General features: G+C 69.5%; 47 protein-coding genes and 2 tRNA genes (2 of these 49 running past the window's edge). 18 read left to right on the forward strand and 31 right to left on the reverse strand.

Annotated features, from left to right (window positions below):
• On the forward strand, positions 1-115 hold the end of the coding sequence (gene hemW, locus KCG34_RS15390) for a radical SAM family heme chaperone HemW (RefSeq protein WP_211936524.1). It extends 1,037 nt beyond the left edge of the window; the window shows 115 of its 1,152 coding nt (coding positions 1,038-1,152); its start codon lies off the left edge, out of view; it ends in the stop codon at positions 113-115.
• 55 nt (positions 116-170) lie between these two features.
• On the opposite strand, the gene ahcY is transcribed toward hemW, so the two are convergent.
• Together ahcY and KCG34_RS15400 are read right to left on the reverse strand one after the other, a co-directional pair.
• A complete protein-coding gene (gene ahcY, locus KCG34_RS15395) occupies positions 171-1,562 on the reverse strand; it encodes an adenosylhomocysteinase (protein WP_211936525.1) in 1,392 nt (463 codons plus the stop codon).
• A 132-nt stretch (positions 1,563-1,694) separates the two neighbouring features.
• A complete protein-coding gene (locus tag KCG34_RS15400) occupies positions 1,695-3,203 on the reverse strand; it encodes a CYTH and CHAD domain-containing protein (RefSeq protein ID WP_211936526.1) in 1,509 nt (502 codons plus the stop codon).
• Between the two features lie 140 nt (positions 3,204-3,343).
• Here KCG34_RS15400 and bioB point away from each other — a divergent pair, with 140 nt between their 5' ends.
• Complete coding sequence (bioB, locus tag KCG34_RS15405; protein ID WP_249138348.1) at positions 3,344-4,330, forward strand: biotin synthase BioB; 987 nt, start codon at positions 3,344-3,346, stop codon at positions 4,328-4,330.
• Between the two features lie 7 nt (positions 4,331-4,337).
• On the opposite strand, the gene KCG34_RS15410 is transcribed toward bioB, so the two are convergent.
• The 4 genes from KCG34_RS15410 to KCG34_RS15425 all read right to left on the reverse strand — a co-directional run bounded on the left by KCG34_RS15410 (position 4,338) and on the right by KCG34_RS15425 (position 9,017).
• A complete protein-coding gene (locus tag KCG34_RS15410) occupies positions 4,338-5,525 on the reverse strand; it encodes a glycosyltransferase family A protein (protein ID WP_211936528.1) in 1,188 nt (395 codons plus the stop codon).
• Between the two features lie 15 nt (positions 5,526-5,540).
• Complete coding sequence (locus KCG34_RS15415; protein WP_211936529.1) at positions 5,541-7,190, reverse strand: GMC oxidoreductase; 1,650 nt, start codon at positions 7,188-7,190, stop codon at positions 5,541-5,543.
• 173 nt (positions 7,191-7,363) lie between these two features.
• Positions 7,364-8,452 (reverse strand): cell wall hydrolase, encoded by a 1,089-nt coding sequence (locus tag KCG34_RS15420; protein WP_211936530.1) that lies wholly within the window; start codon positions 8,450-8,452, stop codon positions 7,364-7,366.
• 325 nt (positions 8,453-8,777) lie between these two features.
• Positions 8,778-9,017: a hypothetical protein gene (locus KCG34_RS15425; RefSeq protein WP_211936531.1), complete on the reverse strand. Its 240-nt coding sequence runs from the start codon at positions 9,015-9,017 to the stop codon at positions 8,778-8,780.
• Between the two features lie 347 nt (positions 9,018-9,364).
• Between KCG34_RS15425 and KCG34_RS15430 the strand changes: the two genes are divergently transcribed.
• From KCG34_RS15430 to KCG34_RS15440, 3 genes are all read left to right on the forward strand, one after another.
• A complete protein-coding gene (locus tag KCG34_RS15430; RefSeq protein WP_211936532.1) occupies positions 9,365-11,113 on the forward strand; it encodes a type I secretion system permease/ATPase in 1,749 nt (582 codons plus the stop codon).
• A gap of 6 nt (positions 11,114-11,119) precedes the next feature.
• Positions 11,120-12,472 (forward strand): HlyD family type I secretion periplasmic adaptor subunit, encoded by a 1,353-nt coding sequence (locus tag KCG34_RS15435; RefSeq protein ID WP_211936533.1) that lies wholly within the window; start codon positions 11,120-11,122, stop codon positions 12,470-12,472.
• Positions 12,473-12,573: 101 nt separating this feature from the next.
• Entirely contained in the window at positions 12,574-15,210 is a 2,637-nt protein-coding gene (locus KCG34_RS15440; RefSeq protein WP_211936534.1) for a M1 family metallopeptidase, read from the forward strand.
• Here the strand turns inward: KCG34_RS15440 and KCG34_RS15445 are convergent.
• The 3 genes from KCG34_RS15445 to KCG34_RS15455 are packed head-to-tail and all read right to left on the reverse strand — an operon-like array spanning position 15,207 to position 18,799.
• Entirely contained in the window at positions 15,207-15,944 is a 738-nt protein-coding gene (locus KCG34_RS15445) for a ZIP family metal transporter (RefSeq protein ID WP_211936535.1), read from the reverse strand. The two genes, KCG34_RS15440 and KCG34_RS15445, sit on opposite strands and share 4 nt — an antisense overlap.
• The gene (locus tag KCG34_RS15450; RefSeq protein WP_211936536.1) at positions 15,941-17,317 is read right to left on the reverse strand and encodes an MATE family efflux transporter; all 1,377 of its coding nucleotides are present in this window, start codon (positions 17,315-17,317) and stop codon (positions 15,941-15,943) included. Before KCG34_RS15450 ends, KCG34_RS15445 begins: the two co-directional genes overlap by 4 nt.
• Before the next feature lie 48 nt (positions 17,318-17,365).
• The gene (locus KCG34_RS15455; protein ID WP_211936537.1) at positions 17,366-18,799 is read right to left on the reverse strand and encodes a TonB-dependent receptor; all 1,434 of its coding nucleotides are present in this window, start codon (positions 18,797-18,799) and stop codon (positions 17,366-17,368) included.
• 153 nt (positions 18,800-18,952) lie between these two features.
• Here KCG34_RS15455 and KCG34_RS15460 point away from each other — a divergent pair, with 153 nt between their 5' ends.
• Positions 18,953-19,882, forward strand: a complete 930-nt coding sequence (locus KCG34_RS15460) for a Gfo/Idh/MocA family protein (RefSeq protein WP_211936538.1) — start codon at positions 18,953-18,955, stop codon at positions 19,880-19,882.
• Between the two features lie 64 nt (positions 19,883-19,946).
• Here KCG34_RS15460 and KCG34_RS15465 read toward each other — a convergent pair whose 3' ends face one another.
• Complete coding sequence (locus KCG34_RS15465) at positions 19,947-20,726, reverse strand: MipA/OmpV family protein (RefSeq protein WP_211936539.1); 780 nt, start codon at positions 20,724-20,726, stop codon at positions 19,947-19,949.
• 93 nt (positions 20,727-20,819) lie between these two features.
• Positions 20,820-21,890, reverse strand: a complete 1,071-nt coding sequence (locus KCG34_RS26065) for an OmpA family protein (protein ID WP_211936540.1) — start codon at positions 21,888-21,890, stop codon at positions 20,820-20,822.
• A 276-nt stretch (positions 21,891-22,166) separates the two neighbouring features.
• Here KCG34_RS26065 and KCG34_RS15475 point away from each other — a divergent pair, with 276 nt between their 5' ends.
• Together KCG34_RS15475 and KCG34_RS15480 are read left to right on the forward strand one after the other, a co-directional pair.
• Positions 22,167-23,129 carry a bifunctional enoyl-CoA hydratase/phosphate acetyltransferase gene (locus tag KCG34_RS15475; RefSeq protein ID WP_249138040.1) on the forward strand — a complete coding sequence of 321 codons (963 nt, stop codon included), beginning with the start codon at positions 22,167-22,169 and terminating at the stop codon, positions 23,127-23,129.
• Positions 23,126-24,310: an acetate/propionate family kinase gene (locus KCG34_RS15480; RefSeq protein WP_211936542.1), complete on the forward strand. Its 1,185-nt coding sequence runs from the start codon at positions 23,126-23,128 to the stop codon at positions 24,308-24,310. Before KCG34_RS15475 ends, KCG34_RS15480 begins: the two co-directional genes overlap by 4 nt.
• Positions 24,311-24,337: 27 nt before the next feature.
• Here KCG34_RS15480 and KCG34_RS15485 read toward each other — a convergent pair.
• Positions 24,338-24,413 (reverse strand) — tRNA-Thr (locus KCG34_RS15485).
• A gap of 64 nt (positions 24,414-24,477) precedes the next feature.
• Between KCG34_RS15485 and crcB the strand changes: the two genes are divergently transcribed.
• Positions 24,478-24,885, forward strand: a complete 408-nt coding sequence (gene crcB / locus KCG34_RS15490; protein WP_211936543.1) for a fluoride efflux transporter CrcB — start codon at positions 24,478-24,480, stop codon at positions 24,883-24,885.
• 3 nt (positions 24,886-24,888) lie between these two features.
• Positions 24,889-25,230 (forward strand): putative PII-like signaling protein, encoded by a 342-nt coding sequence (locus KCG34_RS15495; protein WP_211936544.1) that lies wholly within the window; start codon positions 24,889-24,891, stop codon positions 25,228-25,230.
• Positions 25,231-25,301: 71 nt separating this feature from the next.
• Here KCG34_RS15495 and KCG34_RS15500 read toward each other — a convergent pair.
• Both KCG34_RS15500 and KCG34_RS15505 read right to left on the reverse strand, forming a co-directional pair.
• Positions 25,302-25,378 (reverse strand) — tRNA-Arg (locus KCG34_RS15500).
• 73 nt (positions 25,379-25,451) lie between these two features.
• Positions 25,452-26,675 (reverse strand): hypothetical protein, encoded by a 1,224-nt coding sequence (locus KCG34_RS15505; protein WP_211936545.1) that lies wholly within the window; start codon positions 26,673-26,675, stop codon positions 25,452-25,454.
• Between the two features lie 148 nt (positions 26,676-26,823).
• Between KCG34_RS15505 and KCG34_RS15510 the strand changes: the two genes are divergently transcribed.
• Together KCG34_RS15510 and KCG34_RS15515 are read left to right on the forward strand one after the other, a co-directional pair.
• Positions 26,824-28,569 (forward strand): gamma-glutamyltransferase family protein, encoded by a 1,746-nt coding sequence (locus KCG34_RS15510; RefSeq protein WP_211936546.1) that lies wholly within the window; start codon positions 26,824-26,826, stop codon positions 28,567-28,569.
• A 63-nt stretch (positions 28,570-28,632) separates the two neighbouring features.
• Complete coding sequence (locus KCG34_RS15515; protein ID WP_211936547.1) at positions 28,633-29,280, forward strand: glutathione S-transferase family protein; 648 nt, start codon at positions 28,633-28,635, stop codon at positions 29,278-29,280.
• A gap of 51 nt (positions 29,281-29,331) precedes the next feature.
• Here KCG34_RS15515 and KCG34_RS15520 read toward each other — a convergent pair whose 3' ends face one another.
• The 5 genes from KCG34_RS15520 to KCG34_RS15540 all read right to left on the reverse strand — a co-directional run bounded on the left by KCG34_RS15520 (position 29,332) and on the right by KCG34_RS15540 (position 33,584).
• Positions 29,332-30,885, reverse strand: coding sequence for a sensor histidine kinase (locus KCG34_RS15520; RefSeq protein ID WP_211936548.1), 1,554 nt, complete (start codon positions 30,883-30,885; stop codon positions 29,332-29,334).
• Positions 30,886-30,986: 101 nt separating this feature from the next.
• Positions 30,987-31,712: a TVP38/TMEM64 family protein gene (locus tag KCG34_RS15525; protein WP_211936549.1), complete on the reverse strand. Its 726-nt coding sequence runs from the start codon at positions 31,710-31,712 to the stop codon at positions 30,987-30,989.
• Entirely contained in the window at positions 31,709-32,761 is a 1,053-nt protein-coding gene (locus tag KCG34_RS15530; protein WP_211936550.1) for a quinone-dependent dihydroorotate dehydrogenase, read from the reverse strand. The genes KCG34_RS15525 and KCG34_RS15530 overlap by 4 nt, the downstream gene beginning before the upstream one ends.
• Positions 32,758-33,102 (reverse strand): DUF952 domain-containing protein, encoded by a 345-nt coding sequence (locus tag KCG34_RS15535; protein WP_211936551.1) that lies wholly within the window; start codon positions 33,100-33,102, stop codon positions 32,758-32,760. Before KCG34_RS15535 ends, KCG34_RS15530 begins: the two co-directional genes overlap by 4 nt.
• The gene (locus KCG34_RS15540; protein ID WP_211936552.1) at positions 33,099-33,584 is read right to left on the reverse strand and encodes a SixA phosphatase family protein; all 486 of its coding nucleotides are present in this window, start codon (positions 33,582-33,584) and stop codon (positions 33,099-33,101) included. The genes KCG34_RS15535 and KCG34_RS15540 overlap by 4 nt, the downstream gene beginning before the upstream one ends.
• A gap of 106 nt (positions 33,585-33,690) precedes the next feature.
• Here KCG34_RS15540 and metX point away from each other — a divergent pair, with 106 nt between their 5' ends.
• Both metX and metW read left to right on the forward strand, forming a co-directional pair.
• Positions 33,691-34,851 (forward strand): homoserine O-acetyltransferase MetX, encoded by a 1,161-nt coding sequence (gene metX, locus KCG34_RS15545; protein WP_376788222.1) that lies wholly within the window; start codon positions 33,691-33,693, stop codon positions 34,849-34,851.
• A 5-nt stretch (positions 34,852-34,856) separates the two neighbouring features.
• A complete protein-coding gene (gene metW / locus KCG34_RS15550) occupies positions 34,857-35,516 on the forward strand; it encodes a methionine biosynthesis protein MetW (RefSeq protein ID WP_211940840.1) in 660 nt (219 codons plus the stop codon).
• Positions 35,517-35,519: 3 nt separating this feature from the next.
• Here metW and KCG34_RS15555 read toward each other — a convergent pair whose 3' ends face one another.
• The 3 genes from KCG34_RS15555 to KCG34_RS15565 form a co-directional block, all read right to left on the reverse strand.
• A complete protein-coding gene (locus KCG34_RS15555) occupies positions 35,520-39,047 on the reverse strand; it encodes a hypothetical protein (protein ID WP_211936553.1) in 3,528 nt (1,175 codons plus the stop codon).
• A 122-nt stretch (positions 39,048-39,169) separates the two neighbouring features.
• Positions 39,170-39,514, reverse strand: a complete 345-nt coding sequence (locus KCG34_RS15560; protein ID WP_211936554.1) for a P-II family nitrogen regulator — start codon at positions 39,512-39,514, stop codon at positions 39,170-39,172.
• Positions 39,515-39,556: 42 nt separating this feature from the next.
• Positions 39,557-40,303, reverse strand: coding sequence for a class I SAM-dependent methyltransferase (locus tag KCG34_RS15565; RefSeq protein ID WP_211936555.1), 747 nt, complete (start codon positions 40,301-40,303; stop codon positions 39,557-39,559).
• 103 nt (positions 40,304-40,406) lie between these two features.
• On the opposite strand from KCG34_RS15565, the gene gloB reads away from it, so the two are divergent.
• The 3 genes from gloB (at position 40,407) to KCG34_RS15580 (ending at position 42,921) form a co-directional block, all read left to right on the forward strand.
• A complete protein-coding gene (gene gloB / locus KCG34_RS15570; protein ID WP_211936556.1) occupies positions 40,407-41,132 on the forward strand; it encodes a hydroxyacylglutathione hydrolase in 726 nt (241 codons plus the stop codon).
• 92 nt (positions 41,133-41,224) lie between these two features.
• Positions 41,225-41,572 (forward strand): DoxX family protein, encoded by a 348-nt coding sequence (locus tag KCG34_RS15575; protein WP_211936557.1) that lies wholly within the window; start codon positions 41,225-41,227, stop codon positions 41,570-41,572.
• A gap of 92 nt (positions 41,573-41,664) precedes the next feature.
• A complete protein-coding gene (locus KCG34_RS15580; protein ID WP_211936558.1) occupies positions 41,665-42,921 on the forward strand; it encodes an O-antigen ligase family protein in 1,257 nt (418 codons plus the stop codon).
• Between the two features lies 1 nt (position 42,922).
• Here the strand turns inward: KCG34_RS15580 and KCG34_RS15585 are convergent, their stop codons facing one another.
• The 9 genes from KCG34_RS15585 to KCG34_RS15625 all read right to left on the reverse strand — a co-directional run bounded on the left by KCG34_RS15585 (position 42,923) and on the right by KCG34_RS15625 (position 57,140).
• Positions 42,923-43,858 carry a hypothetical protein gene (locus KCG34_RS15585; RefSeq protein WP_211936559.1) on the reverse strand — a complete coding sequence of 312 codons (936 nt, stop codon included), beginning with the start codon at positions 43,856-43,858 and terminating at the stop codon, positions 42,923-42,925.
• Positions 43,859-43,947: 89 nt separating this feature from the next.
• Positions 43,948-44,790 carry a class I SAM-dependent methyltransferase gene (locus KCG34_RS15590; protein WP_211936560.1) on the reverse strand — a complete coding sequence of 281 codons (843 nt, stop codon included), beginning with the start codon at positions 44,788-44,790 and terminating at the stop codon, positions 43,948-43,950.
• Positions 44,791-44,838: 48 nt separating this feature from the next.
• The gene (locus tag KCG34_RS15595) at positions 44,839-46,734 is read right to left on the reverse strand and encodes an O-linked N-acetylglucosamine transferase, SPINDLY family protein (protein WP_211936561.1); all 1,896 of its coding nucleotides are present in this window, start codon (positions 46,732-46,734) and stop codon (positions 44,839-44,841) included.
• A gap of 89 nt (positions 46,735-46,823) precedes the next feature.
• Positions 46,824-47,090 carry a hypothetical protein gene (locus KCG34_RS15600; protein ID WP_211936562.1) on the reverse strand — a complete coding sequence of 89 codons (267 nt, stop codon included), beginning with the start codon at positions 47,088-47,090 and terminating at the stop codon, positions 46,824-46,826.
• 314 nt (positions 47,091-47,404) lie between these two features.
• The gene (locus KCG34_RS15605; RefSeq protein WP_211936563.1) at positions 47,405-49,603 is read right to left on the reverse strand and encodes a GumC family protein; all 2,199 of its coding nucleotides are present in this window, start codon (positions 49,601-49,603) and stop codon (positions 47,405-47,407) included.
• A gap of 53 nt (positions 49,604-49,656) precedes the next feature.
• Positions 49,657-51,081: an outer membrane beta-barrel protein gene (locus KCG34_RS15610; RefSeq protein ID WP_211936564.1), complete on the reverse strand. Its 1,425-nt coding sequence runs from the start codon at positions 51,079-51,081 to the stop codon at positions 49,657-49,659.
• 382 nt (positions 51,082-51,463) lie between these two features.
• Positions 51,464-52,036, reverse strand: coding sequence for a polysaccharide biosynthesis/export family protein (locus KCG34_RS15615; RefSeq protein WP_211936565.1), 573 nt, complete (start codon positions 52,034-52,036; stop codon positions 51,464-51,466).
• A 122-nt stretch (positions 52,037-52,158) separates the two neighbouring features.
• Positions 52,159-55,053 (reverse strand): PAS domain S-box protein, encoded by a 2,895-nt coding sequence (locus tag KCG34_RS15620; RefSeq protein ID WP_211936566.1) that lies wholly within the window; start codon positions 55,051-55,053, stop codon positions 52,159-52,161.
• A 125-nt stretch (positions 55,054-55,178) separates the two neighbouring features.
• Positions 55,179-57,140, reverse strand: coding sequence for an AsmA family protein (locus tag KCG34_RS15625; RefSeq protein ID WP_211936567.1), 1,962 nt, complete (start codon positions 57,138-57,140; stop codon positions 55,179-55,181).
• 244 nt (positions 57,141-57,384) lie between these two features.
• On the opposite strand from KCG34_RS15625, the gene KCG34_RS15630 reads away from it, so the two are divergent.
• Positions 57,385-57,671: the beginning of an EAL domain-containing protein gene (locus KCG34_RS15630; protein ID WP_211936568.1), read on the forward strand. 1,384 nt of this gene lie beyond the right edge of the window; 287 of the gene's 1,671 nt are visible here — the first part of the coding sequence; it begins with the start codon at positions 57,385-57,387; its stop codon lies beyond the right edge, outside the window.

Below are 57,671 nucleotides of genomic sequence, written 5' to 3' on the forward strand. Positions count from 1 at the left end.
CGTCCGCGAGTTGGCGGGCGAGGGCCTGCTGGCGCCGGCCTCGGATCGGCTGGCCCTGACGCGGCGGGGCCGCGCGGTTCTGGATAGCGTGGTGAGGCTTCTGGTCGAGGCCTAGACAGAAACCCTGAGCGAGCCAGGCCGGCCGGCGTTGGCCGGCCTGGCCGCCAAGATCAATACCGGTAGTGGTCCGGCTTAAACGGCCCGGCTTGCGGCACGTTGATATAGGCGGCCTGCTCGGTCGACAGCTGGGTCAGCTTGGCGCCAAGCTTGCCCAGGTGCAGCATCGCGACCTTTTCATCCAGGTGCTTGGGCAGGGTGTAGACCTGCTTGGCGTAGGACTTGGCGTTGGTCCAAAGCTCGATCTGGGCCAGGGTCTGGTTGGTGAAGCTGGCGCTCATCACGAAGCTCGGGTGGCCGGTGGCGTTGCCCAGGTTCACCAGGCGGCCTTCCGACAGCACGATGATCTTCTTGCCGTCCGGGAACTCGACGTGGTGCACCTGCGGCTTGATCTCGTCCCACTTGAAGTTGCGCAGGCCGGCGATCTGAATTTCCGAGTCGAAGTGGCCGATGTTGCAGACGATGGCGTTGTTCTTCATCCCGCGCATGTGATCGACGGTGATGACGTCCTTGTTGCCGGTCGCGGTGACGTAGATGTCGGCGGTCTTCAGGGTGTCCTCGATGGTCAGGACCTCATAGCCCTCCATCGCCGCCTGCAGGGCGCAGATCGGGTCAACCTCGGTGACGATCACCCGGGCGCCGCCCTGGCGCAGCGAGGCGGCCGAACCCTTGCCCACGTCGCCGTAGCCGCAGACCACCGCCACCTTGCCGGCCAGCATCACGTCGGTGCCGCGGCGGATGGCGTCCACCAGGCTCTCGCGGCAGCCATAGAGGTTGTCGAACTTGGACTTGGTCACGCTGTCGTTGACGTTGATCGCCGGGAACGGCAGCTCGCCGCGCTCGGCCATCTGGTAGAGGCGATGTACGCCCGTGGTGGTTTCTTCCGAAACCCCGCCGATGGCGGCGCGGATCGCCGAATAGAAGCCGGGCTTCTCCTTCAGGTACCGCTTCATCACCGCGTAGAGGGCTTCTTCTTCCTCGTTCTTGGGATCGTTCAGGATCGAGGGATCCTTCTCGGCCTTGGGGCCCAGAACGCAGAGCAGGGTGGCGTCGCCGCCGTCGTCCAGGATCAGGTTCGGATAGCCGCCGTCGGCCCACTCGAAGATCTTGTGGGCGTAGTCCCAGTACTCGACCAGGTTCTCGCCCTTGAAGGCGAACACCGGGGTGCCCTTGGCGGCGATGGCGGCCGCGGCGTGGTCCTGGGTCGAGAAGATGTTGCACGAGGCCCAGCGCACGTCGGCGCCCAGGGCTTGCAGGGTCTCGATCAGGACCGCCGTCTGGATGGTCATGTGCAGCGAGCCGGCGATGCGGGCGCCCTTCAGCGGCTGGTCCTTGCCGAATTCGGCGCGGACGGCCATCAGGCCCGGCATTTCGGTTTCGGCGATCTCGATCTCCTTGCGGCCCCAGTCGGCCAGGGAGAGATCTTTCACGATGTAGTCGGCCACGCGCGCAGCTCCGCAAGAATGGATTTGACCCGCTCTATAGCGGGCGAGGGCGGGGCTTAGCAAGAATGATATAAAGATATCTTTATATCTGTAAGTGACCGTCGTCCCTCCCCCGCAAGGGGGAAGGGAAAATCACCAGAACGGCTCGGCCTTCTCCAGGCGGCGCACCGCCTTCTTCGCGCGTTTCAGCTTGGCCGGCTCGCCGGCGCTGACGTGGCCGGCGACGTAGCCGGCGGCGTAGACGATATCGGGGTCCAGCGCCGCCTCCGTTTGGGCCAGGTCGGCGCAGATGCTGCGGGCGGCGACAATGTCCGTCAGGGCCCCCAACGCGTCCTGGGCCGCAGCAGCGGCTTCGTTGAGCGCCCTGACCTCGCGCGGCTTCGCCTCCTCGAACACCGTCGCGAAATTGGCGATCCCGTAGCGCAGCACCTTGTCGCTCACACGAAGACGGTGGCGGGCCAGGTCGTCCTCGCCCTTCAGCGCCCTGGCGCGCTTGATCACCCGATGCAGGGCCTTGTTCAGCGCGTCGGCGGCGAAGTCGCCCAGCCGCTCCTCGCGGGCCTCGGCCAGGGCCGCGTCGGTGGTCCAGTCTCCGGCCTCGATCCAGGCGGCGGCCTCGAGCAGCAGGGCGCGGAAGCGGTCGCCCAGCACGGCCCGGCGCGCCCGGTCGTGGGCCTGAGTGCGCCGCCGCTCCAGGGCCAGGGCGAAACCGGCCAGCATCTCGGGATCGTCGGCCTGCTTGACCACCGGCGCGAAGGCGCCCTCGGCGAAGACATCGAGGTTGCGCGCGGCGTCGCACTCGCCGGCGAGCCAACGCAGCTCGGCCGCCACTGGGCCGTCGCTGGCCGCACGCCCGAGCATCGGGCGGAATAGCAGGATGGCGCTGCGCAGGCGCCGGGCGCCGACCCGAAGCTGGTGCACCGCCTCGCCATCGCGGCGCTCGCGCAGCACCTCGGCGTTGGCGGCGATCTGGGCGAGGCACGCAGCGGCGATGTCGTGGAAGCCCTGCTGGGCGGTCTGGCCGGGCTTCAGGGCCGGCCCGGCAAGCGCCGCCGCGCAGGTTTCCTTGTCCCGCGCCAGGGCGAAACCGCGCGAGGATTTGGTGCGGAAAGATAGCGTGGCGGCGCTGGAGACCAGGGTGCGGGCCAGGGCGAACAGGGCCGCGGGCGATCCGGAGATCAGCTCCAGCTCCAATTCGCGGATCGCTTCGCGCCGGCCGACCGTGCGCACTTCGCCCTCGTCCAGGGCCACCTCGATCTCAGCGCCTTGGAATTCCAGGGTGCGCTTGGCCCGGCGCACGTCGACCTCGAAGGTCGGCGCCAGGGCCTCGCGCCGCTTCTTGCCCAGCCGTTCCCCCAGCGGGGTCTCGTCCAGGGCGTCGAAATCGAGCCCCTCCCCCTCGATCGGCTTTTCCCACTCGTGGCGGGTGAAGGCGCCGCCCTTGATGCTCTGCTTGACCCCCTGGATGCGCTGGTCGCCCGCTTCGCGCACGCGCAGCACAAAGCCGTCGGCCTTCAGGTCCATGTCTGGGGTGTCGAAATAGACGCTCCTCAGCCGCTCTCCGTCTCCGGGCAGCTTAAGATCCGCGCGCAGGCGCTCTGCGCCCTGGGCGTCGACGACGAACTTGAGCTCAGTTTCCAAAGCCCATTCCCTTGGGGCAGCCGGCTTGCTCGACACTAGCCCTGCCGTGTAACCCCCGTGTGACCCAGATCAACACCATGGCGTTTTTATTTCGCCGATGGCAAGCCCCGCCCCTGTCAGCCGCTTTCGAGGCCCCGATGATCCAGACCGATTCCGCCCTGCCGCGCCACGACTGGACCCGCTCCGAAATCGAGGCCCTGTTCGAAATTCCCTTCACCGAACTGGTGTTCCGCGCGGCCGTGGTTCATCGCCGGTGGTTCGATCCGGCCGAGCTGCAGATGTCCCAGCTTCTGTCGGTCAAGACGGGCGGCTGCGCCGAGAACTGCGGCTATTGCAGCCAGTCGCAGCATTTCGAGACCGGGGTCCCCGCCTCCAAGCTGATGGAGGTCCGGGCGGTGGTGGCCGCCGCCGAGCAGGCCAAGGCCGGCGGCGCCCAGCGCTTCTGCATGGGCGCGGCCTGGCGGGACCTGAAGGATCGCGACCTGCCCAAGGTCGCGGCGATGATCTCCGGGGTGAAGGCCCTGGGCCTCGAGACCTGCGCCACCCTGGGCATGTTGAAGCCCGAACAGGCCGCGGCGTTGAAGTCGGCCGGCCTCGACTACTACAATCACAACCTCGACACCTCGCCGGACTACTACCCGTCCGTGGTCACCACCCGCACCTACCAGGACCGACTGGACACCCTGGCGGCGGTGCGCGCCGCGGACATCTCGGTCTGTTGCGGCGGCATCGTCGGCATGGGCGAGACGAGGGCCGACCGCGCGGGCCTGCTGCACGCCTTGGCGACCTTGCCCGAGCATCCCGACAGCCTGCCGATCAACGACCTGATGCCGATCAAGGGCACGCCCCTCGGCGGCAGCGAGCCGGTCGACGGGCTGGAGTTCGTGCGCACCGTGGCGGTGGCCCGCATCGTCTGCCCCAAGGCGGTGGTGCGCCTGTCGGCCGGCCGCGAGCACATGAGCCGCGAACTGCAGGCCCTGTGTTTCCTGGCCGGCGCCAATTCGATCTTCATCGGCGGCAAGCTGCTCACCACCAGCAACCCCGACCAGGACACGGACGCCAGGCTGCTGGCCGATCTCGGCATGCGGCCGATGGGAAGCGGGAAACTGGCCGAGGCGGTCGCTTAGCCGGGCCTCAAGCCTTCTTCTTCAGGCCCTGGCGGACGATCTGCAGCCGGGTCTGGATCGGCTTGAACAGCTGGAAGAAGTACTTGTTCCAGTAGGCGAACAGGTTGAGGTGCCGGATCACCGCCAGCCGGCGGCTCTCGCTCATCGGCGCGAAGGCGTCCTTCGGTCCCAGGCTGACGAAGTCGCCGTCGACGCCGAAGGCGATATTGGCCTCGATCGGGATCATCTCCATCGCCCACTGCTTCTGCGGCCGGTTGCATTCCCGGGTCGAGACGAGGTGAGGGCGGGTCAAGGCCGAACTGGGCTTCAGTCCCATCAGGTCGACATCGAACTCGATCCCTTCCAGCCAGGGGCAGAGCCGTCGGAGGGCTTCGGGCCGCAGTTCATAGAACACGTCGTAGAGCGTCGCGCTGTCCTGCAGCCGCTTCAGGCTCCAGTTGCGGGGCCCCATGTCCAGGGGCACCTGGTAGAGGTTGACCGGCCGCTTGGTGTGGGTGCCCGGCTTGGCGGTGTTGGTCGACAGGGCGACGTTCGGATAGACGAAGAAGCGATCGGTCACCGCCAGGTACTTGATGTAGTACTTCTTCCAGCTGCTTTCCTTCCAGGCCTCGAGCTGTTCCGGCACGGCGTCCGCGGCCTGCGAGATCGGATCGGACTTGTGCTCGTCATACCAGGCGCGGAAGGCGCGCCACTGGCCGGCGGTCCAGGCCTGGCCCCAGGAGGCGGCCACCTGCAGGAAGTGCACGTCCGAGCCGTCGCTCAACGGCACGAAGTTCAGATTGTTGAATTCGTTGAGCTTGTAGCTGTAGAGCCCGATCCCGCCGACCTGCGGTTCGTCGGCGTAGAACTCGGCGGAACGGCGCACCCAGTCATAGAAATAGGGCGCGGCCAGAAGGTCGTCCTCGAAGACCGCCACCGCGCCGTATTCCAGCGCCAGGTCGCCGCAGGACAGGACGTGCTCTCTCAGGCCCAGATTGGCCGTGTGCGCGATGATCCGCTTCTCCCCGTGCGGCCAGTCGAACTGCTCGGCCAGGCGCGCGGTGTCGGCATGCGGCGCGTGGTCGATGCTGATCACCAGCGGAACCTCGACGTCCGCCGGATAGCGGGCGCGGGACAGCGACTCCAGCAGCCGCGCCAGGGTGTCGGTGCGGTCATAGGCGATGACCACCACGGCCGGACCACGGGTTCGCGTCACGCTCTGGCGCTCCTTCTAGGCGGCTAGGTCCGCCCTCAGCCGGTCGCCGAGGCGCAGGCTGAGGGCCAGGATGGTCAGGGTCGGGTTCGCCTGGCTGGAGGTCGGCAACACCGACCCGCTGGCGACGAAGAGGTTGTTCACCCCATGCACGCGCAGATCGGGGTCGACAACCCCGTCTTCGGGCCGCGCCGACATGCGCGTGGTCCCCAGGTGATGGCCGCCATAGGCGCCCTCGGCCAGGGCCCGTTCGGCGACCTCGTCCGGCGAATAGTCCAGCCGGCCGACGCCAGTGCGCTCGAGTTCGGCCGCCAGCACCGCATAGGCTCGCTTCAGGGCTTCCAGGTCGGCGGCGTTGACCCGCCAGTCGACTCTGAGGCGCGGCATACCGTAGGCGTCGCGGTCCCCGGTCAGGGTCAGGCGGCTGTCGGGATTGGGCGACTGTTCGGCGTGGAACTCGATCGGATAGCGGTTCTGGGGCGAGCCGAGCACCACCGAGGGCATCTTGCGTTCAGCCAGGTTGCGGTCGCGCACCCAGTTCACGGCGAACCGGGCCAGGCGGATCGGGTGGGCGAGGATATTGCCGAGGTGGCGAAGTCGCCCGCCCCAGCCTGGGCCAGCCTCGCGCATCTTTCGGCTGTATTCGTAGAGCACCAGGTCCTTGACCAGATACATGGCCGACAGGATCGGATCGCCGTGCGCCGGGTCCGCCGGGTCCGGCAGATGGGTCCGGAAAATCACGTTCAGGCCCCTGATTTCCCGCTGGGCCTTTTCCGTCAGCCACAGGCGGCGGCGCACATAGGCCCCGCTGGCGTCCTTCTCGTAGTCGTAGTTGATCCGCGCCGGATCGCCGTTGAAGGTCACCACCCCCGAAGTGGCCGCCAGGTGGCTCATATAGTAGCGGCCCAGGTGGTCGTGGTCGTTGCCGATCCCCGCCGGGCGCACATCGCTGGACGCCAACAGCAGGCGCGTCGTCTCCAGCCCGCCCATGGCGATCACATAGCGGCGAGCCCGAACCTTGGCCCGCCCCCCATCGGCGGCGGCCACCTCGATATGGTCGACCGAGGCTGCATCGGGCCTCAGGCGCACGCCGGTGACCGCGGCGTGCAGCAGCACCAGGACATTGGCCGCGGCGGTCAGCGCCGCGCCGTAGCGCTTCCAGAAGTCGGTCGGCTTGCTGAACCGCTCCAGGGTGGTCCGGACCAGGGCGCCGTCCAGGCCGGGCGCGAACTCGGCCGGCCGGCCCGGCAGGGCGGTCGCGGGGTCGTAGTCGAAGGGACCGGCCTCGGCCGCCTCCTGGGCGGCGATGTAGTAGGGTTCCAGGGCCTGCCAGCCGATCGGCCAGCCGGGGCCGGGGACCCAGGGGCGCTCGGCGAGGTCGGCGTCGTCATAGGGAATGCAGCGCCCGCCCCAGATTCGGCTGGCCCCGCCGATGGCGCGAACGCGGAAATGATGCAGGAAAGGGTGGGCCTTGGCGTCGGCCACCTCGCCCTTGTAGGCGTCCAGGCCCTTGGCGTCCGGCTTGCGGCCGCCGGCCTCGAGCACGACCACCGAAAGCCCGCTGTCGATCAGCGAGGCGGCCAGGGTCAGACCCGCCGCGCCGCCGCCGACGATGCAGATATCGAACTCCAGCGAGGAGCCGGCAGCGGCCGTAAACTCGGCGATCATTCGCAGCGAGATCCCCGCCGAGCTCCCATCGACACCATCGTCATCCCCTGCCCGGCCACCGCAGCTTCACCCGGACCATAGGTCAAGTCCGTTGCAGCGGCAGCAATCTCCACAAGGAGCGTTGAAAAAATCTGCATCACGCCGCTTTCACGGTCGCTCCCGCGCCGCACGCCTCAGCCGCCGACCGTCGGGCCGCGGTGCTGGCGGAACGGCTTGCCGAAATAGACCGGCTTTTGTGGCGCCGCCGAGGCCGGCGGCGTGATGACGGCCGGCGGCGGCGCGATCGCCAGCGGCGCCGGGTCGGTCAGGGGCGCGGCCTGGGCCTCCCGCACCGCCTCGCGGGTGGCGGCAGGGGTGTCGATCTCGGCGATCTGGGCCAGGGCGGCCGGCTTGTCGGCGCGGGCGATCATCACCGTGGTCTGGCCGGTGTCGAAGCCCGGGATCGGCGGCGGCGGCGGCTCGAAGCCCGCGTACTTGCCGCCGAAGTCAGCCGGCAGGCCCATGCCGCCGGGCCAGCGGTAAAAGATGTGGGCGCCGATCTGGGTCTCCTTGACCAGGGTCGGGCGCCAATAGGGCACCACCCACTGGGTATGATAGTGCGTGGCCTCGCCCACCGACTTCAGCACGTAACCGTCCAAGGCCCGCTGCGCGATCTTCTGCGCCCGCGCCCAGCCGGCCTGGCTGGGCCGCCGGTTCAGCGAGCCGTCGCAGGTGAAGGTGAACTGGCAGCCGGTCGGCAGGGTCGAGCCCTGGAACACCACGCCGCACACCGACTTGGGGAAGATCGGGTGGCGAACGCGGTTCAGCACCACCTGGGCCACCGCCGCCTGGCCGGCGTCGCTTTCCGAGGCGGCCTCGTAATAGACCGCCATGGTCAGGCAGGTCAGGGCGCGGGCGCGGTCGTTGGCCGCGCTGGACGGCAGGCGGAACGGCTTGGCGGCCTGGATCGGCAACTGAGAGAACGGAATCTGGGCGTTGACCAGGGCCGCCTGCTGCGGGGTCAGGTCCTCGAAGGTCTGGGCCGGCGGAGCGGGCGCGCCGGCGGCAGGCGCCTGGGCGTGCGCGGCGTCCGGCAGGCCCGCGCGGGCGATCCGGGCCAGGGGGTCATAGCGCTGCGCGATAGGCGGACCTTGGGGATCCAGCCGGAGGAAGGCCGCCAGCGTAAAGCCGCCGCCGGCGATCGGGTGGCGCCGCGGGCCAGACGCCTGTGCGCCAAGCGGCGCATGGCTCGCCCAGACCAGAGATGCGGCCGCGGCCACCATGGCGAATCCGGCCACTGCGCCTGAAGCATAGCGCCAAGTCGGCCCCGAATTCTGAACGAGCGCCGCGCGCAATTGCGACGCATCCGTCCTGAATTGGCTCAACACAGCCTGAGAAATCGGAGCAAGCTTGGCCGAGATCGTCTGAATCTGATCTTGCAGTCGCATCAAACTGACCCATCCATGCCAAGCCGCGGGCTCATAGCACGATGTGGGCCAAGTTCAATCGCCCGCCAGGATTCTGGCCGGCGGCCCGTGCGCCCTGGTCGTACCGCCAGCCCGCCAACGTTCCGCCGGCGCTCAGGTTCCCCTATTTCGGGTCAGGCCGTCAGGGATGTGGCAGTCGGCACAGGGCCAAGCCGACGATCCCCGCCCAGGCCGCGAGATTGATGATCAGCGCCGCGAGCCGCTCCCAATTGATCCGCTGGAAGGGGGTGAGCGGCGCGCCGGGGCGCCGACCATGGGCGATGTGGCCGCGGGCCGGCTGGAAACTCCAACGACCCTGATCGGGCCGGTATGGCGTCAGAACTTGCGCCGGATGGACATACTGCAAGCCGTATATGAACAAGATTCCACCGAAGCGCTTGAAGCCGCGCTTCGCCCCTGGCGGCCCGCCCGCCTCCCGACCTGGACGTGACCAGGCGCCACGCCGGGAGCTGGCAAGGTCAGACAACATTAACCATAATTATAAACAAATATGGCGTTTCAGCGTTGCGCGATTTTCGTTCACAAACCCTTGTTCAGTATAGCTTTGCCTTAAGCTGTCATCAGCCGCGGACAGGCCGGCGACTTAAACTGTCGCACCCCCGTTAGACATCGCCATTTACAATAAATTATCCGAGCGCTCGCTAGACCTACGGGCAGGTATTGCGCCATGGGCCAGGCTGGCCGGCGCGCAGCGAGGATAGGGTTCGCATGGCTGCTTCGTCGCCGCTCTCCGGCGTGGCCGCGCCGCTCCGGAAGGCGATCGCCGCCTGTCGTCCGCACTTCATGGCGGCGGCGGTGTTCAGCGCCCTGGTCAATGTCCTCTATCTCGCGCCGACCCTCTACATGCTGCTGGTCTATGACCGGGTGATGCCGACCAACGGCGTCGAGACCCTGGCCCTGGTCAGCGTGGTCGGCCTGACCGCCGTCTCCACCCTCGCCTTCCTGGAATGGATCCGCTCGCGCCTTCTGGTGCGCTCGAGCGCCCGGCTGGAGCGCGACCTGGCCGGGCCGGTGATGACCGAGGTGCTGGGCCAGGCGAGCCTCAGCCGCACCGACCGCTCCCAGGCCATGCGCCAGTTCGACACCTTCCGCCAGGCCGTGGCCGGCCAGGCGATCCTGGCGGCGTTCGACACCCCCTGGGCGCCGATCTACGTGCTGGCCGCCTTTCTGCTGCACCCGGTGATCGGCGGCATGTGCGTCGGCGCCGGCGCCCTGATGCTAGGCCTGGCCTGGCTGAACGAGAAGGCGACCCACAGCCCCCTGACCGCCGCCAACACCGCCGCCGGCGTCGCCTACGCCAAGCAGGACCACGCCTCGGCCTGGGCGTCCGAGGTCCGCGCCCTGGGCATGAGCCGCGCCCTGGTGGCCAAGCAGCTGCAGGAACGGCAGGAGGTCGTGCAACTGCAGACCCAGGCCAGTTTCGCAGCGGCCCACTATGGCGGCCTGATCCGCTTCGCCCGTCTGGTGCTGCAGTCGGCCGCCCTCGGCGTGGGGGCCTGGCTCGCCATTGAGCGGCAGATCTCGGCCGGCTCGGTGATCGCCGCCTCGCTGCTGATGACCCGGGCCCTGGCGCCGGTCGAGCAGGTGGTGGGATCGTGGAAGAGCATCATCCAGGCCCGCACCGCCTTCGAGGCCCTGAACCGCCTGTTCGCCGGCGCCAAGCCCGAGGACGCGCACATCCGCCTGCCAGCGCCGGTCGGCCAGGTGACCCTGGAGAGCGTCACGGTGCAGACCCCGACCCTCGACCGCGTCGCCCTGAACGACATCCGCCTGGAGATCGAGGCCGGCCATTTCGTCGGCGTGATCGGCCCCAGCGGCGCCGGCAAGTCGACCCTGCTGCGCGTCCTCGCCGGCGCGGTGGCGCCCAAGAGCGGGGTGGTGCGCATCGACGGCGCAGCCATGACCGATTGGGAGCCCGAGCGCCTGGCCCAGCACGTCGGCTTCCTGCCGCAGGACTTCCTGCTGTTCTCTGGCACCATCAAGGACAACATCTCGCGCTTCCGCGCCTGGCTGGGCGAGGATCCCGAGGCGCTTGACGCCGAGACCATCCGCGCCGCCCAGGCGGCCGGAGCGCACGAGATGATCCTGCGCCTGCCCCAGGGCTACGCCACCCGCGTCGGCCTCGGCGGGGCCGGCCTCTCAGCCGGCCAGACCCAACGCATCGCCCTGGCCCGCGCCCTGTTCGGCCGACCCAAGATCGTGATCCTGGACGAGCCCAACGCCCACCTGGACGGCGAAGGCGAGCAGCAGCTGGTCGAGACCCTGACCCAGCTGAAGAAGGACGGGGTGACCATCATCGTCGCGGCGCACCGCGGCGCGGTGCTTTCGGTGGCCGACCGCCTGGCCCTGATCCAGAACGGCCAGTTGGCCCACTATGGCCAGCTCAACGACGTCCTGTCCGCCATGCGCGCCCCGCCGGCCCATGCGCCGACGAACGTTCAAGCCATGCGAGCCTAGAGCCCCATGTCCGGTATCACCGCCAGCTCCTTCTGGACCGCCCTGTCCGCCCCCTCCCCGTCGCCGGACAATCCGCGCCGCGAAATTCTGCTCGGATCCGTCGCAGCCGCCGTCTTCTTCGTCGGCCTGTGCGGATGGGCCGCCTTCGCCCGCATGGACGCCGCCACCAACGCCTCGGGCGTGGTGGTGGTCTCCGGCCACCGCCAGAGCGTGCAGAGCCGCGACGGCGGTATCGTCTCCTCGCTGAGGGTCAAGGAGGGCGACCACGTCCAGGCCGGCCAGGTGCTGGTCGAGTTCGCCCCGGCCGAGGCCATAGCCGAGGAGCGCGCCCTGACCGAGCGCGTCATAGGGCTGAAGGCCCAGATCGCGCGCCTGGAGGCCGAGCAGATGGGCGCGGCCAGCATCACCGCTCCGGCCGAGTTCGCCAGCCTGTCGGCCGACGACAAGGTGATCGCCGAGCACGCCATGGCGCTGGAGGCCCATGCTCTGGCCTCTTCGCGCGGGGCCGACGCCGCCCGCCGCGGCACGCTGAACCAGCGCCAGGCCGAGGCCGAGCAGCAGATCATCGGCTACCAGCGTCAACTGGCGGCGAACGCCCGCCAGCAGCAGCTGAACGCCGACGAGCTGAAGGGTATGAAGGAGCTGGCCGCCCGCGGCTACGCCCCCGCCACCCGCGTGCGCGCCCTGGAGCAGTCCGCCGCCGGCCTGGAAGGCGACGCCGGCTCGCAAGCGGCCGAGATCGCCCGCCTGAACGCCGTGCGCGGCGAGGCGAGGCTGGAGAGCCTGCAGGGCGACAACGAGCGCGCCCGCCAGATCTCTGACGAGATGCACCGGGCCCAGGCCGACCTGCAGGCCAACGAGCCGCAGCTGCAGGCCGCCCGCGACCGGCTGAAGCGAACCGAGGCCGTGGCGCCAGTCTCCGGCGCCGTCACCGGCCTGACGGTCAACACCGTGGGCGCCGTGGTGGCCCAGGGCCAGCGGCTGATGGAGGTGGTGCCGGACAAGCTGCCGCTGGTGATCGAGGCCCAGGTGGCCCCGCGCGACGCCAACGACCTGAAGGTCGGCCAGGAGACCCAGGTCCGCTTCACCGCCGTGCATGGCCGCAACGTGCCGATCCTGCACGGCCAGCTGACCCGCATCTCCCCCGACAGCGTCGTCGAGGAGCGCACCGGCCGCGCCTATTTCGTGGCCGACATCACCGTGCCGCAGAGCGAGTTGGCCCTGATCGGCGACAAGGGCGAAGCCCTGCGTCCCGGCATGCCCGCGGACGTGGTGGTGCCGCTGCGCAAGCGCACCGCGTTGGAATACTGGCTTGAGCCCCTGACCCAGACCCTCTGGCGCTCGTTCCACGAGCACTGAGGCCGCCGCGCCCTACGTCCGCGCTGAGATCACAAAACGGTTCTCTTTTGCGGAGAACTCGCTTTAGGGTCGCGCGCAACGAAGTTCAGCGCAGGTTTGTCATGTCGATTTCCCGAGCGGCCAGGGCCCTGGCCTTTTTCCTGGCCCTGGCGGCCGGCCTGCCGGCTGCGGCCCAGGCGCCCGCCGCCGCTTCGCAGCGTATCGTCCTGCCCGCCGACGTCACCCCCGACCACTACGACCTCGATATCACGCCCGACGCCTCGGCCCTGACCTTCAAGGGCAAGGTGCAAATCGACCTGACCGTGCATGCGGCGACGCGCGAGATCGTGCTGAACGCCGCCGACCTGGTCATCGACCACGCCGCCCTGTCCGGCGAGGCCGGCCAGCCCAGCATCCGCTACGACGAGAAGGTGCAGACCGCGAGCTTCGGCTTCAGCCATCCGCTGAAGCCCGGCCACTACGCCCTCAGCCTCGACTATCACGGCAGGATCTTCCAGCAGGCCTCGGGTCTGTTCGCCCTGGACTATCAGGCGGGCGGCGCTTCCAAGCGGGCGCTGTTCACCCAGTTCGAAAATTCCGACGCCCGCCGCTTCCTGCCGTGCTGGGACGAGCCGGGGCGCAAGGCGAGCTTCACGGTGACCGCGACCGTGCCCAAGGACCAGATGGCGGTCTCCAACATGCCGGTCGCCGAGGCCAAGGCGGTGGACGACAAGCTGCAGACCGTACGCTTCGCCGAGACGCCGAAGATGTCGTCCTACCTCTTGTTCTTCGGCCTGGGCGACTTCGAGCGCATCCACCGCAATGTCGGCGGCGTCGACGTGGGCGTCATCGTCAAGCGCGGCGACACGGCGAACGCCGGCTTCGCCCTGGATGCGGCCGCCGAGATCCTGCCCTACTACAACGATTATTTCGGCAAAGCCTTCCCCCTGCCCAAGCTGGACCTGATCGCCGGCCCGGGCTCCAGCCAGTTCTTCGGGGCGATGGAGAACTGGGGCGCGATCTTCTATTTCGAGCGCGACCTTCTGATCGACCCCAAGGTCTCGACCGAGCAGGACCTGCAAGGGGTCTATGTCACGGTCGCCCACGAGATGGCGCACCAGTGGTTCGGCGACCTCGTCACCATGGCCTGGTGGAACGACCTGTGGCTGAACGAAGGCTTCGCCTCGTGGATGGAGAACAAGGTCACCGACCATTTCCATCCCAATTGGAAGCTGTGGCTGCAGGCCAAGTCGGGAACCGAGAGCGCCATGCAGACCGACGCCCGCGACGGTTCGCATCCGATCATAACCCCGATCAACGACGTGCTGCAGGCTGGCGGGGCCTTCGACGAGATCACCTACGAGAAGGGCGCGGCGGTGATCCGCATGATGGAGGCCTATGTCGGCGAGAGCGCCTTCCGCGACGGCGTGCGCCGCTACATGGCCGACCACGCCTATGGCAACACAGTCACCGACGATCTGTGGCGCGAGATCGACCAGGGCGGGGGTCCGCGCCCGATCACCGAGATCGCCCATGACTTCACCCTGCACGCCGGCGTGCCCCTGCTGCGCCAGGGCGAAGCCAGCTGCCAAGCCGGCAAGACCAGCCAGGCCCTGGCCCAGGGACGCTATGGCATCGACGACAGCACCCGCGGCGAGCGGGTGTGGCATGTGCCGGTGATCGCCCGGACGCTGGACTCGGCGGCCCCGGGCCATGGCGTAATCGCCGGGACCGCCGGCGGCCGGATCGAGGTTCCGGGCTGCGGCCCGGTGGTGCTGAACGCTGGCCAGACCGGCTATTTCCGAACCCTCTATTCGCCGGCCGGCGTCGCCGCCCTGACCCAGCGCTTCAGCGAGTTGTCGGCGGACGACCAGCTGGGCCTCTTGGACGACACCCGCGCCCTTGGCTTTGGCGGCCTAGAGCCGATCACCGACTATCTGAACCTGACCGTCCGCCTGGATAGCCGCAGCGATCCGGTCGTCTGGGCCAGGCTGGCCCACACCCTGAACGGCCTCGACCGGCTCTACGCCGGAACGCCCGGCCAGGCCCGCTTCCGCAGCTTCGCCCGCGGCGTCCTGGCCCGCGGCCTGGCCCGTATCGGCTGGGACCGCCAGCCGGACGAGAGCTTCAACGTGGCGATCATGCGCAGCGCGGTGATCGGCGCCCTGGGCGACATGGGCGATCCGGCCGTGACCGCCGAGGCCCATCGCCGCTTCGACCAGTTCCTGTATGATCCGACCAGCCTGGACGCCTCCGCCCGCCGCACGGTGCTGGCCATCGTCGGGCGCCAAGCCAGCGCCGCCGATTGGGAGCGGCTGCACCAGCTGGCCAAGACCGCCAAGTCGGAGCTGGAGCGCACCGAATACTACAGCCTGCTGGGCGCGGCCGACGATCCGGCCCTGGCCGCCAAGGCGCTGGACCTCGCCCTGTCCGGCGAGCCGCCGGCCACCACCGCGCCAGACATCATTGGCGCGGTCTCGGACCGCCATCCCGGCCTGGCGCTGGACTTCACCAGCGCCCATTGGGCAAAGGTCAGCGAGCTTCTGGAGCCGGACAGCCGGCCCAGCTTCGCGCCGCACCTCGTCACCGGCGAGCCCGACCGCGGCCTGGCCGACCGGCTGAACGCCTTCGCGGACCGCAATATTCCCGAGGACGCCCGCCAAGAGGTGCGCAAGGCGGTGTCGAGCATCCTCTACCAGGCCCAGGTCCGCGACGCGCGCCTGCCCGAGGTGGACCGCTGGATTGCGACGGGACGCTAAGTCCCGCTGAGGCGGACCGCCAGGAACACGGCGGCGGCGCCCAGCCCGGCCGCCGCGGCGCCCGAGACGCCCAGCTCGCCGGAGCGGGCGCGGGGCCAGAGTTCGGTCGCGCCGATATAGAGGAACAGGCCCGCGAAGGTCGCCAGCATCAGGGCGGCCGTGGCCCGAGTCGGGCTGACGGCGTGCGAGAGGGCCAGACCTGCCAGGGGGGCCAGGGCGTCGGCCGCCAGCCAGCGGCGGGCGCTGCGGGCGCCGAGATGGCGGGCGAAGCTGAGCGTGACGGTGTTGGCGCCGTCCACCAGGTCGTGAGCCACCACGCCGGCGGCGACCACCACTCCGGCGGGCGGCGAGACGGCGAAGGCGACCCCGATGGCCAGTCCATCCATCAGGCTGTGCGCGGTCAGGCTGGCGGGCCCCAGATGCGCCGCCCAGCTGCGTCCCGCACGCCCCCAGGCGGCGCTCAGGCGATCGATCAGGACGTAGGCAAAAAATCCGGTGACGACCGCTGCGCCCAGCGCGGTAGGCGGCCAAGCCTCGCGGCCGAGGGCGAAGGCCTCTGGAAGGAGGTCCACGAAAGCCACCCCCAGGATGGCGCCACAACCGAACCCGACCATCAACCGCCGCTCGGCCCCGAGCTTCAGCGCCAGGCCGCCCCCGGCCAGGGTCGCGACCGAGGTGGCGAGGCCGATGGCGAGCTGTTGGCCGGCCAGGCTGAAGGCAGGGCCTGCGCTCAAGCCGGCTGCTCCTGGGGAAGCGGCGCCACGGTGGCGGCGCCGGCGAAGCTGCGGCGGATCAGGCCCGGCGTCATCAGGGCCTGGCCGGCCGCGCGGGCGAGGAAGAACAGGTTGAAGGCGAGCCACAGGCCATTGTTGCCCATTGGCCGCGCGGCCAGCAGCAGGGCGACGAACACCGCAAGGGCGGCGGCCATGCCGATCAGCATGGCCCGGGTCCAGCTGGAGCCGATGAAGATCCCGTCGAACACGAACGAGGTCACCCCGGTCGCCGGCAGGGCGACCGCCCAGCCGATATAGAGGCCGGTGGCCGCCACCACAGCCGGGGCGGTGCTGAAGCTGGCGGCGATGCGCGCGCCGGCGAGCGCATAGGCCAGGGTCACCAGGGCCGCCGCCCCCCAGGCCCAGGCCAGGATGGCGAGAATCAGCCGCTGGAACTCGCCCCGACGCCCTCCGCCCAGCGCCTCACCGCACAGCACCTGGGCCGAGCTTTCGAAGCCGTCGAGCAGCAGGGCCGAGAGCATGAACAGCTGATAGAGGATGGCGTTGGCGGCCAGGATGGTCGGCCCCTGCTGGGCGCCGGTGCGGGTCAGGAGCACGGTCGCCGCCATCAGGAGCAGCGTGCGGGCGAAGAGGTCGCGGTTCAGCCGCAGCAGTTGGCCGATCGCGACCGGCCGCCAGGTTTCGGCGCGGCGCAGGACGGCTCCGAAGCCGCGGGCCGGCGCCTCACGCGAGACCATGGTGGCCAAGGCCAGCAGTTTGGCGGCCTCCGAACTCAGGGTCGCGAAGGCGACCCCGGCCACGCCCAGATGCAGGCCGAGCACGAAGCCTGCGTCCAGGCTGATATGCAGAAGGTTGGAGCCGACCTCGACCGCCAGCACCGCCCGAACCTGCCGCCGCCCGATCAGCCAGCCGGTCAGGACCGCGTTGATCAGCCAGGCCACGCCCCCGGCATAGCGGATCTGCACATAGGTCCGCGCCAGCGCAGCGACCTGGCCCTTGGCGCTGAACAGGGCAAGGCCCGCCGGCACGACCAGCGGCATGGCGGCCAACAGGAAGGCGCCGATGGCCGCGGCTACGGCGAGGCTGCGAGCCAAGGTCGCCGACTGCGCCGCCTCGTCCGCCCGCCCGGCCGCCTGCGCTGTCAGGGCCACGGTGCCAGAGCGCAGGAAATTGAACACGATCAGGAGGGTCATCAAAAGCTTGGCGCCGATCTCCACCGCGCCCTGGGCCGCCGGATCGCCCAGCCGCCCGATCACCCACATGTCGGCCAGGCCGAACAGGGCGGTGGCGACGTTGGTCAGCATGGACGGCAGGGCGATCGCCAGGATCGCCCGATGCATGGCCAGGCCGCGGAGGTCTTGCGTTTCGCCCATGCCGCTCAACTGAGGGCCACGGCGGACGCGGTCAAGGCTGTGATGAGCCTAGAGAGCCTTCTTAAGCACCAGCCGCACCGCCTGGCCGTCATCCACATGGTGATCGACGCGCTCGACGAAGCCGTTGGCGCGAGGGCCGGCGAAGATGGTGTCGGTGGTCTGGCGGCCGCCGCCGTAGAGGCCGTCGACCTGAAGCCGCAGGGCGAACGAGCCGGGGGCGTATTCGACGAAGCCGCCCAGGCTGTCGTCGACGCTGACCCGGCTGATCTGGCTCATCTGGTAGAGGGCCAGGTCGCCGCCGAACTGGCCCTCGAGCCCCCAGCGAGCCTTGAGCCCGGCGAGGGACTGAACCAGGGCGATCTTGGCGGTCTGGGGCGATTCCGCAGAGGCCCGGCGCATCTCGCCGGTGAAGGGGTCGCGCAGGCGCGAATTGCGCCAGGTCCCGCTACTGGTGAGGGTCAGGGAGGGCAGCCCGATCGCCGCCAGGGGCGCTGATAGGTCCAGATCGACCTGCTGCCGCTCGCCCCCCGTGACGGCCACCGGCGCCTGGGTGTCGGCGCCCACGGGGCCGAGTTCGGTCGCGCTCTCGATGCGGGCCTGGGTCACGGCCGCGGACAGCTTCATCGCCGCCAGCTTCTGGTCGAAGCTCAGCCTGTAGCGCCACTCGCGGTTTGGGCCGAAGCGGGCCGAGGCGGCGCGATCTTCGGTGGCCGCAAAGGTGGCGAAGGCCCCGGCGTCGATCGGCGAGACCGCCCGGGTCAGGCTGAGGTCGAGCTGCCCCTTGCCGGGCAGGGTCACCGCGCCGTCGACGCTGGGTTCGATGAAGGCGTAGGTCAGGCCGGCCGCGGTGGCGCCGCCGCTGGTCGAAGGCCCGCGCCACTGCGCGTCGGCCATTTCCAGCTTGCCGCCGGCATTGAGGCTTAACCAGGAGGTCAGCCGCCACTTCAGGCCGGCATGGGCGTCCTGGGTGGCGGTGGCGAACAGCCGCTGGCTCTCAGGCGCGGCCGCCTGGGCCAGGGCGGTGTCGAGGATGTTGCGCTGTTCGGCGCCGCCGCCGACGGTCAGGTCGACGGCCTTCAGCGGCGTCAGGCTGAGGTCGAGGCGGGCCGTGAGGTCATCGGTGTCGACCTGATGGCCGCCGGAAGCCAGGAAGGCCGGCGTCGCCCAGGCCTGGTCCAGCTTCTCCCCCACCTGCAGGTCCAGGCGCGCCGCGCCGGGGCCGACCCAGGCTGCGTTGAGGCCCAGGGTCTCGCGGCTGGCGCTGGCCTGCGGCGCCAGGGCGAGGGGATCGCTGCGCACCAGGTTCGGATTGGCCTCCAGCCCGAGCTGAAGGCTGGTCTGCAGGGTGGTGAACTGGGCGTTCAGGTCGGCGTTGGCTTTCAGGCCCGCGCCGTCGCCGGGGGCCACCGCCACATCGAACTGGTAGGGGCTCGCGGGCGCGCCCGCCGTCGCCGCCGGCGCAAGGGAAAGCGCGGTCGTCAAGGCGATCACAAAGGGCGAACAGGTCGGCGGCATGAGAGCGTTGACAGCTAGCATTGAACCCAAGAGATGGCCAAGCGGCCAATGCCCGCAGGCAGGACTTGCCCTGGGCTTTGCACGTCTTTAGGGCGAACCTGTGAACACAAAGGCCACTGCATGACCCGTCCCGTTCCGATCGCCATCGTCGGCCTCGGCAAGATCGCGCGCGACCAGCACCTGCCGGCCCTGGCGACGGGCGCAAATTTCCGTCTGGCAGCCACGGTCAGCCACCACGGGACCGCGCCCGGCGTTCCAAGCTTCGCAACCCTGGCCGAAGCCTTCGCCGCCCATCCGGAGATCGAGGCCGTCTCGCTCTGCACCCCGCCCCAGGTGCGCCACGCCCTGGCGCGCGAGGCGCTGCTGGCCGGACGCCACGTGTTCCTGGAAAAGCCGCCGGGCGCGACCCTGTCGGAGGTCGAGGACCTGAAGGTCCTGGCGGCGGCGCGCGACCTGACCCTGTTCGCCAGCTGGCATTCGCGCTTCGCCGACGCGGTCGAGCCAGCCCGGGCCTTTCTCGCCGGGCGTCGGCTGAAGTCGGCCGAGATCGTCTGGAAGGAGGACGTTCGCCACTGGCATCCGGGCCAGGACTGGATCTTCCAGCCGGGCGGGATGGGGGTGTTCGACCCCGGGATCAACGCCCTGTCGATCATCACCGCCATCCTGCCGCAGCCGATCCACCTGCGCCGCGCCAGCCTGGCCTTTCCCGCCAATCGTGCGGCGCCAATCGCCGCGGACCTGATTTTCGAGGACGTCAGCGGCGCGCCGGTGACGGCGACCTTCGACTTCCTGCAGACCGGCTCGCAGTCGTGGGACATCCACATCGAGGCCGAGGGCGGGCGGCTGGAGCTCTCGGGCGGCGGAAGCGCGCTGAGCCTGAACGGTCAGCCCCAGGCCCTGGAGCACGGCTCCGAGTATGGCCGCCTGTACGACCATTTCGCCGGTCTGGTGCGCCGGGGCGAGCGCGAGGTCGATTGCTGGCCGCTGATCCACGTCGCCGACGCCTTCATGCTGGGCGAGCGGCGTGAGGTCCCGGCCTTCGACTGGTGATTGATTCCAACGTTTGGGGCGGATTGCGGGCGGAAAGCCGCTTCACACTTTTCCTCAGCCCGCCCTATTTCCCGACGCTGAAGCTGTAGGTGAAGCCGAGGCTGGAGGAATACTGGTCCGGCGAGCCGGTGGCGCGCACCACCGGACTGCGGGCCACGTCGCCCGCCAGGCGCTGGTAGCCGAAGTCGGCGATCAGCCGCCAATTGCGGCTCAGGTGATAGCCGACCGCCGTCTCGACCCCGGTGTAGCGCTGGCCGCCGTCGGGGTCATAGACCGCGTGCAGCGGGCTGCGGGCGGCCTCGGCGGGGGTCACGCCGAAATAGGTCTGCATGTAGTGGTGGTCGCCCCAGCCGATGCGCGGGCCCACCGAGGCGTCCCAGCGCTTGCCGTTATAGACCAGGTCGAAGCCGGCATCCCCGACCCAGCCCACATGGCCCGTCACGCCCTTGCGGCCCTCGACCCGCAGCCTCAGCCAGTCGGTGGGCCAGATGTCTGTATAAAGGCCGGGCTCGGCGGCCCAGTCGACCTTGTCGAAGCCCTTGAGCTCGCCCGTAGGGTCCCGCTGATAGCGGAAGCGGACCACCGGCCCGACCTCGAAATACTTGTTCGAATAGAGGGCGATGGTGGTTCCGCCATCCGGCGGCGTGAACCGCTCCGGGCTGCCGCGCGGACGCAGGTCGAAGGTGGGCGCAGGCTCGAGGATGTCGCGGTTGGCCCCCTCGTAGGGCGGCCCGACCCCGACCTGGGCGCCGACGGTGAAGGTCCAGCCGCCCGCCCGCGCCCCGCCGGCGGCCAGGAGGCTCGCCGATCCGGCCAGGACCAGTATGCGGGTGGTGCGGCTCATCCACGCTCCTCGGACTTGGGCATATCCTAGCTTCGCCGGGAGCGGGACGGCAGCCCCGCTCCCGGTTGATGGTTACGCGAACTCTGATCCTGATCAGAAGTTGATCGAGATCGTCGAGCGGCGGTTCAGCGGCTCCTTGACGCCATCGGCGGTCTGGACGGCCAGGTCGGTCTTGCCCTTCCAGTCCACGGCCAGGGTTGCGGCCGGCACGTTCAACGCCACCAGGGCGTCAGCGACAGCCTTGGCGCGGCGTTCCGACAGACGCAGGTTGTATTTGGCGCTGCCAGAGGTGTCGGTGTGGCCGACCACCACGATGCGGGTCGCATGCCCGTCATTGGCGTACTGGGCCGCCTGCTGCACGACCGTCTGCGCTTCCGGGGTCAGGGCGTACTGATCGAAGGGGAAATAGACCACGAACTCCTTGGCCACGAACGCCGGCGGCGGGGGCGGAGGCGGCGGTGGGGGCGGCGGCGGAGGCGGAGGCGGGGGAGGCGGCGGCGGTGCGGGCGGGGGAGGCGGCGGCGGGGGCGGTGGAGGCGCGCTGAAGGCGTAGCGGGCGCCGATGGTCACCGAATTGTCGGTCACGTAGCCGAAGTGGATCGGGGTCGGCGGGCAGACGCCCTGGCAGACCACATCGCCGTTACCGCCATTGAAGTAGCGGTAGGTCAGGTCGATGTTCAGCTGATCGGTGGCGGCGTAGCTGACCCCGGCCAGGCCCTGCCAGGCGAAGGCGATGCGCTTGGAGCGCTCCAGCGTCTCCGGGGTGTATTCCTTGACGTGCCAGAAAGCCGCGCCGATGCCGCCGCCGATGAAGGGCTGGATCCTGGAATCCGGCATGAAGTCGTAGATCACGTTGGCCATCGCCGAGGCGGTGCGATAGTGGCCGGCGACGCCGTGATTGGTCGCGAAATCCGGGCGGTAGCCACCCTCGACCTCGACCCGCCAATTGGGGGTGAGGCGATAGCCCAGCCGGGCGAAGCCGACGATCCCGCCCTTCAGCTTGACGTCCGCGCCGGTGATCCCGTCGACCTTGATGTTGTCGCTCTTGTGGTAGCCGAGGTCGAGCGCGCCATACCAGCCATCCGGCTGATCGCTCTGGGCCATGGCCCCGCCGGCGCAGCAGAGGCCCGCGCAGACGGTTGCGAGAAGAAGCGCTTTTTTCATGATCCTACCCCTTTTCCCAGCGATCCGCCCCCCTGGTCACTGCACGCTGAGCGGGGCCTATTGACGGATCGGTCCTAAGTCGTCGCCCCTCTCAACGGCGAGTAGCGCTCGAGGTTGCATCCAGACGCCGCAAGTCTTTGCGGCCCAAGGGCGCTGTGGCTTGACGGACGCAGCCAGCCGAGGCTGGTTCACGCGATTGCGATGGGTCAAGGCCAGGGACCGGCGCGCAGGGTCAGGTGGCGGCGCAACCGGACAGCGAGACCCGCGGAGGCTGGAATGACGCACGAACAGGCCGACCCGGGCGGCGACCACGCCTGGTATCACGCGCTGCTCAAACGGGCGGCGGGGGCAGGGCCGGTGGTCACCGCCGTGGCTCATCCCTGCGACGCACACGCCCTGGGGGCGGCGGCAGAAGCGGCGGCGCGCGGCCTGATCCGGCCGATCCTGGTCGGCCCGGAAGCCAAGATTCGTCAGGCCGCCGCAGCGGGCGGCATCGACCTCGCAGGCTTCGACATCGAGCCGGCGCCGCACAGCCACGCGGCGGCGGCCCAGGCGGTGGCCCTGGTCCGCTGCGGCCGGGCCAGCCTGTTGATGAAGGGCTCTCTGCATACGGACGAACTGATGCACGAGGTGGTGGCGCACGACACCGGCCTGAGGACCGAGCGCCGCATCAGCCATGTCTACATCATGGCCCTGCCCGGCTGGCCGCGCCCGCTGCTGGTCACCGACGCGGCGATCAATGTGGCGCCGTCCCTGCTCGACAAGCGCGACATCGTCCAGAACGCCATCGACCTCGCTCAGGAGATGGGGATCGCGAACCCGCGGGTCGCCATCCTGTCGGCGGTGGAGACCGTCAATCCCGAACTGCAGTCCACCCTCGACGCCGCCGCCCTGTGCAAGATGGCCGACCGCGGACAGATCGTCGGCGGCGTACTGGACGGCCCGCTCGCCTTCGACAATGCGATCAGCGAGGAGGCGGCGCGCGACAAGGGCATCGTTTCGCCGGTGGCCGGACGGGCCGACATCCTGGTGGCCCCGGACCTCGTCTCGGGCAACATCCTGGCCAAGCAGCTGACCTTCATGGGCCACGCCGATGCGGCGGGGGTGGTGCTGGGCGCGCGGGTCCCGATCATCCTGACCAGCCGCGCCGACGCCGAGGTGACCCGCATCGCCTCCTGCGCCGTGGCGGTGCTGATGTCCGGACGGGCGATGCTCAAGGTCGGGCGGCCGCCAGCGTGAACGACGCCGTCCTGACCCTGAACGCCGGCTCCTCCAGCCTCAAGTTCAGCCTGTTCCGCAAAGACGGCGAGGATCTGATCCGCCTCGCCGACGGCCAGCTCGAAGGCCTGGGCGCCGCGCCCCACCTGGTCGCCCGGGACGGGGGCGAGGTCGTGCTCGAGCGGCGCTGGGACGCGACGACGAACCTGACCCACGAGGCGATGCTCAGTGAACTGATCGCCTGGGCCGACGGCCAGGCCGGCGGCGAGGGCGTGGCCGCGGTCGGGCACCGGATCGTGCATGGCGGCGCGGCCCACTGGCGCCCGGCCCTGATCGACGGCCCGCTGCTGGACGAGCTCGACGCCCTCTGTCCGCTCGCGCCCCTGCATCAGCCGCACAATCTGGCCGCCGTCCGGGCGGTGCTGGCGGCCCATCCCAGCTTGCCCCAGGTCGCCTGTTTCGACACCGCCTTCCACCATGGCCACGCCCCGGTCGTCGACCGCTTCGCCCTGCCGCGCGACCTGGAAGCCGAAGGCGTGCGGCGCTACGGCTTTCATGGCCTGTCCTACGAATACGTAGCCGGCCGCGTGCGCGAACTGGCGCCCGAACTCGCCGCCGGCCGCCTGATCATCGCCCACCTGGGCGCCGGCGCCAGCCTCTGCGCCGTGAAAGACGGACACAGCATCGACACCACCATGGGCTTCACGGCCCTGGACGGCCTGATGATGGGCACGCGCTGCGGGGCGCTGGACCCGGGGGTGATCCTTTATCTGCTACAGGCCAAGGGCATGTCGGCCGCGGCGATCGAGGACCTGCTCTACCGCCGCTCCGGCCTGCTTGGCGTCTCGGGCCTCAGCGGCGACATGCGCGCCCTTCTGGCCAGCGAGGCGCCAGCGGCGCGCGAGGCGGTCGAACTGTTCGTATTCCGCATCGCCCGCGAGATCGGCGCGCTCACCATGAGCCTCGGCGGCCTGGACGGGGTGGTCTTCACCGCCGGCATAGGCGAGCACGCGCCCGAGATCCGCCGGCGGGTCTGCGAGCGCCTGGCCTGGCTGGGCGCCCGCCTGGACCCCGCCGCCAACGCCTCCGGCCAGGGCCCGATACAGGCCAAGGATAGCCGCATCGCGCTCTGGGTGGTTCCCACCGACGAGGAAGCCATGATCGCGCGCCATACGGCCGATCTGGTCTTCAGGGCGGGATAGGCGGAGCGCCTGATGCGGTCGACCCTGTGGTGCCGGCTACAGGAATCGAACCCGTGACCTTCTGATTACAAATCAGCTGCTCTACCATCTGAGCTAAGCCGGCGTGGGGCGGGTTATGCCGCAAAGGGCGGGCGCGAGGCAATCGTACGTGCGAGCAGGTTGAGGGCATGGGCGCGGCAGTCACCTATCTGTGGATCGCGGTCGGCAGCGCGCTGGGCGGCATGGCGCGCTACGCCTGCTCCAGCCTGGTGGCCGGCTGGTTCGGCCAGGCCTTTCCCTGGGGCACGCTGATCATCAATGTCCTGGGCTCGTTCGTGATCGGCTTCTTCGCCACCCTGACCGGACCCGACGGCCGGGTGCTGGTGCCCGGCGACGTGCGCCAGTTCGTCATGGTCGGGCTCTGCGGCGGCTACACCACCTTTTCCTCGTTCAGCCTGCAGACCCTGACCCTGGCCCAGGACGGCGAGTTCGTGCGGGCCGGGTTCAACGTGGTCGCCTCGGTCGTGCTATGCCTTGTGTCCGTGTGGCTCGGCTACGTGGCCGGCGCCGCGCTCAACGTCCTCAAGGGGAGCTGACCCATGCAGGCCCCGCAACCCGCCGTCCTGCTCAGGATCTATACCGAGGAGGGCCGCCAGGGCGCTGGCCGGCCACTGTACGAAGAGATCGTGCTGAAGGCGCGCGAGCTGGGCCTGGCCGGCGCGACCGTGCTGCGCGGGCCGATGGGCTTCGGCAGGTCGGCCAGGCTGCACACCGCCAAGATCCTCGACCTGTCGGCCAACCTGCCGCTGGTGATCGAGATCGTCGATGCCGAGGACCGGATTCAGGCCCTGCTGGACGCCATGGACGGCATGAAGAACCTCGGCCTGGTGACCCTGGAAAAGGTCCAGGTGGTTCACTGGGGCGGCGTGGACGGCGGCTGACGCAAGGAGGAGGGCGCGACCGCGCGCATCGCCCCGCGTCATTGAATCATCTAAGCAATTTTACGGGAAAATGGCGCGCCCGGAACGATTCGAACGTCCGACCCTCAGATTCGTAGTCTGATGCTCTATCCAGCTGAGCTACGGGCGCGCACTGCCTTGCGGCGAGGGCGCGGAACCTACCCAGGAAGACGGTCGAGCGCAAGCGGCTGCGCCATAATTTCTCAGTGCGGCGGGAACAGCCCCCCAAGCCCCGGAAATCCTGGACGATTTCGCCTTTGCTCCTCGCCGCCGAAGCCGTTCGGCTGGCCCAGGAGCGCGCTGGCGGCCGAGCGATAGCGCACCTTGACCACCCAGACCGGCGGCTGAGGGCGGGCGGGGTAGCCGAAATTGGCCTCCTCGCCCCAGGCGGTCATGGAGAGCAGCCCATGCTGGGCGGCCTGGGCCACTTCGGCCGGGACCACGCAGCTGGTGGTCTGGGGGCTGAGCACGGCGCGCTCGCCCACCAGCCGCCGGGCTTCGCCGGGCGAGATGTAGTCGGGGGCGGCGAAGGCCGCCAGCTCGCGCTCGGCCGAGGTCCACATGACGACAGTCTCTCCACCGCCGCCGCCACCGCGCTGGGCGCCCATGACGGTGGCGAAATAGCCGGTGGCGGTGGGCAGGGCGTCCCAGGCCAGCTGCACCGCGCCGGAGCGCATGGGCGTGTTGCTGGTCAGCCGCAGGGGCGGCATGAAATCCTGGCCCGGCGAAAGGGTGAAGCGGATCTCGGGGCTGTAGTCGCCCTTGACCACATGTGGCCCGGCCAGGGAGCCGGCGGCGGGGACCGGGTCGCTGTTGCGCTCGTTGGGCCACTCGCCATAGCTGGGATAGCGGCCAGCGGACGGCCCATGCATGGGCGGCACGTTCAGCCCGCGCATCAGCGCAGCGAAGCGCTGCGGCGCGTCCGCGACATGGGCGAAGTCGATCACCAAGGGCTGGTTCGGCGGGGCGTGCTCGCCGCAGCCCCAATAGATCAGCATGCGGCCCTGGGGTTGGTGGTACTGGGCCGGCGGCCGGGGACCTTCCTCCTCCTGCGGCGCAGGCCCGGCCACGGGGCGCGGGGAGAGCAGCGGCAGCACCGGGCCGGCGCCCAGGCCGTCGGGCGCATCATGCTCGGCCGCTGGCGGCCCTGCGGGATGGCGCAGCGAGCCCAGTTGCAGGCGCAGGCTGTGCTGGGGCGCGTTGGGATCGGGCGGGCCGCCGTGGGCCATCATGGCCATCATCTGCTGTGGCGAAGGCCGCCCGCCGCCGGACCCCATCATCTGGGCCATCATGCCGGTGGTGGTGGAAGCGCTGACCCAGTAGACGGCCGTCGGCGGCGGCTCATTGGCCGGCGGGGCCGCATAGGCCAGGGCGCCGGCGCCCGAGGCGAGACCGGCGAACACGCACGCGGTACGAAGATGCTTCACGATCCGCCCTCCCAGCGTGAATTCGAACATCATCCCCGCCGAAAGCGTAGCATTGGCGCGCGGCCCCGGCGAGTCGAACAGACGGGGCTTTCCCGCCGCTCGCCGCGGACTATGGTGGGCTGCGACGGTTGGTGAACGGATTCAGGTTATGGCTTGCGTTGATCGGCGCCCGGTGGGGCGGTTGCTGGCGGTTTTTTTGGCCCTGGCCGCCCTGGCCGCACCCACGCCGCCTTGGGCGCAGGAGCCGCCGCCGGCCTCCGAGCCCTCGGTCAAGGCCGGCTTCGCCCGCCACGCCATGGTGGCGGCGGCCAATCCCCTGGCGGTGGCGGCCGGGGTCAAGGTGCTGAAGGCCGGCGGCTCGGCGATCGACGCGGCGGTGGCGGTGCAGGCGGTCTTGGGCCTGGTGGAGCCGCAGAGTTCGGGCGTCGGCGGCGGCTCCTATCTGGTCTACTACGACGCCAAGACGAAGAAGACGATCGCCTATGACGGGCGCGAGATCGCCCCGGCCGGGGCGGGGCCGGACCTGTTCCTGGGGGCTGACCGCAAGCCCCTGCCCTTTTTCACCGCCGTGCTGTCGGGCCGCTCGACCGGGGTGCCGGGCGCCATCGCCATGCTGTCCCTGGCGCAGAAGGAGCACGGGCGGCTGGCCTGGAAGGGCCTGTTCGCCGACGCGGAGCGCCTGGCCCGGGACGGCTTCGTGGTCAGCCCGCGGCTTTCGATGTTCATCCACAGCCGCATACCCCAGGCCAGTTCGCCGGATGCGATCGCCTATTTCAGCAAGCCCGACGGGACGCGGATGGCCGCCGGCGACGTGCTGAAGAACCCGGCCTATGCCGCGACGCTTGGCCGGATAGCCGCCGAGGGGCCGAGCGCGCTCCTTTCCGGCAAGATCGCCCAGGACATCGTCGATCGCACGCATCAGGGCGACTATCCCGGAACCCTGACCTTGGCTGACTTCAATGCCTATAGCCCGCACGAGGCGCCGGCCCTGTGCCGGCCCTACCGCGCCTATGAGGTCTGCACGCCGAACGACCCCTCGGGCGGGGCGGGGCTTTTGGAGGGTCTCGGCATACTGGCGCACACCGACATAGCCAGCCGCGGCCCCAAGGACCCGCAGGCCTGGTTCGAGTTCGCCCAGGCCAGCCGGCTGATGTACGCCGACCGCGACTATTTCATCGGCGACCCGGCCTTCGTCTCGGTGCCGACCCCCGGCCTGCTGGACCCCAAGTACGAAGCCTCGCGCGCCGCCTTGATCGGCGAGACCGCCGGCCCGACGCCCAGCCATGGCGAGCCGCACGGCGCCCTGGCCCGCGGCCCGGACGCCACGCCCGAGCCGGGTGGCACCTCGCACATGGTGATCGTCGACGCCGAGGGCGACGTGCTTTCCATGACCACCACGGTCGAGAGCATCTTCGGCTCGGGCCGGATGGTCGACGGCTTCTTCCTCAACAACCAGCTGACCGACTTTTCCTTCAATCCCAAGGCGCCGGACGGGACTGCGGCGGCCAATGCGCCGGGTCCGCACAAGCGGCCGCGCTCGTCCATGGCCCCGGTGATCGTGTTCGACCAAAAGGGGCAGTTCGTCGCCGCCCTGGGCTCCCCCGGCGGCCCGGCGATCCTGGCCTATAACCTGAAGGCCCTGGTCGGCTTCCTGGACTGGAAGCTGCCCATGCCGGAGGCCCTGGCCCTGCCCAACCTGATCGCCCATGGCGACAACTACATCGCCGAGGTCGACAAGTTCCCGGCCGGGGTGGTTCCGGCCCTGGCGGCGCGGGGCATGACGCTGAAGCACGGCTTCGGCGAGGACTCAGGCCTGCACGGGGTGGCCAGGCGGCCGAACGGGCTGGAAGGGGGCGCCGACCCGCGCCGGGAGGGCGTGGCCCAGGGATACTAGAGCTGGATGCGGAGATGAGAAGCCGGCGGTTTCTCTCGATCCCGCCCCATGGAGACACGCGCAATGATCACCGTTTTCGGCGAAGGCCGGGGCTTTCGGGTCGTCTGGCTGCTGGAGGAGATGGGGCTGCCCTACCGCCTGAGGGGCGTGGACCTCCTCGCCGGAGTCGAGAACGATCAGGAGTTCCTCGCGGTCAACCCCGCCGGGTTCATCCCTGCGATCCGCGATGGCGACGTTACGATGGTCGAGTCCATCGCGATCATGGAGTATCTAACGGCGCGCTATGGGCCCACGGCCTTGGCGCCCGGCGCGCAGGACGCGGCTTTCCCGGCCTACCAGCAGTTCCTGCACCTGGGTGAAGCCGGGCTTGCCGCCTCGATCTATTTCGTTTCCGGAGCCCGCCACATAGCGCCCGAAAGCGAGCGCGACAATTGGAGCGCGCGCCAGGCGATGGGGGTGTTCACGACCCGGCTATCGCTGGTGAGCCGGCGGCTGGAACAGGCGCCGTACCTGGCTGGGGACAGGTTCACCGCAGCCGACATTTCGGTGGGCTATGCGCTGGAGTTCGCACGCAAGAATGCGGGGGTGGCGCTCGGCGACACGGAGCAGGCCTATATGGCGCGGCTGCGCGAGCGCGGGGGCTATCAGCGGGCGCTGGAAGCCTGTCACGCTACACGGACCTGGTGGGGGAGTTCGGGGTCCGATCGATAGGCGGCGTTGCGGCGGAACCTGGAATTCAGATTTCCGAAGGTCGCCCCGAGTTCAGCGCGCCGGGCGCGGCGCGGGTGGCGGCGCGCCCGGCAGTTTCAGCTCGAACACCGATCCCTCCGGCCCGGTCCTGGCCAGGGTCAGGTCGCCGCCGTGGCCCTGGGCCAGCTCGCGCGAGATGGCGAGGCCGAGACCGGCGCCGCCGGGATTGGCGGAGGCGGCGAAGGGCTGGAACAGACGCGCCATCACCCGCTCGGGCACGCCCGGGCCGTCGTCGGCGATACGGATCAGGCTGACGCCGTTGGCCTGTTCCAGGCTGACGGCGATGGCGCCCGCGCCGACCCCACCCTCCTGCCCGGCTATGGCCTGGCGGCCGTTGCGCAGCAGATTGACCAGGATTCGGTGCAGCTGCTCGGGATCGGCGCTGACCCGGGCCTGGGGGGCGATCTTCAGGTCCAGCCGCACGCCCTCCGGCGTCAGGCCCGCGTCCTCGGCCGCAGCCTCCACCGCAGGCGCCAGCCACAGCGTGTCCAGGCTGGGCGCCGCCTCCTCGCTCTTGCCATAGGCCAGGACATTGGAGGCCAGGGTGACGGCGCGGTCCAAGGCTCGCTCCAGCCGCGGCATGGCCTGGGCCACCTTGGGGTCGCCCGACTGGGCCAGGCGTTCGGAGGCGATCTGGGCGCTGGTCAGCATGTTGCGCAGGTCGTGGTTGATCTTGGCCACGGCCTCGCCTAGCGCCGCCAGCCGCGCGCGTGAGTTCAAGGCCGCGCGCAGGTCGGCCTGCATGCGGTCCAGCTCGGCCTCGGCGCGGCCGATCTCGTCGCGGCGGCCGGAGGGGTTCAGGCCGGCGGCGAGGTCCTCGGGGTCGGCGCGGAACCGCTCCATCGACTTGGTGATGCGCTGCATGGGGCGGACGAGGAGCGCGTTCAGCGACAGATAGACCAGTCCCCCGGCCACAGCGCTGATGATGGCGGCCACGGCCAGGAGCCGCAGCAGATAGGCCTGCAGCTCATGCCGCAGCGGGCCGTCCGGGGCCACAATCTCGACGAAGTCGCCGGACCGGAAACGCGGCCGATCGACCACCCGCACCATGCGGTCGCCGCCCAGGAGGGTGCGGAACGGCGCCACCAGCGAGTCCAGCGACTCGCCGCGCCTCAGGTCCACCAGGTAGGGCGTGCGGTTCATCCGCGGGCCGGCCAGCATCAGGCGCCGCACCCCGTCGCTCTGCACCGCCACCGAGACCACCCCGGCGCCTTCCAGGAGCTGGTTTGAGAGTTTGTCGCTGACCACCTGGTTGGGGGCGGCGTCCACCGCCAGCGAGGCCAGCTCGGCGGCGCGGACCCGGTCCTCCAGCCAGCGCTCCTCGAACTGGGCCATGGAGGAGGGCAGGATCAAGAGGCCCGCCAGGGCCACGAACAGGATGGTCAGGATCAGCAGGCGCGAAGACAGGCCGCCCGGCCAGAACAGCCGGCGGGCGCGGCGCCGGAAGTCCTGGCCCGCGGTCTGGTCCGTCCGCCGCGCGGGCGCCGCCGCCTCCGGGGCGCCTTGCGGGGCGCCCGCCTCGGGGACGTTGGGCTCGATCGGCGCGGAGGCTGAAGCGTCCGCCATGTCGCAACCCGTTACTGCACCGGGCATGGGAGAGCAACGCAGCCGGGACGGCCGCGTCGCATTCCATCAGGGCAGTATAGCTGCGCCATCGTAAGGAAGCTCTACCGTCTCCGCCGCAATCGGCGCACGACGACCGGCGCCAGGGCCAAAAGGCCGAGCCCGACCAGCGGAACCACCACGGCGGGGTGCATGAGATCGTGAAGATGGGTGTGACCGCCGCGAGCGAAGACCGTGTTCAGGCTCGACCCGACCCCGGCATAGACGAACGAGACCGGCACGATGCCGACAAAGGTGGCGGCGACGAAGGTGGTGAGCGGAATGTCGACGAAGCCCAGGGCCAGGTTGGCCAGCCAGAAGGGCGCCACCGGGATCAGCCTCAGGGCCGCGACATAGGCGAAGGCGTCCTCCTCTATGCCGCGCTCGATCCGGTCCACCAGCGAGCCGGCGCGGCCCCGGAGGGCGTCGCCGATCGCCGTGCGGCAGACCAGGAAGATCACGGCAGAGCCGAGGGTGCAGCCGGTGGCCGCCGCCGCCCCGCCGACCCAGGGGCCGAACAGCAGGCCGCCGGTCAGGGTCATGATCAGGGCGGCCGGCAGGGACAGGGCCACCACCAGCACATAGACCCCCACATAGGCGCCGAGGCAGAGGACCGGGTGGGCGTGGACATAGGCCAGCAGCAGAAGGCGGTTCTGGTGCAGCGCGTGCAGCGACAAGCGCTGGGGCAGGCCCGAAGCGAAGGCCAGCACAAGGCCCAAGGCCACCACGGCCAGCGGCCCGAAGCGGCGCAGGAGGCCGAGGGGCGAACGGTCCGGGGCGAGCTGGCTCACCGCGCGCCCACGGCCTCGACCAGGCTGGAAAAGCCGTCGGCCTTCAGCCGCAGGGCCAGATCGCGGCGCACGCGCACCGCCAAGCCAGGGCCTTCGAAGACCATGGCGGAGTAGAACTGCACGGCGCTGGCCCCCGCGCGGATCTTGGCGTAGGCGTCCGCGCCGCTGGCGATCCCGCCGGCGCCGATCAGGGCGATGCGGCCGGCCGCGGCGGCATGGAAGCGGGCCAGGACCGCGGTCGAGAGCGCCATCAGCGGCGGGCCGGACAGGCCACCGGCCTCGCCCTTCAGGCTCGAGCGCAAGGTCTCGGGCCGCGACAGGGTGGTGTTGCCGGCGATGATCCCCTGCAGGCCGAAGGCGACCACGGTCTCGACGATCGCCTCGATTTCGGCGTCCTCCAGGTCGGGCGCCACTTTCAGGAAGATCGGGAAATCTGTGCCCGATCCCTTGAGCGCCGCGCGCACTTCGCCCAGGCGGCCCAGAAGCTCCTCCAGCGCCTGGCGGGTCTGCAGGGCGCGCAGGCCGGGGGTGTTGGGCGAGGAGATGTTGACAGTGAAATAGTCGGCCAGGCCCCAGAGCCGCTTCAGCCCCGTCACATAGTCGCCGATGCGGTCGGCGGCGTCCTTGTTGGCGCCGATATTGGCGCCCACCACGCCGCGCCGGGGCCGCCGGGCCAGGCGGCCGGCGAAGGCCTCCAGCCCCTCGTTGTTGAAACCCATGCGGTTGATCACCGCCCGGTCCTCGCTGAGCCGGAACAGGCGCGGGCGCGGATTGCCCGCCTGGGGCAGCGGCGTGACCGTGCCACATTCGACGAAGCCGAAGCCGGCGGCCAGCATGGCGTCCGGCACCTCGGCGTTCTTGTCGAAGCCGGCGGCGAGGCCGATAGCGTTGGGCAGCTTCAGGCCGCAGAGATCGACGGCCAGGTCGGGCGCCCCCTGCGACGCGCGTGGTCCGAGGCCCAGGGCCAGGAGGCGGATGGTCAGCCGGTGCGCATCCTCGGCGTCCAGCTGGCGCAGCGCCCCGGCCGCCAGGTCATGCAGGGCGCTCAAGGCCGCAGCGCTTCCAGCATCGGCGCGCCCTCGGCGTCCAGCTCCACCGTCAGGGTTTCCACCGCCAGGGCCGGATCCAGCGGGCCGTAGAGGTGGGGAAAGAGGTCGCCGCCGCGCGAAGGCTCCCAGCGCAGGGCCGCGCCCAGGGTCTCGGCCTCGAAACCGACCACCAGCAGGTCCTTCTGGCCGCGGAAATAGCGGCGTCCCGTCTCGGCGGCCTGGGCGGCGGTGGAGAAGTGGATGAAGCCGTCGGCGAGGTCGACCGCCGCGCCGTCGAAGCGGCCGGCCGCGACCGCCGCCTGCCAGGCCTCGCGGCTGATCAGCTTGTAGATGCGGGTCACAGGGAGCCCCCGCCGTGGTCGCGCGGGACCAGCATCCGCTGCAGCAGTGGGCGCTTGCCCGGCCGCATGTCGAACACGGCCGCGGCGGCTGTGGGGAAACTGTCCAGCCTGTCGGGCTCGGAACCCGCCAGCATCAGGGCCAGTTCGTGCAGGCCGGGGTTGTGGCCGACGATCATCAGGGCGCCGGAGTCCAGGCCGTCGCGGGCCGCCTCGGCCAGCTGCTCGCGGCTGGCGAGATAGAGGGCCCGGTCCTCCTCGACCCGAGCCGCCGGAAAGGCCGGCGCGACGCCTTCCCAGGTCTCCAGGGCCCGCCGGGCGGTCGACACCAGCACCAGGTCGGGCGCAAAGCCGGCCTGGGCCAGCACCCGCCCCATGATCGCCGCATCGCGGTGGCCACGCTCGGTCAGGCCGCGATCGAAGTCGCGCCCGGTGCTCGAGACGGACTCGGCCTTGGCGTGCCGCAGCAGAATCAATTGGGGCATGGGCTCTCCTGCGCGAGGCGCGCCTCGCCCCCTTCCTTAGCCCAAAGCCGCGGCTGCGTGGAAGGCGCCGGTTGACAGCGCGGCCATGGAACGCTCCAAGGCGGCGATGAACCAGCTTGCGGGTGTCGTGCAGATGGTCGGGACGGACGGCGGGCTGATGCGTTTCGGGCCTGACCGCCCGCTGCGCCTGGATTCCGGCGCCAGCCTTTCCAACCTGGAGATCGCCTACCGCACCTATGGCGAGCTGAACGCCGACCGTTCGAACGCGGTCCTGATCTGTCACGCCCTGACCCTGGACCAGCATGTCGCCTCGACCCACCCGATCACCGGCAAGCCGGGCTGGTGGCCGCATGTGGTGGGGCCGGGCAAGCCGATCGACCCCGAGCGGCACTTCATCATCAGCTCGAACGTGGTCGGGGGCTGCATGGGCACGACCGGGCCCTCCTCGACCGATCCCCTGACCGGCAAGCCCTACGGCCTGGCCTTCCCGGTGATCACCATCGCCGACATGGTGCGCGCCCAGGCGATGCTGGTGGAGGCGCTGGGGGTGGAGACCCTGTTCGCCGTGGTCGGCGGCTCCATGGGCGGCATGCAGGTGCTGCAATGGGCTGCGGACTATCCCGAGCGGCTGTTCTCGGCGGTCTGCATCGCCTCGGCCGCCCGGCATTCGGCGCAGAACATCGCCTTCCACGAGGTGGGTCGCCAGGCGATCATGGCCGATCCCGACTGGCGCGGCGGGGACTATGCGCACCAGGGCGTGCGGCCGGAAAAGGGCCTGGCCGTCTCGCGCATGGCCGCGCATATCACCTACCTGTCCGAGGCCGCCCTGCAGCGCAAGTTCGGCCGCGAGTTGCAACGCGACGGCCTCTCCTGGGGCTTCGACGCCGACTTCCAGGTCGAGAGCTACCTGCGCCACCAGGGGGCGACCTTCGTCGACCGGTTCGACGCCAACAGCTATCTCTACATCACCCGGGCCATGGACTATTTCGACCTGGCCGCGGCGCACGGCGGCTCCCTGGCCAAGGCCTTCGCCCGCGCCAGCCAGGTGAGGTTCTGCATCCTGTCCTTCACCTCGGACTGGCTATACCCGACCACCGAGAGCCGGGCGGTGGTCAAGGCGCTGAACGCCGCCACGGCCCGGGCCAGCTTCGTCGAGATCGAGAGCGACAAGGGCCACGACGCCTTCCTCCTGGACGAGCCGGTGATGGTGCGCGCGATCGGCGGCTTCCTCGACGCCGCCGGCCAGGCGCGGGGGCTGGCCGCGTGAACAGCCTGAAGCCCGCCGAGGCGCGCGAGGACTTTCGCGAGATCCTGAGGCTGGTGCGTCCCGGCGCGCGGGTGCTGGACATCGGCTGCGGCGAAGGCGCCCTGCTGGAGCTTCTGACCCGCGAGAAGGGCGTGGATGGTCGGGGGCTGGAGATCAGCCCCCTCGGCGTCTCGGCCTGCCTGGCGCGGGGCTTGGCGGTCGTGCAGGGCGACGCCGACCGCGACCTGGCCGATTTCCCCAGCCGCGCCTTCGACTACGCTATCCTGTCCCAGACCCTGCAGGCGGTGATGGAGCCCAGGCAGGTGCTGAGCGAGCTTTTGCGCATCGCCGACCGGGCGATCGTGTCCCTGCCCAATTTCGGCTATTGGAAGGTGCGGCTGGCGCTGCTGGCCACCGGGCGCATGCCGATGACCGGCTCGCTGCCCGAGCCGTGGTATTCGACGCCGAATATCCACCTGTGCACCCTGCGCGACTTCACCGACCTGGTGGCCGAGCTCGGCCTGCGCATCGAGGCCTCGGCGGCGCTTTCCGACGGCCACCCCGCCCGCGCCATCGACCCGACGGGCCCGCTGGAGAACTGGCGCTCGGAACAGGTGATCTTCATGCTGAGCCGCCCCGGCGCCGCCGCCAGCCCGCCGCCGCGGGACGGCGAGCTGTTCGGGTGAGCCTCAGAACAGGAACCGCGCCGTCGCCCTTGCGTCGTAGGTGCTGTAGCCGGTGCGGAAGACGCCGCCGGCGCTGGCGTTGAAGTCGGCGTAGTTGCCGCTGGCGCGCAGGCCGACCCGGGCGATGAAGCCGCCCCTGTCGTTGTAGTCCGGCGACAGGGTGAACGGAGCGCCGCCGGCGAAGTGCGCCGTCGTAAACGCGGGGCCGCCATAGACGACGTCGCGATAGCCCACGGTCAGCTCGGGGCTCCAGCGGGTGGTGGCGCCGTAGCTGGCGCCGAACACCATGTCGGCCTGAACGATGGCTTCCTTGTTCAGCTTGGAATTGATTGTCAGGTCATAGGAATCGCCGGCGCCGTGTTCGGTGTGGCCTTCCTCGTACATCAGGACGAAGTCGGCCAGGGCTTCCGGCTTGACGTAGTAGCGGCCGAAAGACTCCTTGTACGAGGCGCTGATCGAGGCCGTGCCGATGCCGCCCATCCAGTTGGCCTTGGCCAGGCGATAGAGGGTGGCGTCGGCGGTGCCCGACTGCTGCATCAGAACGCGCCGGCTTTCGAGGAACGACCAGCCGCCGTTGACGCTGGCGCCCAGGTTGAAGCCGCCGCCGCCAGTGCGCCAATAGGCGCCCGCCTCGACTGCGGCTGCGCCCTGCGAGGAGCCGTCGGACCGGGCCAGGTCATGCACGCTGGAGGAGACGAAGGCTGCCGCCAGGCCCACTGCGGAGCGGCCAGTAGCCTTCTCCACCCCGCCGGCGAAGCCGAAGCCCTTGCTGGTGTAGCCGTTGACCTGATCCGAGTCGCTGCGGCTGTTGTAGTAGGTGATCTCCTGCACCCAGCCGCGCGATCCGCCGTCTTCCATCTTCTCGGGCGAATCGGCCTCGGCGCGGGCGATGGCCTGCTGGCCCAGCACCATGTCCTCGAACGGCCCGCCGGAATAGTCGGGCAGGAACTGGTCGTAGACCTTCAGGAAGCTGGAGCGGTCCGTAGCGCTGAGCAGGGCCGAGCCCGTGGAGCCCACGGCGCTGGCGTTAGTTCCCGTGGTCGCGTCGAAGGCGGTGTAGACGGCGTTGTAGGCTGCGGACTCTGCCGGGTTGAGCTTGAGGTCCTGGGCTGTCTTGCGGCTGACGGTGACCGTCAGATCCTCGTTCGAGCCCTGCTGGGTCACGCTGACCGATCCGTTGTAGAGGTACGGTATCGCCCCGAGCACGGTCGAGGTGTTCGCCACCGTGATGCCGTTCGTCCCGGCTTCGATCAGATTGTAGGTGGTCTGCTGGGCGGTCAGCTTGGTCAGGAAGTTCAGGCCGAGCCTAGCGCCGCTGTCGAAGGTGACCGACCCGTTGGCGATCAATTGGGTCGCCGTATTGGCCGGATCGACCGTCAGGAACAGCTGACCCACCGCGCCAATGTGAATCGAGCCGACATTGATCGCCGCCTGCGCGCCGCCCAAGGTGTTGGCGGTCGGCTTGGTGATGTCCAGCAGCGAAGTGGTCGCGCCGGCGTCCGTGCCGACGTTGATCGATAGCCTGCCGCCCGAGGATTCGGCCAGGGCGCCGACCACGCCGCTGCTGTTGACGTCGATCTGGTCGTTCTGACCGCCGAACTGGAGGCCGCCGATCACCGTACCGGCTTGGATGTCGAGCTTCGCGTTGCCGGAACCGAACAGGATATCGCCGGTGATGGAGGGGGCCAGCGTCGTCGTCACGCCCGCCGAGGTTGTTCCGGTCAGCGCCGGGTCGGTCACCTGGGTGACCGTAACGCCCGTCGTGTTGGCGCTGAGGTCGATGGCGGTCGTCTTGCTGCCCGCGGCCACCGGCTGTGTCACGTCGATCGGGGTGATGCTGGCGAGGATCACGCCGCTGTTGGTGATCGAGGCGAGGCTGCCCGAACCATCCTTGATGGCCACCGCGTCGCCAGACGTGCCGCCGCCGGCCGGGGATTTGAGCACGCCGGCTATGCCGCCGATGCCGGCCAGGATGTTGCCGCGGTTGTAGAGGCTGGGCACCGACGAGCCGGCGTCGATCTGGATGGCGGTCACGCTGCCGGGGATCGAGGCTGCGGTGGTCTCGCTGGCCGTGACCGAGCCGACGATGTTCAGGGCCGCGCCATAGGTGTGGCCGTTGGTCGTGACCGTGGCCGGGCTGGTGATCGCCACGTCGCCGAGATGCAGGGCGGTGACCTGGCCGATGGAGCCGTTCTTGTCCCGAGCGCGCGCAATGCCGGTGGCCTGAACGGTGCCGGTCAGGTTCACGCCGCCAAAGATGCTGACCTGGTTCGACCCTGTGGAATGGTAGAGGCCGGCGTTGTCGACATAGCCCGCGCCGATCTGGACGCTGTTGGCGCCGACCGCGACGCCATTGTTGTCCGTGGTGTAGACGCCCGACCCGGTGACCGTGCCGCCGAGAACGAGGCCGAAGCCGCTGTTCCCGAACTGGCCGACCTGGGTGGCCGCGGTTCCGCTGCCGATCAGGAGCGCCGGCGCGCGGCCATAGGAGGCGACCGCCGCGCCGACGACCGCCGCGGTGGTGCTGCTGCCGCTGCCGCTGGCCGCGACCGCAGCGTCCAGGCTGACGCCGCCGGCCACATTGCCGCCGATGGCCACGGCCGGGCCGCCCTGGAGCAGCTCCGAGCTGGCCTGGTTGGCCACCAGGGCGAGGATCGAGGGAATGGTCGGCGCCGTGGTCGAACGATAGCCGGTGGCGGTGATGGTGGCGTTGATCTCGACTGCGCCAGCGGTGTGGGTGGTCGTGGTTCCGCTGCTGGTGGTGGTGGTCGTGTCGAAGCCGGTGACGGGTCCCGCGAGATTGACGCCGATCGCGTTCTGGCCGAGCGCGCTGATCGTGCCGCTGAGATTTACGCTGCCGACCGCGCCCTGGGCGTTGATGCCGTAGCTGACGTCGCTGGTTCCGGAATTGCCGCCCGTGACCGAAATGGAGCCGAGGTTGCTCAGATTGCCGCTGATGCCGTTGGCGCCGATGAAGACGCCGGCCGAGTTCTCGCCGATGACCGAAATCGTGCCCGCCGTGCCGATCCCGCCCTGGTACGTCTGGCCGGTGGTCTGGATGCCGTAGCGGTTCTTCCCGGTGGCGAACTGGCCAGCCACGCTGCCGTTGCTGTCGACGATGCCGTCGTTGTTGGTGTCTTTGTAGCTGGTGGTCTCGGTCAGGCTGATCGTGCCGGCGTTGCCGACCGCGCCGGTCTTGGTCGCGGGCACGCCGGCGCCGCCGTTGATCAGGATGCCGGTGACGTAGTCCTTGCCGGTGAAGCTGATCGATCCGGAATTGGTGACGCTGTTGACCGAGGTCTCCCCGGTCTGGGCCGTCGCCGTGGCGCTGGTGTTCTGGGTGACGGCGGCCGCCTGGGCCGACGAGGTTCCGCCGGACGAGGGGGTGATCGCGACGCCCGAGTCGATCTTGATCGTCTCGCCGTTGGACACCACCGGCGTGCTGGTCGAGGTCTTGATCTCCTGCGCGCTGGCCTGGGCCGCGGCGAAGGTCAGCGGCGCCAGAGCGGCGGCGACCCAAAGACGTTTCATGCGGACCAAATCCCCTCGCACCATACGCACTCGCAGCGGTTCTCGACGTCGATCATGGCGACTTCATGTCGCCGATCCCATCCCCTCGCCAAAGCTGGCGGTCCCGTCAATAGCCCAGGTGACTAGCCCGCGATAGCCTGCGCGTCGCGCTCGCCGGTGCGGATGCGCACCGCCGTCTCCAGGTCGACGACGAAAACCTTGCCGTCGCCGATCTTGCCGGTGTTGGCCGACCGGACGATGGCCTCGATCACCGCTTCCGCCAGGTCGCTGGAGACCGCGATCTCGAGCTTGACCTTGGGCAGCAGCTTCACCTCGTACTCGGCCCCGCGATAGACCTCGGTCTTGCCCTTCTGGCGCCCATAGCCGCGCACCTCGGTCACGGTCAGGCCGGAGGCGCCGGCCTCGGTCACGGCTTCCAGCACCGCATCCAGCCGGCTCGGTTTGACGACCGCGGTGATCAGTTTCATGGGGAGGCTCCGCACGGAATCGTAGGGCCCAAGGCTAAAGGTTCAGCGGCGTTCGTCAAAGGGGCCGCGGCGCAGGGGCGATGGCGTCAGGGCGCCGGGGGCGAACACCCGGGCGCGGGCCCGGCGGCCCTTGGGCTTGACGGCGAAGGTCTGCTTGACCGCTTCCAAGAGGATGACGCCCGACAGGGCCGGCCACAGCATGCCGCCGACGCTGTCGATCCCCTCGGCCCAGCGCGCCGACCATTGCAGCGGCGGGGCGAACAGGGCCCGGGACCAGGCCACCGGCTCCAGCTCGGCCTCGCGGACCAGGTTCTCCAGCTGCAGACGGGTGAAGGGGCGGCCGTGGCCGAACGGGGTGGATTCCGCCCCCGCCCACAGGCTGCGCCGGTTGGCCGCGACCAGGATCACCCGGCCGGAGGGCGCCAAGACCCGCCAGACCTCGCGCATCAGCCCCAGCGGGTTGTCGGCCTCCTCCAGCGCATGGACCATCAGGATGCGGTCGAACAGGGCGTTGACGAAGGGCAGGGCGGCCTCGTCGGCGAGGCAGGACAGCACCCTTTCACCCGCCGGCCAGACCTCGACCCCCTGGGCTGCCGGCATGGTCGCCACCACCCGCCGCGCGTGGGGCCGGAACGGGTCCAGGTAGGGGGTGGCGTAGCCCAGGCCCATCACGTCGAGCCGGGCCGCGTCGCCCCAGGCCTCGACCAGCTTGCGCGACAGGGCCGCCCGCGCCGCACGGCCCAGCGGGGTCGAATAGAATCGCCTGAGCTCGAGGACGTCGCGGCGCATGGGTCTCGGTGATCCGGGGCTCGATTGATCCGGTCTCGCGCCCTATTCTTATAGCGGCGTTCGGTGATTGTTGAGCCGGGCCGACCTTTAAATTGGAGCCGTCATGCCGCTGACCGTTCGCCAGTTTCCCTGCCTGTCCGACAATTACGGCCTCTTGGCCCGCGACGAGGCCACCGGCAAGGTCGCCTGCATCGACACGCCGGACGCAGAGGCGATCCTGGCCGAGCTGCGCACGCTGGGCTGGGGCCTGGACCTGATCCTCAACACCCACTGGCATCCCGACCACGCCGGCGGCAACGCCCGGCTGAAGGCCGAGACCGGCTGCATGGTGGTCGGCCCGCCCGAGGTGGAGAAGATTTCGCCGGTGGACCGCAAGGTCGGCCACGGCGACGTGGTCGAGCTGGGCCAGACCCGGCTTTCGGTGATCGACACCGGCGGCCATACCCTCGGCCACATCACCTACTACGACGCCGCCGACCGGATCGCCTTCGTCGGCGACACCCTGTTCGCGCTGGGCTGCGGCCGCCTGTTCGAGGGCACGGCCGAGCAGATGTGGGCCAGCCTCTCGCGCCTGGCCGAGCTGCCGGACGACACCGCGGTCTATTGCGCCCACGAATACACCGCCTCCAACGCCCGCTTCGCCCTCAGCGTCGACGACGGCGCCGCCCTGAAGGCGCGGGCCGACGCGGTGTTCGCCGCCCGCGAGCGGGGCGAGCCGACCGTGCCCACCAGCATCGCCCTTGAAAAGGCCACCAACCCCTTCCTCAGGGCCGGCGACGCGCGCCGGTTCGGCGAGCTGCGCGCGGCCAAGGACAGCTTCCGAGGCTGATTTTCCAAGACAACGGCTGGGCCGCCGGTTCGGCTTGACAGGAAGTGATATCTATATCACATGACATGTCATCGAATTTCATGGAGCGGCCTATGTCCCTGCTGACGATCCTCGGCCTCGCAGGCCGCAGCCTGATCGCCCTGCTGTTCATCCTGGCGGGCGCCGCCAAGCTGTTCGGCCCGAAGCCCTTTCTGGAGCACATGCGCCAGTTTCGCGTCCCGGCGCCGCTGCTGGTCGGGGTCATTCTGCTGGAAATCGGGGCCGGCGGGGCGGTGCTGGCCGGCTGGAACCTGCGCTGGAGCGCCGGCGCGCTTTCGGCCTTCTGCCTGGTGACCGCCGTGGTGTTCCACGCCGACCTGCGGAACAAGGTCGAGCGCACAGCTTTCTTCAAGGACCTGGCGCTGTGTGGCGGCCTTTTGAGCATGGCCGTCGCCGGCTAGCTCCGGGGCGATCGGCCCCAAGCCACCGCCTAGGCACGGCGCCCGCGCCCCTTTAGGATGGGCGCACGAGAAAGCCCGCGGCGGAGGTGGGATTGGTTGCGATCGCGGTCTTGATGATGTCGCTGGTGGCCGGCTTCTTCTGGCCGGGCGCCCTGTGGGCGGGCTGCTTCTTCACCTACCAGGTGGCCTCGATCACCGAGATCGACAGCATCTCGATGGTCTATGTGGTGCTGGCCGGCGGCGTGGCCGTCTTCCACGCCCTGCGCCGCCCCCCGCCGTTCGCCTTCGGGTGGCTGGACGCGGTGTTCCTGGGCTTCATCGGCGCCTATTCGCTGAGCGCCACCTACATGCCGGACGCCGGAGCCGGCGCGGCCGCCGCAGGCCAGCTGTGGCTGTCGGCCGGCACCATGTACGTGATCGGCCGCCTGACCTGCTGGCCCGAGCGCCTGACCCAGACCACCCGGGAGATGCTGGTCACCACCCTGATCATGGGCTCGGTCCTGGCCCTGATCATCTTCCACTCGCGGACCGTAACCACCGTGAGGGTGGCGCGCCTGGCCGTCGGCACCGGCAGCGACGTCGGCATTTCCGGCCCGTTCCCGTTCATTCTGGCCGGGGCGGTCGCCAGCCTGCTCTACTATTTCAACACCCGGCAGATCGTGCGGGTCGCCATAGCCGGCCTGGCCCTGGTCATCGTCGGCTATGTCTCGGTCTACAGCGCCACGCGAGGGGTCTATGTCTCGATGGTCGGCGGCCTGGGGGTGATCTGGCTGCTGGGCCGCGGCCGCATGCGCTTCAAGGGCGTGATGGTCGCCGGGGTGCTGGGCCTGTGCGGCCTGATCGCCGTGATCCCGTTCATGCCCCATACGGTCGAGCTGCAGAACGCGGTCATGCGCCTGGTCGGGAACTTCCACGGCGGCGGCGTGGCGCTCGACCCCTCGCTGATCGGGCGGATGAACAACTATCGCCTGGCCACCACGCTGTTCCTGCAGCACCCCTATTTCGGCCTCGGCATCGGCGGCTTCAACTATTCGACCGGCATCATCTACGTGCACAACATCTTCCTGGAGATGGCCTGCGAGTTCGGCCTGGTCGGCCTGGTGCTGGAACTGACCTATCTGGCCATCCTGTTCCGCTCGGGCTTCCAACTTTCCAGGACCTATCCCGAGGCGGCGTCCCTGCTGCTGGGTTTCATCGCGGTGCACCTGACCCACATGCTGGTCAGCGACACCCTCGCGCACGCCAAGATCCTGTTCATGTTCACCGCGGTGATCGCCGGCGCCCTGGCCAGCCTGCAGCAGCGCAAGCCGGCGCCGGCCCCCGTGGCGGTCGAGGCCGCGCCGGCCTGAGCTATTCGGCGAGGTCGCCCGGGGCGCTGCGATATCCCGGCGAGACATAATTCACGCCCGCCACCCCCGCCGGAACGAAATCCCCGCCGGGCGGCAGGCCTTTGCGCACCCGGCCGAGGATCGAGAGGCGCGGGAAGCGGGCTTCGGAATCGTCGTCCCGGGCCTCGGATGGGCAGGCGGTCTTGCCGCCGATGGGCGGCCACACCGAGTCGGCCAGGGACCGGGTCGGCCGGGGCTGAACCCAGACCTCGCGCAGTTTGATCGGGAAGTCGAAGCGGCAGTCGCTGGCGTGGGTCAGCCAGACGAGGTAGCCGCTGTTGTTGTGCCGCCCCCAGATCTGGTCGCCGGTCGCGACCAGATTGACCCGGCTGATCTCGGCCGAACCCATGTCGCCCAGGTCGCGGCCGATGGTCAGGCCCTGATAGCCGGTGTAGCCGGTCAGTTTGTCGATCCTGAGATCCTTGACCCCGCCGAAGGGCTGCACCACGTCGGCGTGGAACTGATCGAAATAGCCGTAGATGCCCTCGACCCGGACGTTCTCGATCTGCACCGTCGCCTTGGGCGCGTCGATGTCGATGCCGTCGGACATGCCGCCGCCCGAGCCGTCGATCAGCACGCCCTCGATATGCACCACCCCGACGCTGTTCTTGATGTAGATGCCGCGCGACATGGCCGCGTTGGACTTGTCGGGCAAGACCGGCAGGGTGATCCAGCCGCCGATGATGACGATGTTGCGCCCGCCCTCCAGGACGGTCGAGCCGACCTTCTTGTTTCGCGGCAGCTTGACGATGTAGTCCTTGCTATCGTCGAGCTTGTTGTAGGTGATCCCGTCGCGCAGCTGCAGGGTGACGGGATGGCTCAGCGGTGGCGGCGCCCAGCGCAGCTTGTCGCTCTCGGCTGCGCTGGCGCTCCCCGCCAGCGCCAGGGCTCCCAGCAACCACGCTCTGCAAGATCTCAGCATGGCCCTCGCCTGCGCAGCTTCGCCCCAAGGTCGCGGCCCACCATGGCCGAACTGGGGCGATCAGCTTAGCTGCGAAGCCTGGCCTTGTAGAAGACCGTGCGGAACGGCGAGTTCAGCGCCGAGATCAGCTGCCAGCGGCCGTCGACCACGGTCTTGGCCACGTTCTTCAGCCGGGCCATGGGCGAGGGCGGCAGGGCGCGGCTGGTGACGAGGTCGAAGCCCATCTCGTCCAGCAGCCGGCGCATCTGCTCCACCCCGATGAACACTAGATGGTCGGGCAGGTACAGGCGGTCGGGATAGTCCGCCCGGCGCTCGAGGTCGCCGCCGTTGCCGGTCTCCAGGAACAGCCAGCCGCCGGGGTTCAGCCGCGCCTTGAGCTGGGCGCCGAAGTCGCGGAAATCGGGGATGTGTGAAAAGACGTTGATCAGCGAGATGACGTCGAACCGCTCCCCGATCTCCGACAGCGGGGTCTGGGAGACCGGCAGGCCCAGGGCCTGGGCGGCCCTGGCCTTGGCCGCCATCGGCTCGATCCCCCGGACCTGGCTTCCGGGCGCGGCCAGCTTCTGCGCCGCCTCGACCAGCTCGCCATAGCCGGCTCCGACGTCGAGCCAGGTCAGGGGGTGCTTCAGTTCGTCCGCGAAGGTCTCGGCGACCATGGCCCCATAGTGGCTGACCTTGGCCTGGAAGCGCTTGGCCTGGACGTTCAGCTGGCCTTCCTCGGTCGGATGCAGACCGGTGCGGGCCGCCTCGGAGATGGAGTCCAGCCGGGGCCGGGGGTTGACGTAGACGACCCCGCATTGGCGGCACTTGACCGCCTTGTAGCCGTTCTCCTCGCCCCACGGCCGCGCGTCGTCGGCGCCGCAGACCACGCAGGCGATGGTCTCGAGCACGGCGGCGGGATTGTTCATCAGGCGGGCCTTTCGCATTTGGGGACAGGGCCAGTGTGTCAGGCTGGCCTATGCGTGTGAAGCGGGCGCGGCCTCGCACCAATCGCGCCACAGCTGGCGATAGGCCTCCTCGAGGCTGCGGGTCAGGCCGGCGGGATCGGCCAGGGGCGAGGCGGCGAAGCGCGGGCGAAGCTCCCCGCGCAATTTCGCAAGGGCGTTAAGGTCGCCGGCCGCCGCCAGGCCTTTGGCGACATAGTCCTCAGGCGAGGCTGTGATCCAGTCATCCAGGCCAAGCGCGCCCAGAATCATGGCGCCAAGTCGCCCCACGCTCGGCCGATCGGCCAGGGTCAGGACCGGGACGCCCATCCACAGGGCCTCGATGGTGGTGGTGCCCGCGTTGTGCGGAAAGGGATCCAGCGCGATGTCGATCTCGCCATAGGCGGCCCAGGTGCGGCTCTGCGGCCGGGTGTTGACCAGGTCCAGCCGGCCCGCCGGCACGCCGTAGCGGGCGAACCGCTGGGCGAACAGGGCTGCGGTCTGCGGGTCGCCGAAGGGAGCATTGTTGAGCATCAGCCGGCTGCCTGGCAGGCGGTTCAGCATCACCGACCAGGCCCGGATCACCCCCTCGTTCAGCCGGATCGAGCGGCCGAAATAGCCGAAGGTGACAAAGCCCTTGCTGAGCGCCGGCGGCGGCTGGGGCTCCGGCATGGCAGGCGGCGCCACATAGGCCAGCGGGGCGCGGCCCAGCCGGATGACGCGGCGCTCGCCGAACAGGGCCTCGCAGCCGGGCGGGGCCAGGCGCGAGTCTCCGATGAAGGCGTCGATGGCCGAGAGGCCGGTGGTCATGCCGTGGCCGATGAAATAGGTCAGCTGCACCGGCGCGGGCCGGTGCGCGAATGCCAGAAGGCGATTGCCGGTGGTATGGCCAGCGAGGTCGACCAGGATGTCGATCCCGTCGGCGCGGATTCGTTCGGCGAGGGCCTGGTCGCTCAGCCCCACGGTCGAGACCCAACGGTCGGCCAGGGCCTGCACCTTGGCGCTGGTGCCGTCCTGGTGGCGAACCTCGGCATAGCAAGTGATCTCGAAGCGGCTTTTGTCGTGCGCGGCCAGGATCGGCAGCATGAACATCGCCACCACGTGATCGGTGAAGTCGGGCGAGACATAGCCGACCCTGAGCCGCCGCACGGGCTCGGGCAGGTTGGCGTAGGGCGAGGGCGGCGGCGCGCCCCGGGCGTGCTGCGCCTCGAACCGGCGATAGTGCCCGGCAATCTGTTCGGCTGTCAGGTCAGGGCGATAGTTCATGCCGAACAGCAGGCTGGAATGGCCGGCGGCGTAGTCCGGCCGCAGGGCCAGGGCCCGGCGCTGCAAGCCTTCCGCTTCGTCGAACTGGGCCAGGCCCGCCAGGATGCTGCCGAGGTTGCGGCAGGCGTCATAGTCGGCGGGGTTCAGCTCGAGCGCCTCGCGGAACGCCTTTTCCGCCTCGACCAGGCGGCCTTGGTGGCTGAGGGCGAGGCCCAGGGTGGTCATCAGATTGGCGGTGCGCGGCCCGAGCTTGAGCGCCTCCAGGACGCGGGCCTCCGCCGCAGCGGCCTTGTGCTGGTCGATGAGGACGTTGGCGAGATTGCCGTGCAGGGCCTGGACGTCGGGCGCGACCTGGAGCGCCTGGTCATAGACCGCCTCGGCGCCGGCCAGGTCGCCCTGGGCCCTCAGGGCCGCGCCCAGATTGGCCCAGACGGCCCCGTCGTTCGGCGACGCCGCGGCGGCGGCGCGCAGCAGGGCGGCGGCCTCGGCGAAGGCGCCGCGTCGATAGGCCAACATGCCGCGGATGTTGAGGATCTCGGGGATGTCGGGCGCGCGCAGCGACAGCGCCTGGGCCAGAGCCAGGGCCTCGTCCAGGGCGCCGGCCAGGTACAACTGGCGCAGGCGGTCGATCTCGCTTGCGATCGGGTGTTCGGCCGCCGGCATGGGTCCCCTTCCGCCCAAAGGATCGGGGCGCGCACCAACTTAAGCGCGGCGGGACAGCGGCTGTGAAGGGGGGCCTGGGAATTCCGGCCTCAGCCGGCGGACATTCTCAGGATCTGGGAGCCGATGAAGATGATCCCCGCCCAGAGCGCCGTCGGCGCGCCGACGAAGATCGCCGCCTTGACGGCGATGGGATAGGGCCGTTCTTCCGGAGCGGAAAAGGCGGCTTCCAGCATCAGGTGCTGATCGCGGACCGGCGTCGATCCCGCCGCCTCGTCGCCCTGGGCCAGGCGCACCGCCGGGGGCCTCTTGACGGGCGACGCCCGCGCCACACTGTTACGCCGTGCCGAAGCGGTCATTCTGCACCTCTCCAATACTTCTGCGAGTATCGCCGGGCAGCCTTAGAAAACCTTTGAGCGAAATGGTGATCTTTTGTTTAACCAAAATCCTTGTGGTTTCGGTCAGGACGCCGCGCAGAGCTGGAACGGAGCCGCAGCGCCTCGGCCGGCCAATCGCCGCGCCGCACTGATGACGCGACAAGTGGATCAGAGCATAGACTGAGTCGCAGTCGCCGGGATGATGTAGAGCAATTTGTCGCGAAAAGGCCGCGCGCAAAGCAAAAGGCCCCGCGCCGTTAGCGCGAGGCCTTTCCCAAGCACCTGAAAAGGCGGACCTATTCCTGATAGTAGGCGCGATAGGCGCCATAGTAATAGGCCGGATCGTCGGCGCTGAGGGCGCCGCGGGCCTTGGTGTCGACCATGGACAGGATCACGCCGGCCACGCGGCTGCCATCCTGCTCCAGGCGGCTCAGCGCCGCGCGGATGGCCTGGCGAGGGGTCTTGCTCCAGCGCGCGACCATCAGGACGCTGTCGGCCTGGGTGGCCAGGGTGCGGGCGTCCGCCACCGCCAGCAGCGGCGGGCCGTCCAGGATCACCTGGTCGTAGCGCTCGCGCAGGATGCGCAGCAGCGAGCTCATCGAGTCCGAGCCGAACAGGTCGCGCGGCGTATAGGCGACCTGGGTCAGGGGCAGGATATCGAGGCCGGCCACCGAGTCCGGCTGGATCACGCTCTCCAGCGGCGCATGGCCGGTCAGCACCTCGACAAGGCCCGCGGTCGGCTTTTCGGCCGGCAGGGTGCGCAGGGCGTTCTGGCGCAGGTCGCAGTCGACGATGATCACCCGATCGCCGCTCATGGCCATCACGCGGGCCAGGGACACGGCGGTGACGGTCTTGCCTTCGTTGGGCAGGGCCGAGGTCACCGCCACCACCTTCACCCGGCGATCGAGGTCGGCCAGGGTCAGGGCGGTGCGCGCGGTGCGCATGGCTTCGGCATAGCCCGACATCGGCTTGGAGACCACGAAGTCCCAAGGCTGCATGCCCTTGCGGCCGGCGCCCAGGAGCTTGGGCGTGAGCAGCGGGGCCGAGGCGATGAAGGGAGCGCCCAGTTCGGTTTCCACATCCTCGACCGTGCGCACGCCAGCGTCGACGCTTTCGATGGCGAACACGGTGCCAAAGCCGCAGACCACGCCCAGGATCACGCCCAGGGCGGCGAAGATCGGCTTGTTCGGGAAGTCGGCCTTAACCGGCTCGACCGCCCGGGCGATGATCTGGGCCTGGGTCTCGTTGGCGTGTTCCTGCTGGCTGGCCTGTTGGGCGGTCGCCGCCAGGGTCGTGTATTCGGCGCGCTTGGCGTCGGCGACCCGCTGCAGGTTGTCGGCCTGGACCGAGGCGCGGTTGTTCGAGGACAGCTGGCCCTTGAGCCCGCCGAGCTGGCCGCGCATGGCGGCGGCGCGGGCCTCTGAGGCGCGGGCGTCGGCGGCGATGCCGGCGACGATGCGCTGGGCTTCCTCGTGGATCTGGCGGTCGACGCCGTCGATCTGCTGCTGGATCTTGATCGATTCCGGATGGCGCGGACCATAGCGGGTGTTGATGTCGGCCTGCTCGCTGAGCAGCTCGGTACGCTTCTGGCGCAGCTGGACCACGGTCGGGGCGTTGATCACCGCCGAGACCTGGTCGATGCCGCCGCGGGCCATCTGCGACTGGGCCGATTCATAGTTCGAGCGGGCGGCGGCGGCCTCGGACTCGGCCTGGGCCACCTGGGCGGTCATGGTGCCGATCTGCTGGTCGGTGACCGTACCCCCGACCGCCGCCGTCATGATGCCGTTGGCGGTCTTGTAGGCCGCGACCGCGGCGTCGGCCGCCTGGACCTCGCCCTGCAGCTTGCTCAGCCGGTCGCTCAGCCACACGGACTGGGCCTGGGCGGTCTGAACGCGCAGCTTGATGCTGGTCAGAATGTATTCGTCGGCGAAGGCGTTGGCGATGCGCGCAGCCTTGGCCGCGTCCTTGGAGTGGAAGCCGACGTTGATGATGTAGGTCTCGCCGTCGCGCTTGACGTCCAGCTTCTTCAGCACGTTCTGGATGGTGGCTTCCAGGTAGGCGGCCGAATGCGGATCCTTGGAGGCCGGTCCCGACTTCGGCTGGAAATCCTCATCGGCGGTCAGGTCCAGCTTCTGGACCACCGACTGGGCGACGTCGCGCGACTGCATCACCGTCACTTCGCTGTCCACCACCGCCTGGTCCGGCGGACCGCCGTTTGCCAGGCGATCGAGGTCGAGCGCCGTGTGGGTGCTGGGATCCAGCTTGACGTTGACCACCGCCAGATAGACCGGCGGCAGCAGGAAGGCGACCACCACGGTCAGCATCGCGATGAAGACGGCGACCGCCGCGAACAGCTTCCACCGGCGGCGGAAGATGTTGATCATGTCCACGATGCTGATCGGCTGCGCCCCCCGCGACCAGGGGCTCTGGGCGGGATGCGCGGTCGGGCTCGGGGCGTCAGCCTTCGGAGCACTGGTGAGCATGGTCTTAGTCACTTGGCGATGGTTCCTGGTCCGCAGCGGGGACGCCGTTCGACGGCGCGAGCAGCCTAACGCTGCAATACTAAAGAGAACATGACGGTGGTGACGTTGAAATTCGGCTTGTTAAGATTGAATGCCGAATTGGCGAGGCTGTTGAACACCGCGCCGGACGCCCCGCGATCTGCGTAATTGACCGTCACGCCTAGTCCCACCGAACGGCTGACGAAGTAATTCGCGCCGCCCTGGAAGGAAACCACGTGGTCGTGCCGGTCCGCGCCTTCATAGTCATCCTGGGCGTAGCCAAAGCCCGCATTCAACAGCAGGTTCCGCAGTAACTCGTGATCGACGCGAAGGTTCACGCTGTTGGCGAAATAGCCCCCCGACGAGATGGAGTAGATCGCATCCTCGACCTGGCGCGAAGCGATCAGCGTCACAGTCGTGAGCTCGGAGGGGAAATACTCGACCTTGCCCTCGAACATCACCCCGCTGATGGTCGGATAGCGGTGGATCCCGGCGGGCGTGTAGGTGCGATTGACGTAGCCGACGCCCAGTTCGCCGCGGACCAGGGCGGCCAGGTCGAAATTGGCCCCGACGATGCCGCGATATTCCGTGGAGTTGCGGTTGACGGTCTCGGTGGCCGGATTGGCCGCGGTTCCGACCGGCACCACGATGAGCGGGTGGGCGTATTCGTCGTCCGAGTAGCTGGCCTGGGCGAAGATCGCGGTATCCGGGCTCAGCGCGAATTCCTCGCGGCCGACGAAGCGCCATTCGTTGCGGTTGCGGTCGCTGTTGATGAGGGTGCCGCTGACGACGCCGGTGTCGATGTTCTGAGCCGGCACGTTGCTGTAGTCGTACTGCCGGTCTTCGAAGGCGGCGGTTGTGCGGATGCGGTTCAGCTGCCAAACGCCGCGCACATAGGCGCCTTCGGTCTGCAGCGGCACCGGCTTGGCGGCGTTCGGCGAGGCGCCGGCGTTCAGGCGGTCGTCATAGGTTTGCTCGGCGTCGCCGCCGATCAGGATGTAGCTGTCGCCGTAGACGTCGATATGGCCGTTGCCGCGAACGTACCAGCCGTTTTCGTTCTGGCTGCTCTTGTCGACGAACTGGTGGAACTCGCCGCCGGCGGCGAGTTCCAGCGCGTGACGCGACCAGTTGCTCTGCAGGTCCAGCTGCGGCTTGATGATGCCGAACTCGTCCGAGGCCGCGTGGTTGTTCAGGCCCGTGGCGTTGTCCGTGAAGCCCAGCGCCGCCTCGACCTTAGGATAGAGGGTGAAGCCGCCGATGTGCTCACCCAGGGCGTTGTATTCCGGGCGCTCGCGCTCCAGCACGCTGACATTGCGGCCGCGGCCGTAGGCATTGTCGATGTCGATGTCGAGCGCCGGAATCTGCACGGTCTGCACCAGCGAGGTGATCGGCGCGGTCTGGGCCCGAGCCGCCCCCGCCAGGGCCGTGGTCGCCATCAGGGTCGCGACGGCGACCGAAATCCGAGAGGTCATCTATTGCTCCTTCTTGCGACGCCGCCGTTCGTGATCCCCCACGAGGGCGCCGCCGGGTCATTGTTCTAAAGCCAGTGGTCCGAACCGCCCGGGACGCCTGCGACAGTCGCCATCGACGGCGCGGAAACGATCAGGGCGGCGCCTTCAGGGTGCGAGGCCGCTGGCCGATACTGCCCTGGCTCCATCTCGAATTCTCCTGTGGCGCGAACCCCGATACCGCGTTCCACCGGCGAAGAGAATGTATCACCGAGAGAATTTGGTCTGTCCGCCGTCGATAGTGCGCCGACCGTGGGCAAGTTCCGGACCAGATCGCACGAGATGGGGCGGCCATCGCAAGATGCGGGGCGCGACCGCCGCGAAGCGGCGGCCGCAGCAGGCCGGATCAGAAGAAGCGTTCGGCGACGCGGATGGTGTCGCCTGGCTGGACCAGGGTGTCGGCCGACATCGGATATTCCGTCTCCTTATCCTCGCCGATCCGCTTCACAAAAACCCGCTTCTTGTCGGCCCGATAGGTGTATCCATTGGCTGTCGCCACCGCCTTGCCGACGGTCAGGCCGGTCTCGTACGGGTATTCGCCGGGCTTGTTGACCTCGCCCAGGATGTAGAAGGGCCTGAAGGTCAGGATGTCGATGCTGACCTGCGGGTCACGCAGGTAGCCGTCCGCTAGGCGCTTGGTGATCTCGGCGCCGATCTCGGTCGCCGTGCGGCCGGTCGCCTGCACGTCGCCGATCAGCGGGAAGGACAGCGACCCATTGGCGTTGACCGTGAATTCGCCCGAGAGATTGGGCTCGTTGTAGATGAGGACGCGGACCTTGTCGGCCACCCCCAGCTTGTAATCGCTGGCGGCGGCGGCGACGGCCGCAGGGGCCGGCCCCGGCGGGTCGGCGAAGGCCGCAGCGCCAAAGGCCATGCAGGCCAGACTCAAAAGGCCCACCAGCCAAGCTCTCAGTTGCATAAGAAGCAGCTCCTACGAGGCGTTTCGTCGCGCGGTGATATACCATCTATCGTGAACAGACGCTTGCCGTCGAGACCATTGGCCGTTCACCAAGCTTGAGCGCCAGCATCCCGCTAAACTGGCTAAACCGAAGGCAGGTTCCCGCGCCTGGGCGCCGCCTCTTCGTCGCCGTCCGGCAGGGCGTGGCGGCAGACCGCTGCGACCAGGTCTGCGGGCAGCACCGGCTTGGACAGGTCGCCGTCGAAGCCCGCGGCCCGGCGCATGGACGCCCCAGGGGCGTCGGCTCCGGCGGAGAAGGCGAGAATCGGGGCGCTCCGATTGGGACCCCTGCCCGATCGGATCGCCCGCATGGCGGCCAAACCGTCCAGTTCGGGCATGCGCAGGTCCATCAGGATCAGGTCGAAGATCGAGGACTCGGCCGCGCGGACGGCTTCCGCGCCATTGGCCGCTTCCGAAACCACCGCGCCGAACGGCGTGAGCACCGCGCGCACCAGCTCGCGGTTGGCCGAATGGTCGTCGGCCACCAGAACCCGGGCGCCGACCGGGAAGACCAGCTCGATCTCGCTGGCTTCGGCTTCGGCGGGGCCGGCCGGTTCGGCCGGAATCTCGAAGTGGAACCGGGCGCCGCGGCCGGGCTCGCTCTGGACCCCGATGGCGCCGCCCATCGCTTCGACGAGGCCGCGGCAGATGGCGAGCCCCAGGCCGGTGCCGCCGTGCCGGCGAGTGCTGGAGCCGTCGACCTGCGAGAAGCGGCGGAACAGCAGCGACTGCTGCTCCAGTGCGATGCCGGGTCCCTGGTCGGCGACCGAGACCGTGAGGCGCTGATCCGCCGCTCGCCAGGACGCGGCGACCTCGATCTCGCCCGCTTCGCTGAACTTGACCGCGTTGCCGATCAGGTTGAGCAGCAGTTGGCGGAGCCGGTTGGGGTCAAGGGCCAGCCGCTCGGGCAAGGCCGTCCCCGTGAAGCGGAGCCTGAGGCCTTTTTCGGCCGCGCCCTGGCTGAACAGGTCGAGCGTCTCGCGGCAGACCGCGGCGGGGTCTGACGGCTCGAGGCGGATCTGCAGCTGGCCGGACTCCAGCTTGGAGAAGTCGAGGATGTCGTTGACCGTGGAGAGCAGAGCGGCGCCGGCGCTGGAGGCCTTGGCGATGTAGTCCCGGCTGTTCTCGCTCAGGTCGGGCTGTTCGAGGGCCAGGCGGGTGAAGCCGATCACGCTGGTGAGCGGCGTGCGCAGCTCGTGGCTCATATTGGCCAAAAACTCGCCCTTGACCTGGGCGGCGGCCTCGGCGGCGGCGCGGGCGGCGCGCAGCTCGTCTTCCATCGCCTTGCGCTTGGTGATGTCGCGCAGGGCGTTGACAAAAGCGATCGGTTCGCCGGCCTCGTCGCGGATCACCGACGGATTGCCCTCGACCCACACCCAGCCGCCGTCCGCCTGCCGGGCGCGGAACTCGCTGATATTGTACCCGCGGGAAGGCCGCACGTCGGCCACCAGGGCGGCGAAGCCGGCGTTGATGGCCTCGAGGTCCTGCGGGTGGATCAGGTCGAAGGCGTTGCGGCCGATGAGGTCCGCCGGTTCGTAGCCGAATTGGCGAGCGGCCTGGGAGGCGAACATGATGCGGCCGCAGGCGTCGAACTTGAGCACGATGTCGCTGGAGGCCTCGGTCACCAGGCGATAGCGGGCCTCGCTCTCGGCCACCTCGGCCTCCGCCTTCTTCATCTCGGTGATGTCGATCGTGGCGCCGAACACGGCGACCGCGTCACCCTTGGCGTCGCGCTCGGCGGCGGTGCGGCAGAGCATGTGGCGCTGGGTTCCGTCCGGGCGGTCGATACGGAACTGGTGGCCGACAGCCTCCTCGCTCGCGCGGGCTGCCTCGATCATCTGGCCGATCCCCGGGCGATCCTCGTCAGGCAGGCGGGAGAGAATCAGGTCGACATCGGGCGGGTGGTCGGGCTCGACGCCGAACGCAGCGGCCAGGGTCTCGGACCAGGCGATCTTGCCCCCGACCGTCTCCATGCGCCAATAGCCGACCCCGGCGACCTCTTCGGCCAGCTTGGCCCGGCGGTAGAGTTCGGCGGTCTGGGCTGCGCTCGCCAGGACCTCAGCCTGCAGCCTTCGCCGCTGGGCGAGGGCGGTGGCGGTCGGCAGGCTGGTCAGGGTGATGGCGGCGAGGAACAGCTGGGCCGCCAGGATGTCGTCGGCGGCGCTGCGCTGATGACCGGCGATGGGGCCCAGGCCGGCCGCGGTGAAGGCCACGGCCATGCCGAGGATGATCAATACGCCCCAGGCGGCGCCGATGACCTCCAGCTGGAACACCACCAGGAGCAGGGCCGGAGGGATCAGGAACGCCAGTGGCTGGCGCACGCTGAACACCAGGGCGGTGACGAAGGCGAGGCCGGCCAATGCCCCCCATGCCCGAGGCGACAGGGGCGTGGCCGCCAGCCATCGGCGCTGGTCGCGCAGGGTCAGCAGCAGGGGCGCAAGGATCACCGCCCCGAGGCCGTCGGCGGCCACCCAGGAGCCGAAGGTGAACCACTCGTCGTCACCGCGGAGCCCCCCGAGGGCCAGGGCGGCGAGAGAGGCCGAGACCAGCGGCGCGGCGACGCCGGCGACCAGGGCGAAGCGCCACAGGTGGTCGGCGCGGGACACGTCCAGCCGCTCGCCCACCAGCCGCCGCACGGTGACGGCCGCGCCCGCGATCTCGATCAGGTTACAGCCGGTCATCAGGCCAGACATGGCCAGGGATTCGCCGCTGATCATGCCCGCGGCGACATTGCCGAGGCCGGCCGAGGCCAGCCAGACCGGCCATTGGCGGGTCGGAGTCAGCATGAGTATGGTCAATGTCAGGGCGTTGGCCGGCCAGATGCCTTCCCCGCGGCCCAAAAGGCGCGGAACGACGATCGAAGCCCAGCAGAACCCCGCCATGAACAGGCCGTAGAGCGCCGCGGCCAAAACGAGGCGGTAGCCGACCAGCGGCGCGCGCAGATCGCTCGACTGCGCCTGGCCACCTTCGACAGTCATCGATCGCTCCCAGTCATACAAGCGAAGCTGAGCCGAAAACCTATGATTTCAGTTAATCCTGGGGTTGATTTTGAATGACCTGTCCGCCCGCCGTCTTCGGACGCGACGCCGCCTGATTGCTCTGTTCAGGGATGATGCGGCGCGCGGCTCCCCGCGGTTTGAGCGTCCGCTTCCGCGGCGGCGCAGTCGGCGTCATGGGCGAGGCCAGGATCGACGAATGGAAGTATGGCCGCCAGCGGCGAAAGCGCGGCGCCCAGGACGACCGCGACGCCCGCCTGGGCCGGGGCCGCGCCGGCCTCCAGGCCGAGCTTGGGGCTCGCCAGGCGCCCGCTGACCGTGATCGGCGACTGCAGCCGCACCAGGCGGAAGCGCTTGGGATGCCCCGTCAGGGTCAGGTCCACGGACTCGTCGCGCAGATCGACCTGGCCCCGGCCGTCGGTGCGGACCGTATCGCTGTCGAAGACGATCCGGTCGGCGGTCAGGACGCCGTTCCTGGCTGAAAACTGAGCCACCGCGCAGCGCACCCCCATATCGCTCTGGTCCTTGGCCAGCATCAGGCCCAGGGCCTTGGTGACGTTCACGCCCAGAAGCTCGCCCAGGCTCCGGCGCACCTCGCCATGCGGCGCGATGAAGGCGAGCGCGCCGTTGGCGCTGGCCGCAACCTCGCGCACCGAGGCGCCACGCCCGCTCAGCCGGGCCCTGGCCTGCAGCACGCCATCGAGCGGCGGCGGGCTGGTATGGGTGAAGAAGTCGGCCAGGCGGACCTGGCTGACCTTCAGGTCGAGCTCGTCGAGCGGTGTATCGGGACGGGCGTCCACGCGGATGCGGCCGGCCAGCCGGCCGCGGGGGAAGGTGAATTCCAGCGGGTCGGCGATCAGCACACCGTGGTCGAGCTTCAGGTTCAGCCGAACCTGCTTCAGCGGCAACCCGCCGGCCGCCATCACCGACTCGGCCTTGTAGTCGACGACGGCGTCTGTCGAGCGGACGCGGGTCAGGTCGAGGCGGGCGTCGGGCAACAGCCGGACGTGCGGCTCGCCCTTGCGCGCGGCCGCGACGACGCCCGGCTTCGCGCCGACCGCGGCCCCGAGATCCGACAGGGCCAGGATATGCGACCGCAGGCTCGCCCTGACGAAGGGCCGGCCGCTGGAATGATCGACGCTCAAGGCGCCGGCGAGGTCGCTGCGGCCGACCCGACCCCTTATCGGATCGAAACTGTAGCGATGCCCGTCGCGCACCAGAACGCCGCCGAGGCTGTAGGCCGGCGTATTGGGGAAGGCGACGCCGGTCAGATGATAGAGGTCGGCCATGTCCGGGCCGGATGCGGCGAGGCTGGCCCTGACTTGACCGAAATCGAAGGGGCGGGTCAGGACGCCTCGGGCCAGGACGTGGGTGGCGCCGGCGCGCATGTCGGCGTCGAAGGCGTAGGGCTTGTCGGCCTTGACGTAGAGCAGCGGCCCGCCGGTCAAGGTCAGGCCGAACGGATCATTGTTAAGCGAGCCCTGGCCGATCAGGCGGAACTGGCCACGCCCACCGACGCCGAGGGTCTCGTCGGACCGGACCTGGGCCTCGATGACCAGCCGGCGGGACTGGTCGACGAGATGCAGCCGGCTGTCGTGGATAGCCAGATGCTCGATCGGCGGCAGCTTCATCGGCGCCCGACCGCCGGCCGGGGTGCGCCAGTTGGCGTGGCCGGCGCCGTCTCGGACCGCGCGGATATCGGCATGCCCCAGTTCGATCAGCGGCAGGTCCGCCCGGCCCGCCAGGAGGGGCAAAAGCTTGATCCGGGCGCGGAATAGCCCGACCCGCGCGAGATCGCCGGGGACGCCACTGGATCCGCCGATCTGGAGGTCGCGGGCGCTGGCCTCGGGTTCGAGCGACAGGAGGCGAGCCGTCAGGTCGCCATGGATGACGATGCTGCGCCCCGCCGTGGCCGAGGCGATGCGCCCGACCGGCCCGCGGAGAAAGTTCCAGTGGGTGTTGGACAGGATCAGCGCCGCGCCGGCGACCAGCGCCGCCAGAACGCCGAGAATGATGGCGCCGAGCCTCACCCCCTTGATGGTCGGCGGCTGGATGGCCGTGTCCCGCAAAAGTCCTGGTCCTGTTCGCCAAAAGAACGAAACCCGCGGATATCCCGGCTTGTTCCCAATTGTGATCGGCGCGGCGGCAGCGCGGGAACCGCAAATTCCCAAGCCCGGCAAGGCAAGACAGCGCTTTCGCTATACTGCATACCTATACCGCACACCCCAGATCCGGGCGCCTCATAAAACTGCCTTCACTGTGCATTAACAAGATTTGCCGCTCTCTAAGACTTGCTTGCCGTTGGGAGGCGACATGCAGTCTCGAGCTACAAGGGAAAAATCGTTCCAAGCCCCGAGCTGGTCGAACAACGCCGTTCGCTCGCTCGTCACGGGCGACGCGCGATTTCTCGCCTTCGCCTTCGCCGGCGCTGACCTCCTGGTCGAGTTCGACGAGAACTGGAACATCCTCTACGGGATGAGCTTCGCCGACGGCAAGGTCGAGGGCCTGCGCGCCAAGACCCTGTACGAACTGGTCGACGCCACGTCGCTGCCCGCCCTGATGAGCCTGCCGGCGTCCCTGGAGCCCAATACCCGCGCGGC

Origin of the sequence: Phenylobacterium montanum (genome assembly GCF_018135625.1) — a bacterium.
Lineage (GTDB): Bacteria > Pseudomonadota > Alphaproteobacteria > Caulobacterales > Caulobacteraceae > Poindextera > Poindextera montana.

Coding starts and splice junctions, on each gene's coding strand:
- KCG34_RS15440 (WP_211936534.1), top strand. CDS start 12,574: ATGTCGATTTCCCGAGCGGCCAGGGCCCTGGCCTTTTTCCTGGCCCTG.
- crcB (WP_211936543.1), top strand. CDS start 24,478: ATGGGCGCGGCAGTCACCTATCTGTGGATCGCGGTCGGCAGCGCGCTG.
- KCG34_RS15575 (WP_211936557.1), top strand. CDS start 41,225: ATGTCCCTGCTGACGATCCTCGGCCTCGCAGGCCGCAGCCTGATCGCC.
- KCG34_RS15520 (WP_211936548.1), bottom strand. CDS start 30,885: ATGGCGGACGCTTCAGCCTCCGCGCCGATCGAGCCCAACGTCCCCGAG.
- KCG34_RS15435 (WP_211936533.1), top strand. CDS start 11,120: ATGTCCGGTATCACCGCCAGCTCCTTCTGGACCGCCCTGTCCGCCCCC.
- metX (WP_376788222.1), top strand. CDS start 33,691: ATGAACCAGCTTGCGGGTGTCGTGCAGATGGTCGGGACGGACGGCGGG.
- KCG34_RS15510 (WP_211936546.1), top strand. CDS start 26,824: ATGGCTTGCGTTGATCGGCGCCCGGTGGGGCGGTTGCTGGCGGTTTTT.
- KCG34_RS15540 (WP_211936552.1), bottom strand. CDS start 33,584: ATGCCCCAATTGATTCTGCTGCGGCACGCCAAGGCCGAGTCCGTCTCG.
- KCG34_RS15515 (WP_211936547.1), top strand. CDS start 28,633: ATGATCACCGTTTTCGGCGAAGGCCGGGGCTTTCGGGTCGTCTGGCTG.
- KCG34_RS15610 (WP_211936564.1), bottom strand. CDS start 51,081: ATGACCTCTCGGATTTCGGTCGCCGTCGCGACCCTGATGGCGACCACG.
- KCG34_RS15415 (WP_211936529.1), bottom strand. CDS start 7,190: ATGATCGCCGAGTTTACGGCCGCTGCCGGCTCCTCGCTGGAGTTCGAT.
- KCG34_RS15600 (WP_211936562.1), bottom strand. CDS start 47,090: ATGACCGCTTCGGCACGGCGTAACAGTGTGGCGCGGGCGTCGCCCGTC.
- KCG34_RS15460 (WP_211936538.1), top strand. CDS start 18,953: ATGACCCGTCCCGTTCCGATCGCCATCGTCGGCCTCGGCAAGATCGCG.
- KCG34_RS26065 (WP_211936540.1), bottom strand. CDS start 21,890: ATGAAAAAAGCGCTTCTTCTCGCAACCGTCTGCGCGGGCCTCTGCTGC.
- KCG34_RS15495 (WP_211936544.1), top strand. CDS start 24,889: ATGCAGGCCCCGCAACCCGCCGTCCTGCTCAGGATCTATACCGAGGAG.
- KCG34_RS15595 (WP_211936561.1), bottom strand. CDS start 46,734: ATGCCGGCGGCCGAACACCCGATCGCAAGCGAGATCGACCGCCTGCGC.
- KCG34_RS15420 (WP_211936530.1), bottom strand. CDS start 8,452: ATGGTGGCCGCGGCCGCATCTCTGGTCTGGGCGAGCCATGCGCCGCTT.
- KCG34_RS15555 (WP_211936553.1), bottom strand. CDS start 39,047: ATGAAACGTCTTTGGGTCGCCGCCGCTCTGGCGCCGCTGACCTTCGCC.
- KCG34_RS15620 (WP_211936566.1), bottom strand. CDS start 55,053: ATGACTGTCGAAGGTGGCCAGGCGCAGTCGAGCGATCTGCGCGCGCCG.
- KCG34_RS15565 (WP_211936555.1), bottom strand. CDS start 40,303: ATGCGCCGCGACGTCCTCGAGCTCAGGCGATTCTATTCGACCCCGCTG.
- KCG34_RS15430 (WP_211936532.1), top strand. CDS start 9,365: ATGGCTGCTTCGTCGCCGCTCTCCGGCGTGGCCGCGCCGCTCCGGAAG.
- KCG34_RS15615 (WP_211936565.1), bottom strand. CDS start 52,036: ATGCAACTGAGAGCTTGGCTGGTGGGCCTTTTGAGTCTGGCCTGCATG.
- KCG34_RS15590 (WP_211936560.1), bottom strand. CDS start 44,790: ATGAACAATCCCGCCGCCGTGCTCGAGACCATCGCCTGCGTGGTCTGC.
- KCG34_RS15450 (WP_211936536.1), bottom strand. CDS start 17,317: ATGGGCGAAACGCAAGACCTCCGCGGCCTGGCCATGCATCGGGCGATC.
- gloB (WP_211936556.1), top strand. CDS start 40,407: ATGCCGCTGACCGTTCGCCAGTTTCCCTGCCTGTCCGACAATTACGGC.
- KCG34_RS15560 (WP_211936554.1), bottom strand. CDS start 39,514: ATGAAACTGATCACCGCGGTCGTCAAACCGAGCCGGCTGGATGCGGTG.
- KCG34_RS15475 (WP_249138040.1), top strand. CDS start 22,167: ATGACGCACGAACAGGCCGACCCGGGCGGCGACCACGCCTGGTATCAC.
- KCG34_RS15465 (WP_211936539.1), bottom strand. CDS start 20,726: ATGAGCCGCACCACCCGCATACTGGTCCTGGCCGGATCGGCGAGCCTC.